Origin of the sequence: Streptomyces sp. NPDC006463, from assembly GCF_042870715.1 — a bacterium.
Taxonomy (GTDB): Bacteria; Actinomycetota; Actinomycetes; order Streptomycetales; family Streptomycetaceae; genus Streptomyces.
The window spans coordinates 260,254-317,924 of sequence record NZ_JBIAHP010000006.1 but is presented as its reverse complement, the minus strand read 5'-3'; the positions used below and the strand labels follow the sequence as shown (position 1 = coordinate 317,924).

General features: G+C 74.6%; 11 protein-coding genes and 1 pseudogene (2 of these 12 only partly in view). 9 read left to right on the top strand and 3 right to left on the bottom strand.

Features of this window, described 5'->3' with window-relative positions; all coding sequences use genetic code 11:
• The 3 genes in view from pqqD to pqqB are tightly spaced (each overlapping or abutting the next) and all read left to right on the top strand, a layout consistent with a single transcriptional unit that may run on beyond the window.
• Positions 1-170 carry the 3' portion of a pyrroloquinoline quinone biosynthesis peptide chaperone PqqD gene (gene pqqD, locus ACFYOB_RS14060; protein WP_388559356.1) on the top strand. It extends 85 nt beyond the left edge of the window, so 170 of the gene's 255 nt are visible here — the last part of the coding sequence; its start codon lies beyond the left edge, outside the window; the stop codon is at positions 168-170.
• Entirely contained in the window at positions 161-1,285 is a 1,125-nt protein-coding gene (gene pqqE, locus ACFYOB_RS14055; protein WP_388559353.1) for a pyrroloquinoline quinone biosynthesis protein PqqE, read from the top strand. The genes pqqD and pqqE overlap by 10 nt, the downstream gene beginning before the upstream one ends.
• Positions 1,282-2,193 carry a pyrroloquinoline quinone biosynthesis protein PqqB gene (pqqB, locus tag ACFYOB_RS14050; RefSeq protein WP_388559350.1) on the top strand — a complete coding sequence of 304 codons (912 nt, stop codon included), beginning with the start codon at positions 1,282-1,284 and terminating at the stop codon, positions 2,191-2,193. Before pqqE ends, pqqB begins: the two co-directional genes overlap by 4 nt.
• 56 nt (positions 2,194-2,249) lie before the next feature.
• On the opposite strand, the gene ACFYOB_RS14045 is transcribed toward pqqB, so the two are convergent.
• Genes ACFYOB_RS14045 through ACFYOB_RS14035 form a run of 3 tightly spaced genes read right to left on the bottom strand, consistent with a single transcriptional unit; the run spans position 2,250 to position 4,868 of the window.
• Complete coding sequence (locus ACFYOB_RS14045) at positions 2,250-3,023, bottom strand: thioesterase II family protein (RefSeq protein WP_388559521.1); 774 nt, start codon at positions 3,021-3,023, stop codon at positions 2,250-2,252.
• A gap of 52 nt (positions 3,024-3,075) precedes the next feature.
• Entirely contained in the window at positions 3,076-3,276 is a 201-nt protein-coding gene (locus ACFYOB_RS14040) for an acyl-CoA carboxylase epsilon subunit (protein WP_388559347.1), read from the bottom strand.
• A 32-nt stretch (positions 3,277-3,308) separates the two neighbouring features.
• Positions 3,309-4,868 (bottom strand): acyl-CoA carboxylase subunit beta, encoded by a 1,560-nt coding sequence (locus tag ACFYOB_RS14035; protein ID WP_388559344.1) that lies wholly within the window; start codon positions 4,866-4,868, stop codon positions 3,309-3,311.
• Positions 4,869-5,228: 360 nt separating this feature from the next.
• Between ACFYOB_RS14035 and ACFYOB_RS14030 the strand changes: the two genes are divergently transcribed.
• The 6 genes and pseudogenes from ACFYOB_RS14030 to ACFYOB_RS14005 form a co-directional block, all read left to right on the top strand.
• Positions 5,229-21,518, top strand: coding sequence for an SDR family NAD(P)-dependent oxidoreductase (locus ACFYOB_RS14030; RefSeq protein WP_388559341.1), 16,290 nt, complete (start codon positions 5,229-5,231; stop codon positions 21,516-21,518).
• A 25-nt stretch (positions 21,519-21,543) separates the two neighbouring features.
• Positions 21,544-31,950 carry an SDR family NAD(P)-dependent oxidoreductase gene (locus ACFYOB_RS14025; RefSeq protein ID WP_388559338.1) on the top strand — a complete coding sequence of 3,469 codons (10,407 nt, stop codon included), beginning with the start codon at positions 21,544-21,546 and terminating at the stop codon, positions 31,948-31,950.
• A gap of 283 nt (positions 31,951-32,233) precedes the next feature.
• Positions 32,234-35,503, top strand: a pseudogene (locus ACFYOB_RS14020) (type I polyketide synthase); the annotation flags it as partial.
• 32 nt (positions 35,504-35,535) lie between these two features.
• Positions 35,536-40,470, top strand: a complete 4,935-nt coding sequence (locus ACFYOB_RS14015) for a type I polyketide synthase (RefSeq protein ID WP_388559335.1) — start codon at positions 35,536-35,538, stop codon at positions 40,468-40,470.
• Positions 40,471-40,565: 95 nt separating this feature from the next.
• Positions 40,566-56,966 (top strand): SDR family NAD(P)-dependent oxidoreductase, encoded by a 16,401-nt coding sequence (locus ACFYOB_RS14010; RefSeq protein ID WP_388559332.1) that lies wholly within the window; start codon positions 40,566-40,568, stop codon positions 56,964-56,966.
• 68 nt (positions 56,967-57,034) lie between these two features.
• A protein-coding gene (locus ACFYOB_RS14005; RefSeq protein WP_388559330.1) for an AMP-binding protein crosses the window boundary here: on the top strand, positions 57,035-57,671 show its 5' portion. The gene runs 971 nt beyond the window's last position; only the first 637 of its 1,608 coding nucleotides appear in the window; the start codon lies at positions 57,035-57,037; its stop codon lies beyond the right edge, outside the window.

Below are 57,671 nucleotides of genomic sequence, written 5' to 3'. Positions count from 1 at the left end.
TGCTCGTGCCCAACGGGACGGCCGTCTCGGTACTCGAACTCTGCGACGGCGCCACGACCGTGCCGCAGATCACCACGGCGCTGGGCGCCCGGTACGCCGGCGTCCGCGAGACGGAGGTCGGCACCGTCCTTGAGCGGCTCGCCGAGAAGGGCGTCGTGCGATGGATCTGACCACCGCTCCCCCCGGCGGCGGCCCCGCCGCGGCGGCCCCGCCGCTCGGGCTGCTCGCGGAGCTCACCCACCGCTGCCCGCTGCACTGCGCGTACTGCTCCAACCCGCTGGAACTCATCGAACGCGAACGCGAGCTGACCACCGGGCAGTGGCTGGAGGTGTTCACCCAGGCGCGCGAGATCGGCGTCCTGCAGGTGCACCTGTCCGGCGGCGAGCCGCTGGCCCGCCCCGACCTGCCCGAGATCGTCTCGCACGTCAGCGGCCTCGGCTGCTACGTCAACCTCGTCACCAGCGGCCTCGGCCTCACCGAGGCGCGGCTCGCGGACCTGGTCGAGCGCGGGCTGGACAACGTACAGCTGTCGGTGCAGGGCGCCGACGCCGCACGCGGCGACCGGCTCGCGGGGGCCAAGGCCCACCACCACAAGATCGCCGCCGCCGCGCTGGTCCGCAAGCACGGACTTCCGCTCACCGTCAACGCCGTGCTGCACCGCGCCAACCACGACCAGGTGGCGGGCTTCATCGACCTGGCGACAAGCATGGGCGCGGACCGGCTGGAGCTCGCCAACACCCAGTACTACGGCTGGGCGCTGCGCAACCGGGAGGCCCTGATGCCCACCCGCGAGCAGCTGGCGGCGGCCGAGCCGGTCGTGCGGGCGGCCATGGAGCGGCTGAAGGGCACGATGGAGATCGTGTACGTGCTCGCCGACTACTACGAGCCCTACCCCAAGCCGTGCATGCACGGGTGGGGCGCGATCCAGCTCACGGTCGCCCCCGACGGCAGCGTGCTGCCCTGCCCCGCGGCCGGCGCGATCACCACCCTGGAACTCGACAACGTCACCGAGAAGCCGCTGTCCGAGATCTGGTACGAGTCCGGCTCCTTCAACGCCTACCGCGGCGAGGAGTGGATGCCCGACCTCTGCCGCAGCTGCGACCGGCGCTCCGTCGACCACGGCGGCTGCCGCTGCCAGGCCTTCCTGCTCACCGGGGACGCCGCGGCCACCGACCCGGTCTGCTCGCGCTCGGACCGGCGGGGCACCGTGGACCTGCTGCTGGCGGGCATCTCGCCGAACCCTCCCGAGCTCGTGATGCGCGGACCTGCGGCGGGACGCCGATGAGGGCCGTCCTGCTCGGAACCGCCGCGGGGGGCGGCTGCCCGCAGTGGAACTGCGCCTGCCCGGTCTGTACGTCGGGTGCGCCCGCGCGGGGCCAGGACGGGCTCGCGGTCAGCGCCGACGGGGTGTCGTGGTACCTGGTCAACGCCTCGCCCGACATCCGCGCGCAGATCCTCGCCACCCCGGAGCTCGCCGCCGGGCCCGGGCCGCGCGACACGCCGGTACGGGGGGTGCTCCTCACGGACGCCGAGATCGACCACACGCTCGGCCTGATGATGCTCCGCGAGGGGGCCGGGCTGCGGGTGTGGGCGCCGCGGGCGGTCCTCGGGGCGCTGGAAGAAGCCTTCCCGGTGCGGGGGATCCTCGGCGGCTACAGCGGCTGGGAGTGGTCCGAGACGTCCGTCGACAAGGAGCAGGACGTCGGCGGGCTGCGGGTCAGCGCCTTCGCCGTCGGCGCCAAACGTCCCAAGTACGCCCGCTCGCTGCCCGCGGACGGGCCGGGGGACGGCCCGTGGGTGGTCGCGTACCGCTTCGAGGACCCGGCCACGGGCGGGGCCCTCGTGTACGCGCCGTGCCTGGCCACGTGGCCCGACGGCTTCGACGAGTTCACCGCCGGGGCCGGCTACGTCCTGCTCGACGGTACGTTCCATTCGACGCGGGAGTTCGGCGGGGCCACGGGCACGGCCGGGGCGACCGGAGCACAGGCGGCGATGGGACACCTGCCGGTGACCGGGGAGGGCGGCAGCCTGGCGCACATCCGGCGGCTGCGCGCCGGGCGGCCGGGCACCAGGTGGGCGTACACCCATCTCAACAACACCAACCCGATGGCGGATCCGCGCTCCGAGGCCCACCGCGAGGTGCGCGCGGCGGGCGCGGAGATCCCGCCGGACGGGACGCGCCTCCATCTCTGAGGCCGTACGACGAAGGGTCCGGCCGCCACCAGGCGGCCGGACCCTTCGCCGTTGTCTCACGCCAGCTGCTGCCGGACCAGGTCGATCACCTGGGGGGCGTGCTGGTTGAGGTAGAAGTGGCCGCCGGTGAACCAGTGGAAGGACGTCGGGCCGTCGGTGTGGCCCGACCAGCCGCGGGCCTCCTCGGGGGTGACCTCGGGGTCGCTCTCCCCGTTGAGGACCACGACCGGGCAGGTCAGGGTGGGGCCCGGGAGGTAGCGGTAGGTCTCCGCGGCCTTGTAGTCGCCGCGGATCGCCGGGAGCACCGACCGCAGCAGCTCGTCGTCGGCCAGGACCGCCGGGTCCGTCCCGCTCATCCGCTTGATCGTCGCCAGCAGCTGCTCGTCGGGAGCGAGGTGGACCCGCTCGTTCTCGCGGTGGTGCGAGGGGGCCCGCCGCCCCGAGGCGAACAGGGCCACGGGCCGGACGCCGGCCGCCTCCAGCCGCAGCGCGACCTCGAAGCCCAGCGTCGCGCCCAGGCTGTGCCCGAACAGCGCGACCGGCCGGTCGCACCACGGCAGCAGCTGCGCGAACACCTGGTCCGCGAGCCCCCGGACGTCGTCCACGCACCGTTCGTGGCGGCGGTCCTGGCGACCCGGGTACTGCACGGCCACCACGTCGGCCCGCGGGGACAGGGCCCGGGACACGGGGAAGTAGTAGCTGGCCGAGCCGCCCGCGTGCGGGAAGCAGAACAGTCGTACCGGAGCCTCCTCGGCCGGGTGGAAGCGGCGCAGCCAGGCGCTGGGCGCGGCCGGGGTCGCGGTCACGGGCGTGGCGGTCGTCGCCGTCATCGTGGTGTGGTTCATCCTCGGTGGGTGTCCTTTCGGTGGGGACCGGGCCCGCTCACGGGGCGGTCCAGGTGCCCGGCGGGCGCCAGCCGCGCGCGGGGCCCCAGGCGGCTGCCCGGGGCCGGGCCGCGGTCTCCTCCCCGGCCCCGCCCCGCCGCCGGGCGGCGGAGAGCAGGACGAGGAGGACGGCGGCGAGTTCCGTACTGTCCGGGGCGCCGCGCACGATCGTCATGTGTGGTTCGGCCCGCTCGCTCATCGGGCGTGCTCCTCAGTCATGGGGGTTGTCGGTCAGAACGGCGGGTTGCCGTGCTTGCGCTCGGGCAGCGGCACGTGCTTGGCGCGCAGCGCGTCCAGCGCGTCCACCAGCACCTGCCGGGTCGTGGCCGGGTCGATGACGTCGTCGACGAGGCCCCGCTCGGCGGCGTAGTAGGGGTGCATGAGTTCCTGGCGGTACTGCTTGACGCGTTGCGCGCGCGCCGCCTCGGGGTCGTCCGCGGCGGCGATCTCCCGGCGGAAGACGACATTGGCGGCGCCCTCCGCGCCCATCACCGCGATCTCGTTCGTGGGCCAGGCGAACGACAGGTCCGCGCCGATCGAGCGGGAGTCCATGACGATGTACGCGCCGCCGTACGCCTTGCGCAGGATCACCTGTACCCGGGGCACCGTGGCCGCGCAGTACGCGTACAGCAGCTTCGCGCCGTGCCGGATGACTCCGCTGTGCTCCTGGTCGCTGCCCGGCAGGAAGCCGGGTACGTCCACCAGGGTCACCAGCGGAATGCTGAACGCGTCACAGGTCTGCACGAACCGGGCCGCCTTCTCCGCGGCGTGGATGTCCAGCACCCCGGCGAGCGAGGCGGGCTGGTTGGCGACGATGCCCACCACGTGCCCGTCCAGCCGGGCCAGACCACAGATGATGTTGGTCGCCCAGTTGGCGTGGACCTCGAACAGATCGCCGTCGTCGACGATCTCCTCGATCACGGCGCGCATGTCGTACGAGCGGTTCGGGTCGGCCGGCACCAGCTCCGACAGCGCCTCGCCCGGGCGGTCGGCCGGGTCCGTGGCGGGCACGAAGGGGGGCATCTCACGGTTGTTGGACGGCAGCAGCGACAGCAGGTGCCGTACCTCTTCGAGGCACTCCTCCTCCGTGTCGTACAGGAACGCGCTCGCGCCGGAGACCGAGGAGTGGACCTGCGCGCCGCCGAGGTCGTTGTGGCTGATCTTCTCCCCGGTCACCGCCTGCACCACGTCCGGGCCGGTGATGTACATCTGCGCGATGTCGCGCACCATGAACACGTAGTCCGTCAGGGCGGGGGAGTACGTCGCCCCGCCGGCGCACGGCCCGAGCATCACGCTGATCTGCGGGATCACCCCGGACGCGGCCACGTTGCGGCGGAAGATGCCCCCGTACCCGGCGAGGGCGGTGACGCCCTCCTGGATACGGGCCCCCGCGCCGTCGCTGAGCGACACCAGCGGGGCGCCCGCCGCCACCGCGAGGTCCATCACCTTGTGGATCTTCTGCGCGTGAGCCTCGCCGAGCGAGCCGCCGAATATCCGGAAGTCGTGCGCGTACACGAACACCCGCCGGCCGTCGACCTTGCCCCAGCCGGTCACCACGCCGTCGGTGTGCGGCCTGCGGTCCTCCAGGCCGAAGCCCGTGGCCCGGTGCCGGCGCAGCTGCTCGATCTCGCGGAACGTACCCGGATCGAACAGCAGGTCCAGCCGCTCGCGCACGGTCAGCTTGCCGCGGGCGTGCTGCGCCTCGGAGGCGCTCGCGGACGGCCCCAGCTCGACGGACTCCTTGATCGCTCCTAGTTCGGCCACTCGGACACTGACATCGGCAACTGACATGCTCCACCCGTCTCTTCGGCCATCGGGGCCCGCCTGAAGCGGAGCCGCACTGGGCAGTGCGTGTCATTGAAGGCGTCCGGGGCGGGCGCGGAGAACACCGACCACCCCCCTGACCGCTCGGTGACCCGCCCGCACCCCCGCCCAGCAGGCACGTCGCCACGGGCGGGGCGGGCGCGCGGCGTCCGGCGCGGGGTCCGGGCGGGCGCCGGGCAGGGTCAACACCTGGGGGGATAGGGGTGTCGCGCCCCTTCGGGGCCGACCTAGCGTGCGATCACCCCGTGGCCGGAACTGACCCGGGGCAATCGATACCGAGCTGGGAGCGTGCAGATGTCCGCGGGCTTCGATCCTGTCGCTGATGACTTGTCCGGCGCGGAGGTCCGCCCGGGGGCCCAACTGGCCGCCCGGCTGACCGGACTTCCCGGGAGCGAGCAGTCCAGGCTTCTCCTCGACCTGGTCTGTGCGCAGGCCGCCGACATCCTCCGCAAGGCCCGTCCCGACACCGAACCGGTGGTCGCGACCGGAACCTCCTTCAAGGAACTGGGCCTGGACTCGATCGCCCTGGTCGACCTGCACGCCCGGATCAACGCCGCGACCGGGCTGTGCCTGCCGGTGACCGCCGCGTTCGACCACCCCAGCCCCGAGCTGCTGGCCGCGTACGTCCGTACGGAACTCCTGGGCGGACCCGCCGAGCCGGTGGCCGCGCACCCCGTCCCGGCCGCGGCCGCCCCCGAGGTCTTCGACGGCGAGCCCATCGCCGTCGTCGGCATCGGCGGCCGCTTCCCCGGCGGAGTCCGCTCGGCCGAGGAGCTGTGGGACCTCGTCGCCCGGGGCGGCACCGCCGTCGGCCCCTTCCCCGACAACCGCGGCTGGGACCTCGACGCGCTGTTCGACGACGACCCGGCCGCACCCGGCACCTGCTACACCCGCACCGGCGGGTTCCTGCACGACGCCGCCGAGTTCGACGCCGAGTTCTTCGGCATCAGCCCGCGCGAGGCGCTGGCCATGGACCCGCAGCAGCGGCTGCTGCTGGAGACCGCCTGGGAGGCGCTGGAGCGGACCGGCATCGACCCGACCTCGCTGCGCGGCACCCGCACCGGCGTCTTCATCGGCGCCGGCCCCTCCGAGTACGGGCCGCGGGTGCAGGACGCCCCCGAGAGCCTGACCGGCTACCTCGTCACCGGCGGCGCGCTCAGCGTCACCTCGGGGCGCGTCGCCTACGCGCTGGGCCTGGAGGGTCCGGCGCTCACCGTCGACACCGCGTGCTCGGGATCGCTGGTCTCGCTGCACCTGGCCGTGCAGTCGCTGCGCCGCGGCGAGTGCTCCATGGCCCTGGCCGGCGGTGTCACCGTACTGAGCACGCCCGGCCTGTTCACCGAGTTCAGCAGGCAGCGCGGGCTCGCTCCCGACGGTCAGATCAAGGCCTTCGCCGCGGGCGCCGACGGAACCTCCTTCGCCGAGGGCGTCGGCCTGCTCGTCGTGGAACGCCTCGACGACGCCCGCCGCAACGGACACCAGGTGCTCGCCGTCATCCGCGGATCGGCCGTCAACCAGGACGGCGCCAGCAACGGCCTCACCGCCCCCAGCGGCACGGCGCAGCAGCGCGTCATCCTGCAGGCCCTCGCCGACGCCGGGCTGTCCGGCGACGAGGTCGACGCGGTCGAGGCGCACGGCACCGGCACCACGCTGGGCGACCCGATCGAGGCCCGGGCGCTGATCGCCACCTACGGCAAGGACCGCCCCGAGGACCGGCCGCTGTGGCTCGGCTCGGTGAAGTCCAACCTGGGGCACACCCAGGCCGCGGCCGGTGTCGCCGGCCTGATGAAGATGATCATGGCGATGCGGCACGGCGTGCTCCCGCAGACCCTGCACGTCGACGCCCCCAGCGGGAACGTCGACTGGTCGGCCGGGACCGTACGGCTGCTCACCGAGCCCGTGCCGTGGCCGGCGGACGAGGACCGGCCGCGCCGGGCGGGCGTCTCCGGCTTCGGCATCAGCGGTACCAACGCGCACGTCATCGTGGAGGAGCCGCCCCGCGAGCCGGTGGCGGACACCGCCGCGCCGGCCGGTACGGGCACCGAGGCCCCCGCGCCCGCCGATACCGGCACCGACGCCCTCACGCCCGGCACCGTACCCGCCCTCGTACCGGTCTCCGGCCGCTCCGACGAGGGCCTGCGCGCTCAGGCCGCGCGGCTCGCGGAGTACCTGGCCGAACGGCCCGGGCTAACCCCCGGCGACGTCGGGCACTCGCTCGGCACCGGCCGGGCCGCCCTCGAACACCGCGCCACCGTCCTGGCCGCCGACCGGGAGGAGCTCCTGGAGGGGCTGCGAGCCCTCGCCGACGGACGGAGCACCCCGGGAACCCGGACCGGGGCCGTCCCCGCCGGGCGCCTCGCCTTCCTCTTCACCGGCCAGGGCAGCCAGCGCCTGGCCATGGGGCGACAGCTGTACGACACCCACCCCGTGTTCGCGGACGCCCTCGCCGACGCGATCGGCTGGCTCGACCTCCAGCTCGACACCTCCCTGTGGGACGTCCTCTTCGCCGAGCCCGGCTCCGAGGCCGCGGCCCTCCTCGACGAGACCCGCTACGCACAGACCGCCCTGTTCGCCGTCGAGACCGCCCTGTTCCGGCTCGTCGAGTCCTGGGGCGTCCGCCCCGACTTCCTCGCCGGCCACTCGATCGGCGAGATCGCGGCCGCCCACGCCGCGGGCGTCCTCAACCTGGAGGACGCGGCCACCCTCGTCGCCGCCCGCGGCCGCCTGATGCAGGAGCTGCCCCCGGGCGGCGCCATGGTCGCCGTACAGGCCACCGAGGAGGAGGTCCGCCCGTACCTCGGCGAGCAGGTCGCCGTCGCCGCCGTCAACGGCCCCGACTCGGTGGTCCTCTCGGGCGAGGAGACTGCCGTACGGGCGCTCGCCGACCGGTTCGCCGACCAGGGGCGCAAGACCAAGCGGCTCCAGGTCAGCCACGCCTTCCACTCGCCGCTCATGGAGCCGATGCTGGAGGAGTTCCGGCGGGTCGCGGGCATCCTCACCTACGCCGCGCCGCGCATCCCGATCGTCTCCACCGTCACCGGACGGCTCGCCACCTCCGAGGAACTGCGCTCGCCCGACTACTGGACCGGGCACGTCCGCGAGGCCGTCCGGTTCGCCGACGCCGTCGACTGGCTCGCCGGGCAGGGCGGCGTACGCACCTTCCTGGAGCTCGGCCCCGACGGGGTCCTCAGCGCGCTGGGCCAGAACTGCCTGCCCGAGGAGCGCGAGGCCGACACGGTCTTCGCGCCCGTGCTGCGCGCCGGCAAGGACGAGGTCCGCGAGGCGCTCGGCGCCGCCGCCCTCGCCCACACCCGCGGCGCCCTCCTCGACTGGGCCGCCGTGTACGAGGGACGCGACACCCGCCGCGTCGACCTGCCCACCTACGCCTTCCGCACGCGGCGCTACTGGCTCGCCCCCGAGCGGGCCGGCGGTGACCCCTCGGGGCTGGGCCAGCTCGCCGCAGAGCACCCGCTGCTGGGATCCGTCGTCGACCTCGCGGGCGTCGGCGGCACCGTCCTGACCGGCCGGCTGTCGCTGCGTACCCACCCGTGGATCGCCGACCACACCATCGCCGGGGTCACCCTGCTGCCCGGCACCGCCTTCGTGGAACTCGCCCTGCGGGCCGGCGCCGAGACCGGCTGCGCGCTGGTCGAGGAGCTGACGCTCCAGTCCCCGCTGGTCCTGCCCGAGTCGGGCGGAGTGGCGCTCCAGGTGGTCGTCGCCGCCCCTGACGAGGCCGGCCGCCGCGCCGTCGAGTGCTACTCGCGCCCCGACGTCGCCGACGGCGCCGACGAGGCCGAGGACGGCTGGGTGCGCCACGCCACCGGCGTCCTGGCGCCCGCCGCCCCGGAAGCGGACGCCGCCGCCCTCTCCGGCCCCTGGCCCCCGGCGGGCGCCGTCCCGCTGGACGTCAGCACCCTGTACGGCGACATGGCGGACGAGGGCTACGGCTACGGGCCCGCCTTCCACGGCGTCCAGGCCGCCTGGCTCCGCGACGGCGAGGTCTTCGCCGAGGTCGAGCCCCCGCAGCCGGCGCGCGCGGACGCCGCGGCCTACGGACTGCACCCCGCCCTGCTGGACGCCGCGCTGCACCCCGCCGACCACGCCCTGGCGGCCCGCGGCAGCCGACCCGAGGGCACCTGGATCCCCTTCTCCTGGAACGGGGTCACGCTGTACGCGTCCGGCGCCTCCGCCGTGCGCGTACGGATCACCGCGCGCGGGAGCGAGGAGCTCGCGGTCACCGTCGCCACCGCCGACGGCTCCCCCGTCGCCCGGGTCGACTCGCTGCTGCTGCGCGCCGTCACCGGGGCGCAGCTCGCCGGGGACCGGCCCGACCCGCTGCTGCGCGTGCAGTGGAACCCCCTCGAACTGCCCGCCGCCGCGGTCGGGTTCGCCGAGTTCGCGGATCTCGCCGACCTGGCGGACGGCCCCGTGCCGCCCGTCGTCGTCTACCGCACCCTGCCCACCCCGGACGGTGACCTGCCCGCCGCCGTCCGCACGGTGGCCGCCGACGCGCTGGCCGCCCTGCGGACCTGGCTGGAGAACGACCGCTACGCCGAGTCCCGCCTGGTCGTCGTCACCCGCGACGGCGCGGCCGTACCCGGCACCGACGTCGACCTGGCGCAGGCACCCGTCTGGGGTCTCGTACGGTCGGCCGAGGCGGAGAACCCCGGCCGCTTCACCCTCGTCGACACCGACGAGGCCGCGCTCGCCTCGCTCGGCCGCGCGCTCGCCGCCGCCGGCAGCGAACCCGAACTGGCCCTGCGGGGAACCGGGTCGTACGTGCCGAGGCTGGCCGCCGTACCCGCTCCCGCCGAGGAGCGCCCGGCCCCCTGGGACGGAACCGGCACCGTACTGATCACAGGCGGCACCGGCGGCGTCGGCGCGGAACTCGCCCGCCACCTGGTCCGGCGGCACGGCGTCCGCCACCTCCTGCTCACCAGCAGGCGCGGCCCGGACGCCCCCGGAGCGCGCGAACTCGTCGCCGACCTCGCCGCCCTGGGCGCCGAGGCCACCGTCACCGCCACGGACGTCGCCGACCGGGACGCCCTGGCCGCGCTGCTCGCCGCGATCCCGGCCGCGCACCCGCTGCGCGCCGTGGTGCACGCGGCCGGCGTCATCGACGACGGCCTGACCGGCTCCCTCACCGCACAGCGGCTCGACACCGTCATGCGGCCCAAGGTGGACGCGGCCTGGAACCTCCACGAGCTGACCGCGGGCCTCGGCCTCACCGCCTTCGTCCTCTTCTCCTCCGCGTCGACCGTCCTCGACGGCGCGGGCCAGGGCAACTACGCCGCCGCAAACCTCTTCCTCGACGCGCTGGCCGCCCGCCGCGCGGCGGCCGGCCAGGTCGTCACCTCCCTCGCCTGGGGCCTGTGGGCCGGCGGCGGCGGCATGGGCGCGACCCTCGACGCGGCCGCCCTCACCCGCATCGAGCGCCTCGGCCTCGACTCGCTGTCCTTCGAGGAGAACCTGGCCCAGCTGGACAAGGCCCTGGCCGGCCACGAGCCGGCGGTGGTCCCCGTACGCGTGAACCACCGTGCGGTACACGGCCGTTCCGACGGCACGCCCACCCTGCTGCGGGCCCTCGTACGCAGCTCCGTACGCCGCCAGGCGGCCGGGGCGTCCTCTGGCTCCGTGCCGGACGCCCAGGTGCCGCTCGGCGCGCGGCTCGCGGAACTCGGGGCGGCCGACCGTCTCGCCACGGTGCTGCGGCTGGTCCGTACCGAGGCCGCGGCCGTACTCGGCTACCAGAGCGCCGAAGAGGTCACCGCGACCCGGGCGTTCACCGAGACCGGCTTCGACTCGCTGGCCGCGGTGGAGCTGCGCAACCGCCTCGGCGCGGCCACCGGCCTGCGGCTCAGCGCCACCCTGACCTTCGACTACCCCACCGCGACCGCCCTGGCCGAGTACCTCGTCACCAAGCTCGTCGGCGCGGCCGCCCCCTCCACGGCCCCCGCCCCGGCCGCGCCCGGCGGGGAGGCCGCCACCGACACCGACCCGATCGTGATCGTCGGCATGGCTTGCCGTTACCCGGGCGGGGTGACCTCGCCCGAGGAGCTGTGGCAGCTGGTCGCGGACGGCGCGGACGCCGTCGGCCCCTTCCCCACCGACCGGGGCTGGGCGGACGACCTCTACGACCCGGAGATCGGCAAGCCCGGCAAGACGTACTCCACCGAGGGCGGATTCCTCTACGACGCGGCCCAGTTCGATCCGGCGTTCTTCGGGATCAGCCCGCGTGAGGCGCAGGCCATGGACCCGCAGCAGCGGCTGCTGCTGGAGGTCGCCTGGGAGACCTTCGAACGCGCCGGGATCGACCCCCGGTCCGTGAAGGGCAGCAACACCGGCGTGTTCGCCGGCGTGATGTACCACGACTGGGGGCTGCGGCTCGGCCCGCTCCCCGAGGACGTGGCCGGCTACCACGGCAACGGCAGCCTGGCCAGCGTGGTCTCCGGGCGGGTCTCCTACGCCCTGGGCCTCGAAGGCCCGGCGGTCAGCGTGGACACGGCCTGCTCCTCCTCGCTGGTCGCCCTGCACATGGCCGCGCGCTCGCTGCGCTCCGGCGAGTGCTCGCTGGCCCTCGCCGGCGGTGTCACCATCATGTCCACCCCGGACACCTTCCTCGACATGAGCCGCCAGCGCGGTCTCGCCGCCGACGGCCGCTGCAAGTCCTTCGGAGAGGGCGCGGACGGTACGGGCTGGGGCGAGGGCGCGGGCGTGCTGCTCCTGGAGCGGCTCTCGGACGCGCGGCGCAACGGACACCGGGTACTGGCCGTCGTGCGCGGCTCGGCACTCAACCAGGACGGCGCCTCCAACGGCCTGACCGCCCCGAACGGCCCCGCGCAGCAGCGGGTGATCCGCCAGGCACTGGCGGACGCCGGACTGACGGCGGCCGAGGTCGACGTGGTCGAGGCGCACGGCACGGGTACCCGGCTGGGCGACCCGATCGAGGCGCAGGCCCTGCTGGAGACGTACGGGCAGGAACGCCCCGAGGGGCGGCCGCTGTGGCTCGGTTCCATCAAGTCGAACATGGGGCACACGCAGGCCGCGGCCGGTGTCGCGGGCATCATCAAGATGGTCAAGGCGATGGACCACGGCGTGCTGCCGCGGACCCTGTACGCCGAGACGGCGTCCGACCAGGTGGACTGGTCGGCCGGTGAGGTGGAACTGCTCACCGAGGCCCGCGCATGGGTGGCGTCCGGCGGGGTGCGCAGGGCCGGTGTGTCCTCCTTCGGGATCAGCGGCACCAACGCCCACGTGATCATCGAGCAGGCGCCCGAGCAGGAGGCGCAGGAGGCGAGGGCCGCCGCGGCCGGGACCGGGCTCCCCGCCCTTCCCTGGGTGGTCTCCGGCGCCACCCCCGAGGCCCTGCGGGCCCAGGCCGACCGCCTGCGCGAGCGCCTCGCGGAACTCTCCGACGAGGAACTCGCCCCCGCCGCCGACGTACTGGCCACCGGACGCGCCGCCCTGGAGCACCGCGCAGTCGCCCTCGGCGCCGACCGCGCCGAGCTCTCCCGCTCGCTGGAGCAGCTCGCGGGCGCCGCCGCGGCCCAGGACGGCAAGACGGCCTTCCTCTTCACGGGACAGGGCGCCCAGCGGCTGGGAATGGGCCGCGAACTGTACGGATCCTTCCCCGTGTTCGCCGAGGCCTTCGACGCGGTGTGCGCGGAGACCGACCCGCACCTGGGCCGGTCCCTGCGCGAGGTGGTCTGGGGCGAGGACGCGGACGCGCTGAACGCGACCGCCATCGCCCAGCCCGCCCTGTTCGCCCTCGAAGTCGCCCTGTTCCGGCTGGTGGAGGCCTGGGGCCTCACACCCGACCTGGTCGCCGGTCACTCGATCGGCGAGCTGGCCGCCGCTCACGTCGCGGGGGTGCTGTCGCTGGCCGACGCGGCCCGGCTCGTCGTCGCACGCGGCCGGCTGATGCAGGCCCTGCCCGCCGGCGGCGCGATGGTCGCCGTCCAGGCCACCGAGGCGGAAGTCCTGCCGCTGCTCACCGACGAGGCGGGCATCGCGGCGGTCAACGGCCCGCGGTCCGTCGTCGTCTCGGGCATCGAGGCCGCTGTGCTGGCCGTGGGCGAGCACTTCGCCGCCATGGGCCGCAAGACCAGCCGCCTGTCGGTCTCGCACGCCTTCCACTCGGCGCTCATGGAACCCATGCTCGACGAACTGCGCGCCGTGGCCGAGCGGTTGACGTTCCACGAGCCGCGCATCCCCGTCGTCTCCACCGTCACCGGCGACACCTCCACGCGGTGGCAGTCACCGGCCTACTGGGCCGACCAGGTCCGCGAGCCCGTCCGCTTCGCCGACGCGGTCCGCCGCGCCGAGGAACTGGGCGCCCGTACCTTCGTCGAGATCGGCCCCGACGCGGTCCTCACCGCACTCGGCGCGGGCTCCGCCGCCCGCGAGGACACCGCCTTCGTGCCCCTGCTGCGCCGCGACCGCGACGAGGCCCGCGAGGCGCTCACCGGCATCGGCGCGGCCTGGGCGCGCGGCACCGCCGTCGACTGGACCGCCGTGCTCGGCGGCCCGGCCCGCCGCCCCGGCACCCTCGTCGACCTGCCCACCTACGCCTTCCAACGGGGGCGCTACTGGCTCGACGTACCGGCCAGGACCGGAGACGTCGGCTCGGCCGGCCTCGACGCCGTCGACCACCCCGTTCTCAGCGCGGCCGTCCTGTCGCCCGAGTCGGGCGCGGTCGTTCTGACCGGCAGGCTTTCCGCTGCCGGACACCCCTGGGTCGCCGACCACGGTGTGCACGGAGCCGTACTGCTCCCGGGCACCGGGTTCGTCGAACTCGCCGTACGCCTCGGCGACCAGGTCGGCTGCGACCTCCTGGAAGAAATGACCCTGGAGGCCCCCCTCGTCCTGCCCGCGACCGGTGGCGCCGCCCTGCGCGTCGCCGCAGGCGCCCCCGACGAGACCGGCCGCCGTCCCCTGCACATCCACTCCCGCCTGGACGGCGCCCCCGAGGGTGCCTGGACCCGCCACGCCACCGGCTTCCTCGCCACCGGTGAACCCCCGCGGGTCGAAGCGGACCTCACCCAGTGGCCGCCGCCCGGTGCCACCACCGTGGACGTGACCGGGGCGTACGAAAGCCTGCGCGAGCGCGGATACGGCTACGGGCCCGCCTTCCAGGGCCTGAAGGCGGCCTGGCGGCGGGGCGACGAACTGTTCGCCGAGGTCGCCCTGCCCGACACGGTGCGCGGCGAGGCCGGCGACTACGGCCTGCACCCGGCGCTCCTGGACACCGCCATGCACGTGGACGTCCTGGTCGACCAGGGCGAGGGCGGCACCGAAGCGCTGCTGCCCTTCGCCTGGAGCGGGGTCGCCCTGCACGCCACCGGAGCCGCGGCCCTGCGCGTGTACGTACGCCGCATCCGCGGCGCGGAGGAGTCGGCGATGGTCGTCGCCGACGAGACCGGCCGCCCCGTGATGACCGTGGGCTCGCTGATCTGCCGGCCCGTCTCCGCCGAACAGCTGGAGCCGGTGGACGGCACCCTCTCCGAAGCCCTGCAGCACATCGAGTGGACCCCGCTCCCCGAGCCGGCCGAAACCGTCCACTCCACCTCCACCGTCGTGCTCGACGAGTACGGGCTGGCCATCCTCGGCGACCCCTCGGCCGTCGTGCTGGCCTGCTGCCCCACCCCGGTGCGCAGGCCCCTGCTCGAAGCCACGCGCACGGTCACCTCGTACGTCCTCGGCCTGCTGCAGTCCTGGCTGACGGACGAGCGGTTCGAGTTCACCACCCTGCTCGTCGTCACCCGCGGCGCGGTCGCCACCACCGGCGACACCGCCCCCGATCTGACCCAGGCCCCCGTCTGGGGCATCGTCCGGGCGGCCCAGGCCGAGAACCCGGGAAGGATCGTCCTGCTCGACACCGACCCGGACGTCGACCCGGTGGAATTCCCGGGCATCGCGGCCGCGGCCCTGGCCCACGGCGAGCCCGAACTCGCCCTGCGCGACGGCCGATTCCTCATCCCGCGACTGGTACCCACGCCCGTACCCGAGGCGGACTCCCCCTGGAACGGCGACGGCACCGTCCTCGTCACGGGCGGCACCGGAGGCCTGGGCGCGCGCATCGCCCACCACCTCGTCACCCGGCACGGCGTACGCCACCTGCTGCTCACCAGCCGCCGCGGCCCGGACGCCCCCGGCGCCGCCGACCTGCGCGAGCGCCTCATCGAGGCCGGAGCCCTGGACGTCCGGGTCGCCGCCTGCGACGCGGCCGACCGCACCGCGCTGGCCGGCACCCTCGCCGGCATCCCCCACGAGCACCCGCTCACCGGCGTCGTCCACGCGGCGGGCGTGGTGGACCCCGGCCTCATCGGCACCCTCACCCCGGAACGCCTGGACACCGTCCTGCGCCCCAAGGCGGACGCCGCCTGGCACCTGCACGAACTCACCCGGGACCTCGCCCTGACGGCGTTCGTGCTGTTCTCCTCGGCCGGCGGACTCGTCCTGCCCGCCGGGCAAGGCAACTACGCGGCGGCCAACGTCTTCCTGGACGCACTGGCAGCGCACAGGCGCGCGGCCGGACTCCCCGCGACCTCCCTCGCCTACGGCCTGTGGGCGGTCAACACCGGCCTCGGCGGCGAGCTCACCGACGCCGACATCGAGAAGATGAACCGGCTCGGCCTCCCCGCCCTGCCCGCCGCGCACGGCCTCGAACTCTTCGACGAGGCCCTGCGCACCCGCCGCGCCCTGCTCGCCCCCCTCGTCGTCGACCCGGCTGCACTGCACGCCCGGGGCGCCGACGTCCCGCCGCTGCTGCGCGCCGCCGCGGCCGCCGGCCGGCCCACGACCCGCCGCACCGCGGCGAACGCCGCGCCCGTCGGCGACAGCCTCGCCCGCAGGCTGGCCGCCCTCGGCGCCGCCGAACGCCGCCGGGCCCTCCTCGACATGGTCGCCACGCAGGTCGCCGCCGTCCTCGGTCACGAGTCCGCGGACACCGTCGGTGCGGACCGTGCCTTCAAGGAACTGGGCTTCGACTCCCTGGCGGCCGTCGAACTGCGCAACGCGCTCAACTCCGCGACGGGCCTCCGGCTTCCCGTCACGCTCGTCTTCGACTACCCGACCACCCGCGCCGTCGCCGAGTACCTCGACACGGAACTCGGCGGCGCGGAACCGGAGACCGCCCCCGAGCACACCGCCCCGGTGGGCCTGTCGGACGACGAACCCATCGCGATCGTCGGCATCAGCTGCCGCTTCCCCGGCGGCGTACGCTCGGCCGAGGACCTGTGGGACCTCGTCGCCGAGGGCCGCGACGCCATAGCCGCCTTCCCCGCCGACCGCGGCTGGGACACCGACGGCATCTACGACCCGGAACCCGGCCTGCACGGCAAGACGTACGCCCGGGAAGGCGGATTCCTCTACGACGCCGCCGAGTTCGACCCGGCGTTCTTCGGGATCAGCCCCCGCGAGGCCATCGCCATGGACCCGCAGCAGCGGCTCCTGCTCCAGGCGGCCTGGGAGGCGTTCGAACGCGCCGGCATCGACCCCACGACCATGCGCGGCAGCCAGACCGGTGTCTACGCGGGCGTCATGTACCACGACTACGGCTCGCGCCTCCAGCACATCCCCGACGACGTCGCCGGCTACCTCGGCAACGGCACCGCGGCGTCCATCCTGACCGGCCGCGTCGCCTACACCCTCGGCCTCGAAGGTCCGGCGGTCAGCGTGGACACGGCCTGCTCCTCCTCCCTCGTCGCCCTCCACATGGCCTGCCAGGCACTGCGCCGCGGCGAGGTCGGGATGGCCCTGGCCGGCGGTGTCACGGTGATGTCGACACCCGAGATCTACGTCGAGTTCGCCCAGCAGCGCGGGCTGTCCGCCGACGGCCGGTGCAAGGCCTTCGCGGGCGGCGCGGACGGCACGGGCTGGGCGGAGGGAGTCGGCCTGCTGCTCGTCGAGCGGCTCTCCGACGCCCAGCGCCTGGGTCACGACGTCCTCGCCGTGATCCGCGGCTCGGCGATCAACCAGGACGGCGCCAGTAACGGCCTGACCGCCCCCAACGGTCCCTCGCAGCAGCGGGTCATCCAGCGCGCGCTCGCCACCTGCGGCCTCACCACCGCCGACGTGGACCTCGTCGAGGGCCACGGCACGGGCACCCGGCTGGGCGACCCGATCGAGGCGCAGGCGCTGCTCGCGACGTACGGCCGGGGGCGGCCCGCCGAGGACCCGGTGTGGCTGGGATCCATCAAGTCCAACATCGGACACGCCCAGGCCGCGGCCGGCGTCAGCGGCGTCATCAAGTCCGTCATGGCCCTCCGCAACGGCCTGATGCCCAAGACCCTCCACGTGGACGAGCCCTCGCCCGAGGTCGACTGGGAGGCCGGGAACGTACGGCTGCTCACCGAGGCCAGGCCGTGGCCCCGGCGGGCCGACCGGCCGCGCCGCGCCACCGTCTCCTCGTTCGGGCTGAGCGGTACCAACGCCCACCTGATCGTCGAGGAGGCGCCGGAGCCGGCCGTGGCACCCGCTCCTTCGGCGCCCGCGACGGCCGACGCGCCCGCGGCGTGGCCGCTCCTGCTGTCCGGCTCCGACGAGGACGGCCCGGCCCGCCAGGCACAGGCCCTGCGCGCCCGGCTGCTCGCCGATCCGGACCTGCACCTCGGCGACGTCGCCTACACCCTGGCCACCGGCCGTGCGGCGCTGGAACACCGCGGAGCGGTCCTGGCCGCGGACACCCCGAGCGCACTGCGCGAGCTCGACGCCTTCCTCGCCGGGGACGGCGCCCACGGATCCGCTCGGGCGGCCGGCCGGACGGCGTTCCTGTTCACGGGGCAGGGTGCGCAGCGGCTGGGGATGGGGCGGGAGTTGTACGAGTCCTTCCCGGTGTTCGCGGAGGCGTTCGACGCGGTGTGTGCGGAGATCGACGGGCATCTGGGGCGGTCGTTGCGTGAGGTGGTGTGGGGTGAGGATGCGGAGGCGTTGAACGCGACCGCGGTCACCCAGCCGGCGCTGTTCGCTTTCGAGGTGGCGTTGTTCCGGCTGGTCGAGGCGTGGGGTGTGAAGCCTGACGTGGTGGCCGGGCATTCGATCGGTGAGCTGGCGGCTGCGCATGTCGCCGGGGTGCTGTCGCTGGCGGATGCGGCGCGGCTGGTTGTGGCGCGTGGCCGTCTGATGCAGGCGCTGCCCACGGGTGGCGCGATGCTGGCTGTGCAGGCCGCGGAGGGGGAGGTGCTGTCGCTGCTGGGCGATGGTGTCGGTATCGCGGCGGTGAACGGTCCGCGGTCGGTGGTGGTCTCGGGTGTGGAGGCCGGGGTGCTGGCCGTGGGTGAGCACTTCGCGGCGGCGGGTCGCAAGACCAGCCGTCTGTCGGTGTCGCACGCGTTCCACTCGGCGTTGATGGACCCGATGCTGGACGAGTTCCGGGCCATAGCCGATGAGTTGACCTTCGCGGAGCCCCGTATCCCGGTGGTCTCCACGGTTTCGGGTGAGCTGTCGGAGGCGTGGCAGTCGCCCGAGTACTGGGTCGGGCAGGTCCGTGAGGCGGTGCGCTTCGCCGACGCGGTGCTCGCGCTGGAGCAGCAGGGTGTGACCCGGTTCCTGGAGATCGGTCCGGACGGGATCCTGACCGGCCTCGCCGCCCAGAGCCTGGACGACAGCCTGCTCGTCGCGGCCGTGCGCAAGAACCGCCCCGAGCCCGAGGCGCTGATCACGGCTCTCGCCCAGCTCCACGTCCACGGCGTGGCCGTGGACTGGGCGGCGTTCTACGCCGGTACCGGCGCCCGCCGCGTCGACCTGCCCACCTACGCCTTCCAGCGCACCCGCTACTGGCTCGACGCCCCCGCCGCCGTCGGCGACGCGGCCGGACTGGGCCAGCTCCCCGCCGGGCACCCCCTGCTCAGCGCGGTCGTCGTCTCGCCCGAGACCGGAGCCCCGGTCCTCACCGGCCGGATCTCCGTCCCCACGCATCCCTGGCTCGCCGACCACGCCGTACACGGCAGCGTCCTGCTGCCGGGCACCGCGTACGTGGAGATGGCGCTGCGCGCCGGACACGAGGCGGGCTGCGCCCAGCTGGAGGAGCTGACCCAGGAGACCCCGCTGCTGCTGCCCGGCAACACCGGAGTCGCCGTGCAGGTCGTCGTGGGCGAGGCCGATGGGACCGGGCGCCGGGACGTCACCGTGTACTCGCGCGCCGAGAACCTGGCCGCGGACGCCGCGTGGACCCGCAACGCCCGCGGTGTCCTCGCTCCCGAGCCGGTGGTCCCCGCCGCAGACCTGGAGACGTGGCCCCCGGCCGGCGCCGAGCCGGTGGACGTGAGCGGGATGTACGAGGACCTCGCCGGACTCGGATACGGGTACGGCCCGGTCTTCCAGGGCCTCACGACGGCCTGGCGGCGCGGCGACGAGCTCTTCGCCGAGATCGCGCTGCCCGACCACGCCCGCACCGACGCCGCCGCGTTCGCCCTGCACCCCGCCCTGCTCGACGCGGCCCTGCACGCGGAGCGGATCTTCGACGCGGATCATGAGGGTCCGGTCCGGGCTGCCCTGCCATTCGTCTGGAACGGCGTCACCCTGCACGCCACCGGAGCCGCCGCCCTGCGCGTGCGGCTGACCAAGCCCGGCCCCGACGCCGTCGCCCTGCGGATCACCGCACCGACCGGCGAGCCCGTGGCCACGGTGGAGTCCCTGGTGGTGCGCGAGGTGTCCGCCGAGCAGCTGGCGGGCGACGGCGACGGCCGCGGCGCGCAGTTGTTCCGCGTCGACTGGCAGGCCCACCAGCCGTCCGGCGCCCCGGCGTCGGCCCCGGTGACCCTGGACGACTGGGTGGTGGTCGGATCCGGCCTCGCCGGTTTCCGGTCGGTGTCCTCGCTCACCGACCTCGCGGCGGAGCAGCGGGTACCGGGCACGGTCGTGCTGACCGCACCGGACGTCTCCGATGTCTTCGGTACGACCGGCGGGGTCCCCGAGCAGGTCCGGACGTCCGTGGGCCGGCTCCTCGACGGGCTCGGGCAGTGGCTGGCCGACGAGCGGTTCGCCCATTCCCGTCTGGTGCTCGTCACCCGGAACGCGGTGGTGGCCGCGGACGGCGACGGCGTCGACTGCGTGCAGGCCCCGCTGTGGGGCGTGCTGCGCGCGGCGCAGGCCGAGAACCCGGGCCGCTTCACCGTCGTCGACCTCGACGGGGCGCCGGAATCGGTACGGGCCCTGCCCGCCGCCGTCGCCTCGGCGGAGACCGAGATCGCCGTCCGCCGTGGCGAGGTCCTCGTACCCCGCTACGCCGCCACCTCCGATGGTGCGCAGCCCCTGGCGTGGGACCCGGACGGCACCGTGCTGATCACCGGCGGCACCGGCCTGCTGGGCGCGGTGCTCGCCAGGCACCTCGTCGCCGAGGCCGGCGTACGCCACCTCGTGCTGACCAGCCGTCGCGGTACGGACGCCCCCGGAGCCGCCGAACTCCAGCAGGAACTCGCCGCGTCGGGCGCCACCGTACGGATCGCCGCGGTCGACGCCGCCGACCGGTACGCGCTCGCGGCCCTGCTGGACGAGATCCCCGCCGAGCACCCGCTGACCGGCGTCGTGCACGCGGCCGGAGTCATGGACAACGCCCTGGTCGGCGCGGTCACCAAGGAGCAGGTGAGCAAGGTGCTGCGGCCCAAGGTGGACGCGGCCTGGCACCTGCACGAGCTGACGAAGGACCTGGGCCTGACCGCCTTCGTCCTCTACTCCTCGGCCGGCGGCCAGATCCTGTCCGCCGGGCAGGCCACCTACGCGGCGGCGAACGTCTTCCTCGACGCGCTCGCCGCCGACCGCCGCGCCGCCGGACTCGCCGCCACCTCGCTGGCCTGGGGCCTGTGGGAGGGCACCGTCGGCGAGGGCCCGGAACTCACCGAGGCCGACCTGCGCCGGATGGGCCGCTCCGGAGTGCTGGAACTGTCCTTCGGCGACGGACTCGCCCTGTTCGACGCCGCGCTGGGCCGGGACGAGGCCCTGCTCGCACCCGTCCGGCTCGACCGTGCCGCGCTGCGCGAGCGGGCCGACGAGATCCCGGCCCTGCTGCGGGCCCTGGCCGGTCCGCCCGCCCGCAAGGGGCCCAAGCCCGCCGCGCTCCCGTCCGCCGGCTCCGGGGACACCGGCGGCTCCCTGGTGCGGGGCAAGCTGGCCGGGCTGGAGCGCGGACCGGAGCAGGTCCGCTACCTGGAGGAACTGGTACGGGGCCACGCGGCCGCCGTGCTCGGCCACGGCGACCCCTCGGGTGTCGCGGCCGACCGGGGCTTCACCGAGCTCGGACTGGACTCCCTCGGGGCGATCGAACTGCGCAACCGGCTCCAGAAGGCGACCGGGCTGCGGCTGCCCGCCACGCTGATGTTCGACTACCCCAACTCGGCGGCCCTGGCCGGGTTCCTGCTGGAGGAACTGGAGCCCGAGCCGGCGGCCGCGGCGGCCGCGGAGCCCCTGGACGAGGACGGCATCAGGCGGGCCCTGCTGTCGATCCCGGCGGCGCGCCTGCGCGAATCCGGCCTCCTCGACGCGCTGCTCGGCCTGGCGCAGGCACAGGACGGTCCGGCCGGGCCGAACGCCCCGTCGGCCGATCAGGGCGCGGCCATCGAGGAGATGGACGTGGACGACCTCGTACGAGCCGCCCTGGCCGGCGGCGAACTCAGCTGACCCCGACCTGAATTATGAGGATGACGTGAGCACATCGGTGGAACAGGTCGTAGCAGCGCTGCGCAAGTCACTCACGGACAACGAGCGGCTGCGCGAGGAGAACGCCCGGCTCACCGCCGCGAGCAACGACCCGATCGCGATCGTGGCGATGGCGTGCCGCTACCCGGGCGGGGCCGGCACGCCGGAGGACCTGTGGCGGCTCGTCGCCGACGGAACGGACGCGGTGTCCGGCTTCCCGGCCGACCGGGGCTGGGATCCGGGCGTCTACGACCCGGAGCCCGGGGTGCCGGGCAAGTCGTACGCCCGCGACGGCGCGTTCCTGTACGACGCTGCCGAGTTCGACCCGGCGTTCTTCGGGATCAGCCCGCGCGAGGCGCTGACCATGGATCCCCAGCAGCGGCTGCTGCTGGAGATCTCCTGGGAGGCCATCGAGCGGGCCGGGGTCGACCCGGCCACGCTGAAGGGCAGCCGGACCGGTGTGTACGCCGGGGTGATGTACCACGACTACGCGGACGGCAGCGCGGGCAGTTTCGTCTCCGGCCGCACCGCGTACACGCTCGGCCTCGAAGGTCCGGCGGTCACCGTGGACACGGCGTGCTCGTCGTCGCTGGTCGCGCTGCACATGGCGGCGCAGGCGCTGAGGTCGGGGGAGTGCTCCCTGGCCCTGGCGGGCGGTGTGACCGTGATGTCCACGCCCGACATGCTCGTGTACTTCAGCGAGCAGCGCGGTCTCGCGCCCGACGGCCGCTGCAAGCCGTTCGCGGCGGCCGCGGACGGCACGGGCTGGGGCGAGGGCGCGGGCGTCCTGCTGCTGGAGCGGCTCTCCGACGCCCGGCGCAACGGGCACCCGGTGCTCGCGCTGGTCAGCGGCTCGGCCGTCAATCAGGACGGCGCGTCCAGCGCCATGACCGTCCCCAACGGTCCGGCGCAGCAGCGGGTCATCCGCCAGGCCCTGGCGGACGCCGGGATATCGGCGGCCGAGGTCGACGCGGTCGAGGCGCACGGCACGGGCACCCGGCTGGGCGACCCGATCGAGGCGCAGGCGCTGCTGGCCACGTACGGGCGGGGGCGCCCTGCGGAGCGGCCGCTGTGGCTGGGCTCCGTCAAGTCCAACTTCGGGCACACGCAGGCCGCGGCGGGTGTCGCGGGCATCATCAAGATGGTCATGGCGATGCGGCACGGAGTGCTGCCGCGGACCCTGCACGTGGACGCGCCCTCGGATCAGGTCGACTGGTCCGCGGGAAGCGTGGAACTGCTCACCGAGGCCCGGGAATGGCAGGCCGGGGGTCGGCCGCGGCGTGCGGGGATCTCCTCGTTCGGGCTGAGCGGGACCAACGCGCACGTGATCGTGGAGCAGGCGCCGGCCGAGGAGCCGGCGTCCGAGGAGGTGACGGCGGGATCGCTGCCGCCGGTGCTGCCGTGGCCGGTGTCCGCGAAGACCGCGCAGGCCCTGGCGGACCAGGCGGCGGGCCTCCTCGCGGGGGTGGGTGGTGACGGCGCGCTCCGGCCGGTGGACGTCGGCCACTCCCTGGCGGTCTCCCGCACCCTGTTCGAACACCGGGCCGTGGTCGTCGGCGACCGCGAGTGCGGGCTCGCCGCCCTCGCGGCGGGCGAGGAACACCCCGGCGTGGTGACCGGCCAGGCACGGACCGGCGGGCGGACCGCCTTCCTGTTCACCGGTCAGGGTGCGCAACGCCTCGGCATGGGGCGGGAGTTGTACGAGTCCTTCCCGGTGTTCGCCGAGGCCTTCGACGCGGTGTGTGCGGAGATCGACCCGCATCTGGGGCGGCCGCTGCGTGAGGTGGTGTGGGGTGAGGACGCGGAGGCGCTGAACGCGACCGCGGTCACCCAGCCCGCGCTGTTCGCGCTTGAGGTTGCGTTGTTCCGGCTGGTCGAGGCGTGGGGTGTGAAGCCCGATGTGGTGGCCGGGCATTCGATCGGTGAGCTGGCCGCCGCACACGCGGTAGGGGTGCTGTCGCTCGCCGACGCGGCCCGGCTGGTCGTGGCGCGTGGCCGACTGATGCAGGCACTGCCCGCCGGTGGCGCGATGCTGGCCGTGCAGGCCGCGGAGGCGGAGGTGCTGCCGCTGCTGACCGATGGTGTCGGTATCGCGGCGGTCAACGGGCCCGAATCCGTGGTCGTTTCGGGCGCCGAGGACGGGGTCCTGGCCGTGGGTGAGCACTTCACCGCGGCCGGACGCAAGACCAGCCGGCTGTCGGTCTCGCACGCGTTCCACTCCTCGCTGATGGACCCGATGCTGGACGAGTTCCGGTCCGTGGCACAGCAGTTGACGTACGCCGAGCCGCGGACCCCGGTCGTGTCCACGGTGACGGGCGGGCCGAGCCAGGCGTGGCGGTCGCCCGAGTACTGGGTCGGCCAGGTCCGTGAGGCCGTCCGTTTCGCAGACGCCGTGCGCACGCTGGAACAGCAGGGCGTCACCCGCTTCCTGGAGATCGGCCCCGACGGCATCCTCACCGGACTCGCCCAGCAGAGCGCCACCTTCGACCAGGCGGTCCTCGTACCGGCCCTGCGCCGCAGCCGCCCCGAACCCGAAGCGCTGGTCGCAGCCCTCGCGCAGCTGCACGTGGACGGCGTACGCGTCGACTGGGAGGCGTACTACGCAGGCACCGGCGCCCAGCGCGTCGACCTCCCCACCTACCCCTTCCAGCGCACCCGCTTCTGGATCGACGCGGTGCGGGCGGCGACGGCCCACGCGCACCCGCTGCTCGGCGCGGTGGTGACCCTGGCCGACTCCGGCGGCGCCGTCCTCACCGGACGGCTCGCCGTCGCCGCGCAGCCGTGGCTCGCCGACCACGTGGTCCGGGACGCGATCCTCTTCCCCGGCTCGGGATTCGTGGAACTGGCGATCCGCGCGGGCGACCACACGGGCTGCGACGTCCTCGAAGAGCTCGCTCTGCACGCGCCCCTCGTACTGCCCGAGGACGGCGCCGTCGCCGTACAGGTGGTCGTCGGCGCGGCAGACGGGACCGGGCGCCGCTCGGTCGGGGTTTACGCGCGGGACGAGAGCCTCCCGGACTCCGACTGGAACCTGCACGCGGAAGGCGTACTGGCCGAAGGCGCGGACACGCCCGCCTTCGACCTGGCCGCCGCCTGGCCCCCGCCCGGCGCGGTTCCGCTCCCTCTCGACGGCGCGTACGAGGCCCTGAGCGAGCGCGGTCTCGCCTACGGGCCGGCCTTCCAGGGCCTGACCGCCGCCTGGCGGCAGGACGGAGCCGTCTACGCCGAGGTGACGCTGGGCCAGTCCGTCGGCGACGAGGCGGACGCGTACGGGCTGCACCCGGCGCTGCTGGACGCCTCGATGCACGCCGCGCTGGTGGACGGCGCCGACGGCGACGACGGCGCCACGGTCCTGCCGTTCGTCTGGAAGGACGTCCGGCTGTTCGCGGCCGGCACGTCGGCGGCCCGCGTACGCATTTCCCGGCCCACCCCGCAGAGCCTCTCCCTGGAGATCGCGGACGCGGGCGGCGCCCCGGTCGCCGCGGTCGGTGGTGTCGTCGGCCGCGCCGTGGAGGAGTCCGGGACCGGCGGCCCTGCCGCGGACCCGCTCTACCGCGTCGTATGGCAGCCGGCGGCCGACACCGCCGCCCCGGGTGAGTGGACGCGGTGGGAGGACGTGCCCGCCGAGGGCCCCGTCGACGACACGGTCGTCCTGGAGTGCGCGGTGACCGGCCAGGACGTGCCGTCCGCCGTCCACGCCCTCGCCGGCCGGGTCCTGGAGGTACTGCAGACGTGGCTGGCCGACCAGAGGTTCGCCGCGTCGACCCTCGTGGTCGTCACGCGCGGTGCGGTCGCGGTCGGTGACGGCGATCCGGTCGACGTGCGCCAGGCACCGGTGTGGGGCCTGGTGCGGGCGGCGCAGGCGGAGAACCCCGGCCGGTTCGTGCTCCTGGACACGGAGGACGGGGCCGAGGGCTCCGGCCTCGTACGGGCCCAGGGCGAACCGGAGTCGGCCGTACGCGACGGCCGGGTACTGGTTCCCCGGCTGGTCCGGGTCGCGGCCGCGACCGGACCCGAGACCGTGTGGGACCCGGACGGGACGGTCCTCGTCACCGGCGGCACCGGCGGCCTGGGCGCCCTGGTGGCCCGGCACCTGGCGACAGAGCGCGGGGTCCGGCATCTGCTGCTGGTCGGCCGGCGGGGCGCGGACGCACCGGGCGTCACCGAACTCGTCGCCGGTCTGGAGGAGTTGGGCGCGCGCGTCTCGGTCGCCGCGTGCGACGTGTCCGACCGGGACGCCCTCGCGGCGCTCCTGGCCGGGATGGATCCCGCGCACCCGCTGCGCGGAGTCGTCCACGCGGCGGGCGTACTCGACGACGCGATGATCACCTCGCTCACCGCCGAGCGCGTGACCGGCGTCCTCGCCCCCAAGGCGGATGCCGCCTGGCACCTGCACGAGCTGACCGAAGGCCTCGGCCTCACCGCGTTCGTCCTCTTCTCGTCCGTCGCCGGCACCCTCGGCTCGACGGGACAGGGCAACTACGCCGCCGCCAACGCCTTCCTCGACGCCCTGGCCGCCCACCGTCGCGCCGGCGGACTCGCCGCCGTCTCCATGGCCTTCGGGCTGTGGGACACCGCGGGCGGCATGGGCACCCGGCTCGGCTCCGCCGAACTGGAGCGGATGCGCCAGGCGGGCACCCCCGCCATCCCCGCCGACCGCGGCCTCGCCCTCTTCGACGCCGCGCTGCGATCGGGCGCCGCCGCCACCGTGCCGGTCCGCCTGGACCTCGGCGTGCTGCGCGCTCACGCCGACGGGATCCCCGCCCTGCTGCTCGGCCTCGTACGCACGCCGGGCCGCCGGACGACCCGTACCGGATCCGGCTCCCCGGCACTGCGCGGCAGGCTCGCCGGTCTGACCGGAGCGGACCGCGCGGCCGCCGTGCTCGACCTGGTCCGTACGACGGTCGCGACGGTCCTGGGACACGCCTCGGGCGACGCCATCGAACCAGGGCGCGCCTTCGACGAGCTGGGCTTCGACTCGCTGACCGCCGTCGAACTGCGCAACCGGCTCGACTCGGCCACCGGACTGCGGCTTCCGGCCACGCTGATCTTCGACTACCCGACGGCCGAAGCGGCCGCGGCGCACGTGCGGGAACTCCTGGACGGCACCCCGGACGCGGGCTCCGCGCAGGGGGCGGCCGTCGTCGTCCGCGCCACGGACGACGACCCGATCGTGATCGTCGGCATGGCCTGCCGCTACCCGGGCGGGGTGACCACGCCGGACGGCCTGTGGCGGCTGGTCGCCGACGGCGTGGACGCGATCGCCCCCCTGCCCGACGACCGGGGCTGGGATCCGGGCGTCTACGACCCGGAACCCGGCGTGCCGGGCAAGTCGTACGCCCGCGACGGAGGTTTCCTCTACGACGCGGCCGAGTTCGACCCGGCGTTCTTCGGGATCAGCCCGCGCGAGGCGCTGACCATGGACCCGCAGCAGCGGCTGCTGCTGGAGATCTCCTGGGAGGCCATCGAGCGCGCGGGAGTCGACCCGGGCGTGCTCAAGGGCAGCCGGACGGGCGTGTACGCCGGTGTGATGTACCACGACTACGCGGGCGGCACAGCAGGCAGTCTCGTCTCCGGCCGGGTCGCCTACACCCTGGGGCTGGAGGGCCCCGCCGTGACGGTCGACACGGCGTGCTCGTCCTCGCTGGTCGCGCTGCACATGGCGGCGCAGGCGCTGAGGTCGGGGGAGTGCTCCCTGGCCCTGGCGGGCGGTGTGACGGTGATGTCCACGCCCGACATGCTCGTGTACTTCAGCGAGCAGCGCGGCCTGTCCTTGGACGGCCGGTGCAAGTCCTTCGGCGCGGGCGCGGACGGTACCGGCTGGGGCGAGGGAGCCGGAATGCTGCTCCTGGAGCGGCTTTCGGACGCCCGGCGCAACGGGCACCCGGTCCTGGCGACGGTGCGCGGTTCGGCGCTGAACCAGGACGGCGCGTCGAACGGTCTGACCGCGCCGAACGGTCCCGCGCAGCAGCGGGTGATCCGGCAGGCCCTGGCGGACGCCGGTCTTTCGGCGGCCGAGGTGGACGCGGTGGAGGCGCACGGCACGGGTACCCGGCTGGGCGACCCCATCGAGGCGCAGGCGCTGCTGGCCACGTACGGACAGGGGCGCGCCGAGGGGCAGCCGCTGTGGCTGGGCTCCGTCAAGTCCAACTTCGGTCACACGCAGGCGGCCGCCGGTGTCGCGGGCATCATCAAGATGGTGATGGCGATGCGGCACGGTGTGCTGCCGCCGACCCTGCACGCCGAGGAGCGCTCGGACCAGATCGACTGGTCGGCGGGTGACGTGGAACTGCTGACCGAGGCGCGAGAGTGGGACGCACCGGACCGGCCGCGCCGGGCCGCCGTCTCCTCGTTCGGGCTGAGCGGGACGAACGCGCACGTGATCGTCGAGGAGGCGCCGCGGGACGCCGTGGCCGAAGCCGCCGACGAGCAGGGGGCCGGACTGCCCGTCGTGCCGTGGGTGCTGTCGGCGAAGTCCGCGAAGGCGCTGGCCGGCCAGGCCGAGCGGCTGCTCGCGGTGGCGGACGCTTACCGTCCCGAGGACATCGGGCACGCCCTCGCCACCTCGCGCGGTGCCATGGAGCACCGGGCGGTGATCGTGGGCGATGACCGCCCGGGCGCCCTCGCGGCGCTGGCCGCGGGGCAGCAGTACCCGGGCATGGTCAGCGGGGCGGTGGCGAAGGGCCGGACTGCGTTCCTGTTCACCGGCCAGGGTGCGCAACGCCTCGGCATGGGGCGGGAGTTGTACGCCTCCTTCCCGGTGTTCGCGGAGGCGTTCGACGCGGTGTGTGCGGAGATCGACCCGCATCTGGGGCGGTCGCTGCGTGAGGTGGTGTGGGGTGAGGACGCGGAGGCGCTGAACGCGACCGCGATGACCCAGCCGGCGCTGTTCGCGCTTGAGGTGGCGTTGTTCCGGCTGGTCGAGGCGTGGGGTGTGAAGCCTGACGTGGTGGCCGGGCATTCGATCGGTGAGCTGGCGGCCGCGCATGTCGCCGGGGTGCTGTCGCTGGCGGACGCGGCGCGGCTGGTGGTGGCGCGTGGCCGTCTGATGCAGGCGCTGCCCACGGGTGGCGCGATGCTGGCCGTGCAGGCCACGGAGGCGGAGGTGCTGCCGCTGCTGGGCGATGGTGTCGGTATCGCGGCGGTGAACGGTCCGCGGTCGGTGGTGGTCTCGGGTGTCGAGGCCGGGGTGCTGGCCGTGGGTGAGCACTTCGCGGCGGCCGGCCGCAAGACCAGCCGTCTGTCGGTGTCGCACGCGTTCCACTCGGCGTTGATGGACCCGATGCTGGACGAGTTCCGGTCCGTTGCCGAGGCGTTGACCTTCAGCGCTCCTCGTGTGCCGGTCGTGTCCACGGTTTCGGGTGAGCTGACCGAGGCGTGGCGGTCGGCGGAGTACTGGGTCGGGCAGGTCCGTGAGGCGGTGCGCTTCGCCGACGCGGTGCTCGCGCTGGAGCAGCAGGGTGTGACCCGGTTCCTGGAGATCGGTCCGGACGGGATCCTGACCGGCCTCGCCGCGCAGAGCCTGGACGACAGCCTGCTCGTCGCGGCCGTGCGCAAGAACCGCCCCGAGCCCGAGGCGCTGATCACGGCTCTCGCCCAGCTCCACGTCCACGGCGTGGCCGTGGACTGGGCGGCGTTCTACGCCGGTACCGGCGCCCGCCGCGTCGACCTGCCGACGTACGCCTTCCAGCACACCCGCTACTGGATGACGGCTCCTTCGGCGGTCGGCGGAACTGCCGACACCGGGCAGGTCGGGATCGACCACCCCGTGCTGCGGGCCGCCGTCGAGCTGCCCGACGACGGGGGAGCGGTACTCACAGGCCGGCTGTCCGCGAGCAGCCACGCCTGGATCACCGACCACGACGTCCTGGGGAACGTCCTGCTGCCCGGTACCGGCTTCGTGGAGCTGGCGGTACGCGCAGGCGTTCAGGTGGGCTGCGGACTGCTCGAAGAACTCACCTTGCAGGCTCCGCTGATCCTGCCCGATCGGGGCGGCCTCGCCGTCCAGGTAGTCGTCGGCCCGGCCGACGGGACGGGGCGCCGGACCGTGGCGGTCCACTCGCGCGCCGACGACCAGCCGGACCTGCCGTGGGCCCGCCACGCCGAAGGCGTGCTGTCGCCGCCGCCCGCGGTCTCCGGGGAGGCGCTCACCAACTGGCCGCCGACGGGAGCCGAGGAGCTTTCCGTCTCCGCCGCCTACCCGGACCTCGCCGCCGTCGGCTATCACTACGGGCCCGTCTTCCAGGGCCTCAAGGCGGCCTGGCGGCTCGGCGACGCCCTCTACGCCGAGGTGTCCCTGCCGGAGCGGGCCCACGAGGACGCCGCCCGGTTCGGGCTCCACCCCGCCCTGCTCGACGCGGCCATGCACGTCGGCCTGCTCGGCATTCCGGGCCGCGAGGGCGGCGGACAGACCCTGCTGCCCTTCGCCTGGAACGGAGTCGCGCTGCATTCCCCGGGAGCCAAGGCCCTGCGGGTGCGGATCACCCCCGTCGCCCAGCAGGACGGCCTCTCGCTCACCGTCGCCGACGAGCACGGCAATCCCGTGCTGTCGGTCGAGTCCCTGCTCTCCCGGCCCGTGTCGGCGGAACAGCTGACCGCGGGCACCGGAAACGCGTTGCTCCACGTGGAGTGGCAGCCCGCCCCGCCGCTCGCTCCGGCTGCCGCGCCCGAGGCCGTGGTCCTGGACTGTGCCGCGGTGCCGGCCACCGCCGACGTGCTCGCGGACGTACGGATCCACGCGCAGCGGGTCCTGACAGCGGTGCAGGAGTGGCTGGCGGACGACCGCGCCGACGGCGCGGTGCTGGCGGTGGTCACGCGGGGTGCGGTGGCCGTCGTGGACGGAGAGGCCGTCGATGTGCGGCAGGCTCCGGTGTGGGGTCTGGTGCGTGCGGCGCAGGCGGAGAACCCGGGCCGGTTCGTGCTGGTGGACACCGACGGGTCGGTCGATATCGGCGCGGCCCTGTCCCAGGGTGAGCCGGAGTCGGCCGTACGCGCGGGTGACGTGCTGGTTCCGAGGCTGTCGCGGTTGACGGCCGACACGGATGACACCGGGCCCGCGTGGGACAGCACGGGAACGGTTCTGATCACCGGCGGCACCGGCGGTCTGGGCGCCCTGGTGGCCCGCCACCTCGTCGCCGAGCACGGGGTGCGTCATCTGCTGCTGGCCGGCCGGCGGGGCGCGGACGCGCCCGGCGTCGGCGAACTCGTCGCCGATCTGACGGGGTCGGGTGCGCGGGTCACGGTCGCGGCCTGCGATGTCGCGGACCGGGAGGCGCTCGCCGCCCTGCTGGACGGTGTGGATCCGGCGGCTCCGCTGTCGGGTGTGGTGCATGTCGCGGGCGTCGCGGACAACGGTGTGGTCGGCGCCCTCACCCCTGAGCGCATGGACGCCGTCCTGCGCCCGAAGGCGGACGCGGCCTGGCACCTGCACGAGCTGACCCGGCACCTGGACCTGTCGGCGTTCGTCATGTTCTCCTCCGCCGGCGGCCTGGTGCTGGCGGCCGGCCAGGGCAACTACGCGGCCGCCAACGTCTTCCTCGACGCACTGGCCGCTCACCGCCGCGCCGAGGGGCTGGCGGCCACCGCGATGGCCTTCGGTCTCTGGGACGTCAGCACCGGCATGGCCGCCCACCTCACCGAAGCGGACCTGGAGCGCATGCGCCGAGCCGGCACGCCCGCCCTGTCGGAGAAGGAAGCGCTCGCCCTGTTCGACGCCTCGCTGGCGTCGGGCAGGCCGGTGACCGTCCCGCTCCAGGTGGACCCGGCCGCGTTGCGTACCCGGAGCGACGAACTGCCCGCCCTGCTCAGGGGGTTGGTCCCGGCCACGCGCAAGCGGGCCGCGGCGGGGCGGGCGTCCACGGCCGGCGCCCCGCTGGCCGAGCGCATCGCAGGGCATGACGAGGAGGAGCGGAACCGGATCATCCTGGACGTCGTACGGGGCCACGCGGCGGCCGTACTCGGTCACGCCTCCGGCGACGCCATCGAACCCGACCGTGCCTTCGGTGAGTTGGGCTTCGACTCGCTCGGCTCGGTGGAGCTGCGCAACCAGCTGAACGCGGCCAGCGGGCTGCGGCTGCCCGCCACGCTGATCTTCGACTACCCGAGTGCGGCGGAGGTCGCCGCCTACATCGCCGCGCGTCTTGTGCCCGCCGTACCCGCATCGGGGGTGGAGTCCGACCTGGAAAGGCTGGCGTCCCTCCTGATGACCGCCGCCCCGCCCGCCGGCCCCGACAGGGCGCGGCTGGCCGAGCGGCTGCGGGAACTGGCAGGCAGGCTCGACGGACCACTGATGGACGCCCAGGGGTATGCCACGCCGGAGATCCCGGACCGTGGCCAGGAGGACCTGAACGAGGTCACCGCGGACGAGCTGTTCGACATCCTCGACAACGAGCTCGGCACCCCCGCGACCCCCTGACCGCCTGACCCGAGGCGGACCGGCGTCACCCCAGGCCGGGGTGCGTGACAGCTGCACGACAGCCGTCACGCACCCCGGCCTTTCGCGCGCTCTCCCCCTCGTCCGCAGGCCCCCGCGGCAGGGGTGGGTTAAGGGTAGGCCGCCCTTCCGGCAGCTCAGTAGCGTTCCAACCGATCAACTGAACTGCCAGGTAAGACAAATGAGTCGCCACGGTATGTCCGACCAGAGGGAGTAGGTCTCGGTGAGCAACGAGGAGCGGCTTCTCGAGTATCTGAAGCGGGCCACGTCCGACCTGCGTGACGCCCGACGCCGCCTCGCCGAGGCCGAGAGCCGCCGCCCTTCCCACCACGGCGACCCGATCGTCATCGTGGGCATGGGCTGCCGCTACCCGGGCGGGGTGACCACCCCGGAGGAGCTGTGGCAGCTCGTCTCCGCAGGCGTCGACGCCATCGGCGGGTTCCCGGAGGACCGAGGATGGGACCCGGAGGTCTACGACCCGGAACCGGGCACGCCGGGCAAGACGTACGCCCGTGAAGGCGGATTCCTCTACGACGCCGCCGAGTTCGACCCGGTGTTCTTCGGGATCAGCCCGAACGAGGCGCTGATGACGGACCCGCAGCAGCGGCTGCTGCTGGAGGTGTCCTGGGAGGCGATCGAGCGCGCCGGCATCGACCCCACCACCCTCAAGGGCAGCTCGACCGGCGTGTTCGCCGGTGTGATGTACCACGACTACGCCCTGGGCCGGGAGCCCGGCAGCACCACCGCGGGCAGCGTGGTCTCGGGGCGGGTCGCCTACACGCTGGGTCTCGAAGGCCCGGCGGTGAGCGTGGACACGGCCTGCTCGTCGTCGCTGGTCGCCCTGCACATGGCGGCCCAGGCGCTGAGGTCGGGCGAGTGCGATCTCGCCCTGGCCGGCGGGGTCACCGTCATGTCCACGCCGGACATGTTCGTCTACTTCAGCACCCAGCAGGGCCTGGCCGCCGACGGCCGGTCCAAGTCCTTCGCCGCCTCGGCGGACGGCGTCGCCTGCTCGGAAGGCGCCGGGGTGCTGCTGCTGGAGCGGCTCTCGGACGCGCGGCGCAACGGACACCGGGTGCTGGCCGTGGTCAGGGGTTCGGCGCTGAACCAGGACGGCGCGTCGAACGGGCTGACCGCCCCGAACGGCCCGGCGCAGCAGCGGGTGATCCGCCGCGCGCTGGCGGATGCCGGTCTTTCGGCGGCCGAGGTCGACGCGGTCGAGGCACACGGCACGGGCACGACCCTCGGTGACCCGATCGAGGCGCAGGCCCTCCTGGAGACGTACGGGCAGGACCGGCCCGTGGAACGGCCGCTGTGGCTGGGGTCCATCAAGTCGAACATGGGGCACAGCCAGGCCGCGGCGGGTGTCGCGGGCGTCATCAAGATGGTGATGGCCCTGCGCCACGGCGTACTGCCGCCGACCCTGCACGTGGACGAGCCCTCGGACCAGGTCGACTGGTCCGCGGGAAGCGTGGAACTGCTCACCGAGGCCCGGAAGTGGGAGGCCGGGGCCGGTGTGCGGCGGGCGGGAATCTCGTCGTTCGGCATCAGCGGGACGAACGCCCACGTGATCGTCGAGGAGGCGCCCGCAGGCGCCGGGGAGCCGGCTGTGCGGGCCGCAGTCCCCGTCGCGCCGTGGGTGATGTCGGCGAAGACCCCGCAGTCGCTGGCCGCGCAGGCCGAGCGCCTGCGGGGAGCGGACCTCGACGAGGCCGGGGCGGTCGACGTCGGGTTCTCCCTGGCCACCTCGCGTACCGCCTTCGCCCACCGGGCGGTGGTGGTGGGTGACCGCGGCAGCGCGCTCGCCGCGCTCGCGGCGGGCGAGGAGTCCCCCGGGGTGGTGACCGGGCAGATCCGGCGAGGTGGCAGGACGGCGTTCCTGTTCACCGGTCAGGGTGCGCAGCGGCTGGGGATGGGAAGGGAGTTGTACGAGTCCTTCCCGGTGTTCGCGGAGGCGTTCGACGCGGTGTGTGCGGAGATCGACCCGCATCTGGGGCGGCCGCTCCGTGAGGTGGTGTGGGGTGAGGACGCGGAGGCGCTGAACGCGACCGCGGTCACCCAGCCCGCGCTGTTCGCGCTTGAGGTGGCGTTGTTCCGGCTGGTCGAGGCGTGGGGTGTGAAGCCCGACGCGGTGGCCGGGCATTCGATCGGTGAGCTGGCGGCCGCCCACGCGGTAGGGGTGCTGTCGCTGGCGGACGCGGCCCGGCTGGTGGTGGCGCGAGGCCGACTGATGCAGGCACTGCCCGCGGGTGGCGCGATGCTCGCCGTGCAGGCCACCGAGGAGGAGGTGCTGCCGCTGCTGACCGACGGTGTCGGTATCGCGGCGGTCAACGGGCCCGAATCCGTGGTCGTTTCGGGCGCCGAGGACGGGGTGCTGGCCGTGGGTGAGCACTTCACCGCGGCCGGACGCAAGACCAGCCGGCTGTCGGTCTCGCACGCGTTCCACTCCTCGCTGATGGACCCGATGCTGGACGAATTCCGGTCCGTGGCACAGCAGTTGACGTACACCGAGCCGCGGGTCGGGGCGGTCTCGACGGTGACGGGTGAGCGTTGCGGCGCGGACTGGCGGTCGCCCGAGTACTGGGTCGGGCAGGTCCGTGAGGCCGTCCGCTTCGCCGACGCCGTGCGCACGCTGGAACAGGAAGGCGTCACCCGCTTCCTGGAGATCGGGCCCGACGGGATCCTCACCGGTCTCGCCAGCCAGAGCCTCGACGGCGACGAGAGCGCCCACGCCGTCCTCGTACCGGCCCTGCGCAGAAGCCGTCCCGAGCCGCAGACCCTGGTCACGGCCCTCGCGCAGCTGCACGTGGACGGCGTGCGCGTCTCCTGGGAGGCGTACTACGCAGGCACCGGCGCCCAGCGCGTCGACCTGCCCACCTACCCCTTCCAGCGCACCCGCTACTGGGTCGACGCCGCGGGTTCCACAGCCGCCCCCGTCGCCCCGCCCGCCCACGAGGTCCCCTCGGCCGAGGAGTCCCGGGAGGCCGCCGAGGCCCTGCGGGCCGAGCTCGACGGAGCCGACGCCGCCGAGAGCGGCCGGATCCTGCTGGCGCTGGTGCGTACGCATGTCGCGGCCGTCCTCGGATACACCTCCGCCACCGCCGTGGAGGCCGACCTCGCCTTCCGTGACATGGGCTTCGACTCGCTGGCCGCCGTGGAACTGCGCAAGCGGCTCACCGCGGCGAGCGGATGCGACCTGCCCGCCACCCTGATCTTCGACTACCCGACCCCCCGGGCCGCCGCCGCCCACCTCGGCGAGCGGATGGAGGCCGAGCCCGTGGGCGGTGATCCGGCCGCCGCCGCGCTGGCCGAACTCGACCGCATCGAAGCGGTGCTCACCGGATTCCCCGCCACCGGCGGGGACACCGGGGTCATCGGCGCCCGCGCCGACGCGATCACCGCCCGGCTGGAGGCCGTCGTACGCCGCTGGCGCGACGCCCGGGGCGCCGGACCCGCCGACGACGGCCCCGACTTCGAAACGGTCACCGACGAGGAGCTGTTCGACGTGCTCGACAGCGAATTCGGCATCTCCTAGCCAGCGATCAGCTCTAGATTGGTTGAGGTTCGATGAGCAACGACGAGAAGCTCCGGGACTATCTCAAGCGCGCCACCACGGAACTCCAGCGCACCCGGCGCCAGTTGCGGGAGGCCGAGGAGCAGCACCACGAGCCCGTCGCCATCGTCGCGATGGGATGCCGCTTCCCGGGCGGCATCACGACGCCCGAGGACCTGTGGCACCTGGTGGACGCGGGACGGGACGCGGTCTCGCTCTTCCCGGACGGCCGCGGCTGGGACATGGACGCCCTGTACGACCCGGAGCCGGCGACGCCCGGCAAGACGTACTGCCGGGAAGGCGGGTTCCTGCACGACGCGGGGGAGTTCGACGCCGACTTCTTCAAGATCAGCCCGCGTGAGGCCCGCGACACCGACCCGCAGCAGCGCCTGCTGCTGGAGGTGTCCTGGGAGGTGATCGAACGGGCCGGGATCGACCCCACCTCCCTCAAGGGCAGCCGCACCGGCGTGTTCGCCGGTGTGGTCTACCACGACTACCCGGGCGGCGGCGGTACCGGCGGGCTCGCCAGCGTGGCCTCCGGGCGCGTGGCGTACTCGCTGGGCCTGGAGGGCCCCGCGGTCACCGTGGACACCGCCTGCTCCTCCTCCCTCGTCGCCCTCCACCTCGCCGTCCAGTCGGTGCGGACCGGGGAGTGCACGATGGCGCTCGCCGGCGGAGTGACCGTGATGGCGAGCCCGGACTCGTTCGTCGGCTTCAGCCAGGACCGCGGCCTGGCCCCCGACGGGCGCTGCAAGTCCTTCGCGGCGGCCGCGGACGGCACCACCTGGTCCGAGGGCGCGGGCATGGTCCTCGTCGAGCGGCTGTCCGACGCGCGGCGTAACGGTCACCCGGTCCTCGCCGTCGTCCGTGGTTCGGCGATGAACTCCGACGGAGCCTCCAACGGCCTCACCGCCCCCAACGGGCCCTCCCAGCAGCGGGTCATCCAGCAGGCACTCGCCTCCGGGCGGCTGACCCCCGCCGACGTCGACGCCGTCGAGGCGCACGGCACCGGGACGACCCTCGGCGACCCCATCGAAGCGCAGGCCCTGATCGCCGCGTACGGCCGGGAACGGCCCGCCGACCAGCCGCTGTGGCTGGGATCGTTCAAGTCGAACATCGGCCACGCGCAGGCCGCCGCCGGTGTCGGCGGAGTCATCAAGATGGTGCAGGCCATGCGCCACGGCGTGCTGCCGCGCACCCTGCACGTGGACGAGCCGAGCCCCAACGTCGACTGGAGCGCCGGCAGCGTACGTCTGCTCACCGAGCCGATCGCCTGGCCGGACCGCGGCCACGCCAAGCGCGCCGGGGTGTCGTCCTTCGGCCTGAGCGGCACGAACGTCCACGTCATCGTGGAGGAGGCCCCGGCCCCCGAGGCCGAGGCCGGGCCCGAGGCGGAGGCCGTCGGCGCCGGGACCGACGGCAGCGCTGTCCAGGACACCCCCCGCCCCCTGCCGTTCCTCGTCTCCGCGCGGCGGCGCGAAGCCCTCGCCGCGCAGGCCGGCCGCCTCGCCGGCCACGTGGACGCCCACCCGCTCCACCCCCTCGCCGACACGGCCTGGTCCCTGGCCACCACCAGGGGCGCGCTCGAACACCGCGCCGTGGTCGTCGCCGGCACCCACGACGAGCTGGCCCGCTCCCTGCGCGGCCTGGCCGCCGACCCGGCCCTCCCCGCACCCGGCACGGTCACCGGCGTCGCCCGGCCCGACGCGCTGTCGGCCGTCCTGTTCACCGGACAGGGCGCCCAGCGGCTCGGTATGGGACGTGAACTGCACGCCGCCCACCCGGTGTTCGCGCGCGCCTTCGACGAGGCGGTCGCCGCCCTCGACGAGCACCTCGACACCCCCCTGCGGGACACCATGTGGGGCGAGGACGCCGAGCTGCTCGCCGACACCGGCCGTGCCCAGCCCGCCCTGTTCGCCTGCGAGGTGGCCCTCTACCGGCTCATCGAGTCCTGGGGAGTGCGGCCCGACTTCCTCGCAGGCCACTCGATCGGCGAACTGGCCGCCGCCCACGTCAGCGGCGTGCTCACGCTGCCCGACGCCGCCCGCCTCGTCGCGGCCCGCGGCCGGCTCATGCGCGAGCTCCCGCAAGGCGGCGCGATGGTCGCGATCGAAGCGACCGAGGACGAGGTGGATCCGCTCCTCACCGCCGAGACCGGCATCGCCGCACTCAACGGTCCCCGCTCCGTCGTCGTCTCCGGCGAGGAGGCACAAGTGCTCGCCGTCGCGGAGCACTTCGCCGCCCTGGGACGCAAGACCAAGCGCCTGGCGGTGTCACACGCCTTCCACTCGCCGCTGATGGAGCCGATGCTCGCCGAGTTCCGCGCCGTCGCCGAGAGCGTCGCGTACGGGACCGCCCGCGTGCCGATCGTCTCCACCGTCACCGGAGAGCTCGCCGGAGCGGACGACCTGGCCTCCGCCGACTACTGGGTACGCCACGTCCGCGCGACGGTCCGGTTCTGCGACGCCGTACGGCTCCTCGCGGACAAGGGCGTCCACACCTTCCTGGAACTCGGCCCCGACGCCGCGCTCACCCCGCTCGGCCCCGACTGCCTGGCCGCCGCCCGGACCGAAGGCCAGGACGGGGACGCGGAGGACCGGCCGGTGTTCGCCGCCGCCCTGCGCCGCGGCCGCGGCGAGGAGCGCGAACTGGCCGGAGCCCTCGCCCTGGCCCACACCCGCGGCGTCCACGTCGACTGGGCCGCCTACTTCACCGCGGCCACCGGATCCCGCCCCCGCCGCGTGGACCTGCCCACCTACGCCTTCCAGCGACGGAACTTCTGGGCGCAGGCACAGCCCGGCGCGGCCCCCGCCACAGGGCCCGGCGCCGACCCGGGAGAGTCCCAGTTCTGGGAGGCCGTGGAGCGCGAGGACACCGCGGGACTCGCCGAACGGCTCGGTCTCGACCCCGCCGCCCTCGCCCCCGTACTGCCCGCGCTCACCAGCTGGCGGGCCGGCCGCCGCGAGGCCTCCGCCGTCGACGCGCTGCGTTACCGCGTGGCCTGGGCGCCCGTCGCCGACCCCGCGCCGGCAGCGCCGCTCGACGGCGAATGGCTCGTGCTCCACGCGCCCGGGCAGGGCCCCCTCGCCGCCCTGCTCGCGGACGCGCTCACCTCGCGCGGCGCCGCGCCCGTACTGCGGAAGACCGGCGGCACCGAGCGCCCCGTCCTCCCGGAGCCGCTCCCCGCCGCGCCGGCCGGGGTACTGAGCCTGCTCGCGCTCGACGACACCCCGCACCCCGGCCACCCCGAACTCTCCCAGGGCCTCGCGGACACCGTCGCCCTGCTCCAGGAGCTGGCCGCCCGCGACGTCACCGCCCCCGTGTGGTGTGTGACCCGGGGGGCCGTGGCCACGGACGACGCCGACGCGGCGGCCCGGCCCGTACACCCCGCGCAGGCGGCCGTCTGGGGCCTTGGCGCGGCCCTCGCCCTGGAGAGCCCCGGGACATGGGGCGGCCTCGTCGACCTCCCGGCCACCGACCCGGCCGGCGCGGAAGCCGAACGGATGGCGCTGCGGGTCTGCGACACCCTCTCCGGAGCCACCGGCGAGGACCAGGTCGCGGTCCGGCCCCAAGGCACGTACGCCCGCCGCCTGGTGCGCCCCGCCCACCCCGACCCGGCCGAGCCGTGGCGGCCCCGCGGCACGGTCCTGGTCACCGGCGGCACCGGAGGGCTCGGCGCGCACGTCGCCCGCATGCTCGCCGCCGACGGCGCCGAGCACGTCGTCCTCGTCGGCCGGCGCGGCCCGGACGCCCCGGGAGCCGCGGAACTGGCCGAGGAGATACGGGAGACGGGGGTACGGGTATCCGTCGAGGCGTGCGACATCGCCGACCGCGAAGCCGTACGCACCCTCCTCGCCGGACTCCCCGGCCTCACCGCGGTCATCCACGCGGCCGGACTTCCCCAGCGCATCGCACCCCTGGGCGAACTCACCCTCGCGGACCTCGCCGACGTGGCCGCGGCCAAGGTCCTCGGCGCCCGCCACCTCGACGAACTCCTCGCGGACACCCCGCTGGACGCCTTCGTCCTCTTCTCCTCCGGCGCAGCCGTGTGGGGCAGCGCCGGACAGTCCGCCTACGGCAGCGCCAACGCCTACCTCGACGGCCTCGCCCACCGGCGCCGCGCCCGCGGCCTCGCCGCCACCTCCGTGGCCTGGGGCTCCTGGGACGGCGGCATGGTCGACGCCGAACTGGCCGCCGTCATGCGGCGCATCGGAGCCCCCGCGATGCGGCCCGAACTGGCCGTCGGCGCCCTGCGCCGCATCCTGGCCGGCGGGGCCTCGCACGCCGTGGTCGCCGAGTTCGACTGGGAGCGCTTCGCCCCCACCTACGTACTCGCCCGCCCGCGCCCCCTCCTCGACGCGCTGCCCGAGGCGCGCGCCGCCCTCGCCCCCGATCCGGCACAGCCCGGCGGCGGGGACGGCACGGACCTCGGCGGCCGACTGGCCGGCCTGTCCCAGCCCGAACAGCGGGCGGCCCTGCTCGACCTGGTCCGAACGCACGTGGCGGCGCTGCTCGGCTACGAGGACCCGGCCGAGGTCCCCTCCGACCGCGGCTTCACCGACCTCGGCTTCGACTCGGTCGCCGCCGTCGACCTGCGGACGAGGCTGGTCGCGGCCACCGGCCGCCCCCTGCCCACCAGCATGATCTACGACCACCCCAGCCCCGGGGCGCTCGCGGCCCACCTGTGGTCCGAGCTCTGCCAGGACGACACCGCCGGCGAACTGCCGGTACTGGTCCAGCTGGACCGCCTCGAAGAGGCCGCCGCGGCGCTCGCCGCGGAGGAGATCGAGGCCACCCGCATCACCGCCCGCCTGCAGAGCCTGCTGGCCCGGCTGACCGGAACCCTCGACGCGACGGCCGACGGCGCGCACGGCATTGGCGAACAGCTGGAATCCGCCTCCGCCGACGACGTCTTCGCCTTCATCGACAACGAACTCGGCCTCACCTGACCGACCGCGCGGCCCGATCCGCGGCCCGACACGCGACCCGCGAACTGCGACCCGACTCGACCTCACGGCATGAACAAGGACTCGGTGGGACCAAGATGTCCAATGACGACGCAAGGCTTCTCGACTACCTCAAGCGGGTCACGGCGGATCTGCACCAGACCCGCCGCAGGCTTCAGGAGGTCGAGAACCAGGACCACGAGCCCATCGCCATCGTGGCGATGAGCTGCCGCTACCCCGGAGGCATCAGCACCCCGGACGACCTGTGGCAGCTCGTGGCCGAGGGCCGGGACGCCATCACCACCTTCCCCACCGACCGGGGCTGGGACCTCGACGGGCTCCGCGGCGACGAGCAGGAGAGCACCGAGTCCGGCAGCAGCTACGTCCACGAGGGCGGCTTCGTCCAGGACGTCGCCGGCTTCGACGCGGGCTTCTTCGGGATCAGCCCCAACGAGGCGCTGACCATGGACCCGCAGCAGCGGCTGCTGCTGGAGGTGTCCTGGGAGGCGATCGAGAGGGCCGGCATCGACCCGGTGTCCCTGCGCGGCAAGCCGGTCGGCGTGTTCGCGGGCTCCGGGATCCAGGACTACGAGTACCTGATCGGCGCGGCGGGCGAGGTCGCCGAGGCCTACATGACCACGGCCAACGCGGCCGCCGTCATATCCGGCCGGATCTCCTACACGCTCGGGCTGGAAGGCCCCGCCGTGACCGTCGACACGGCGTGCTCCTCCTCCCTCGTCTCCCTCCACCTGGCCGCCCAGGCCCTGCGGCAGCGGGAATGCTCGCTGGCCCTCGCCGGCGGCGTCATGGTGATGTCCACCCCGTCGCCGTTCATCGCGTTCAGCCGGCAGCGCGGCCTCGCCCCCGACGGCCGCTGCAAGGCCTTCGCCGAGGCGGCCGACGGCACCGGATGGTCCGAGGGCGCGGGCATGCTCGTACTCGAACGGCTGGCGGACGCGCGGCGGGGCGGCCACCCCGTGCTGGCCGTCGTGCGCGGCAGCGCCGTCAACCAGGACGGCGCCAGCAACGGCCTGACCGCCCCCAACGGCCGGGCCCAGCAGCGGGTCATCCGCCAGGCGCTCGCCAACGCCCGGATCCCGGCCACACAGGTGGACGTCGTCGAGGGGCACGGCACCGGTACGACGCTGGGCGACCCCATCGAGGCGCAGGCGCTGCTGGCCACGTACGGGCAGGACCGCCCCGAGGGACAGCCGCTGTGGCTGGGCTCCATCAAGTCAAACCTCGGGCACGCGCAGGCCGCCGCCGGTGTCGGCAGCGTCATCAAGATGGTCATGGCCCTGCGCAACGGAGTGCTGCCACAGACCCTGCACGTCGACGAACCGTCGAGCCACGTCGACTGGACCGCGGGCCAGGTCCGGCTGCTGGCCGAATCCCGTGAGTGGGCGCGCGCCGAGGACCGGCCGCGACGGGCCGGCGTCTCCGCGTTCGGAGTGAGCGGCACCAACGCCCACGTCATCCTGGAGGAAGCCCCCGCCGAGGAGCCGGCCGGGCCCGCCGGGCCCGCCGAGACGCCGCAGGAGCCGTCCGCCGCCGTCGTCGTACCGCTGCCCGCCGTCCTGCCCTGGCCGGTCTCCGGCCGCGACGCCCAGGCGCTCGCCGCCCAGGCGGGCCGGGTGCGCGCCCACGTCACGGCCGCACCGGAGCTCGGATCCGCGGACCTGGCCTACTCGCTCGCCACGAGCCGCGCGGCGCTCGACCACCGCGCCGTCGTCCTGGCGGACGGCCGGGACGCCGCGCTCGCCGGTCTCGCCGCGCTGGCCGAGGGGCAGCCGCACCCGGGTGTGGTGAGCGGGGTGGTGGCCAAGGGCCGGACGGCGTTCCTGTTCACCGGTCAGGGCGCGCAACGCCTCGGCATGGGACGGGAGCTGTACGAGTCCTTCCCGGTGTTCGCCGAGGCCTTCGACGCCGTGTGCGCGGAGATCGACCCGCATCTGGGGCGCTCGCTGCGTGAGGTGGTGTGGGGTGAGGACGCGGAGGCGCTGAACGCGACCGCGATCACCCAGCCCGCCCTGTTCGCCCTCGAAGTGGCCCTGTTCCGGCTGGTGGAAGCCTGGGGCATCACCCCCGACGCGGTCGCCGGGCATTCGATCGGTGAGCTGGCCGCCGCCCACGCCGTGGGCGTGCTGTCCCTCGCCGACGCGGCCCGGCTGGTCGTCGCCCGCGGGCGCCTGATGCAGGCCCTGCCCGCCGGCGGCGCGATGCTCGCCGTCCAGGCAACCGAGCAGGAAGTCCTCCCGCTGCTCACCGACGGCGTGGACATCGCCGCCGTCAACGGCCCCGAATCCGTGGTCGTCTCGGGAACCGAAGCCGCCGTCCTCGCGATCGGCGAACACTTCACCGCGGCCGGACGCAAGACCAGCCGCCTCGCCGTCTCGCATGCCTTCCACTCGCCCCTCATGGAGCCGATGCTCGACGCCTTCCGGGCCGTCGCGCAGGAGCTGACGTACGAGGAGCCGCGCATCGCAGTCGTGTCCACGGTGACCGGCGACCGCCCCGGCGCCCGCTGGCAGTCCCCGGACTACTGGGTCTCCCAGGTCCGTGAGGCCGTCCGCTTCGCCGACTCCGTCCGCGCCCTGGAACAGGAGGGCGTCACCCGCTTCCTGGAGATCGGCCCCGACGGCATCCTCACCGGACTCGCCCAGCAGAGCGCCGCCTTCGAGCAGGCGGTCCTCGTACCGGCCCTGCGCCGCAGCCGCCCCGAGCCCGAGGCCCTGGTCACCGCCGTGGCCCAGCTCTACACCTCCGGCACGGCCGTCGACTGGGAGGCCCTCTACGCCGGCACCGGCGCCCGCCGCGTCGACCTGCCCACCTACGCCTTCCAGCGCACCCGCTACTGGGTCGAGGGCACCGGCGCCCTCGGCGACCTCTCGGCAGCCGGCCTGGCCGCCGCCGGACACCCGCTGCTCGGCGCCGTGGTCTCCCTCGCCGATTCCGGCGGCGTGGTCCTGACCGGCAGGGTCTCCGTATCGGCCCAGCCCTGGCTCGCCGACCACGTCGTCGGCGACTCCGTGGTCTTCCCCGGCACCGGCTTCGTGGAGCTCGCCGTGCGCGCGGGCGACCAGGTCGGCTGCGAACTGCTCGAAGAGCTGATGCTCCAGGCGCCCCTGGTCCTGCCCGAGCGCGGCGCGGTCGCCCTCCAGGTCGAGGTCGGCGCCGCGGACGGCTCCGGGCGCCGACCGGTCAGCGTCCACTCGCGCCGGGACGACCAGCCCGACCAGCCGTGGACCCTGCACGCGGCGGGCGTCCTGGCCACCGCCGCGGACCCTGCCCTCGACTCCCTCGGCCTGGGCACCTGGCCGCCAGCCGCCGCCACCCCGATCGAGACGGACGGCGTGTACGAGGCGCTGGCCGAGGCCGGCCTCCCGTACGGCCCGGCCTTCCGCGGCCTCAGCGCAGCCTGGGCCGCCGGGACCGAGGTGTACGCCGAGGTCGCACTGCCGGAGCGGGCCCACGCCGACGCGGCCGCGTTCGGCCTGCACCCGGCGCTGCTGGACGCCTCGCTGCACGGCTCCGTCTTCACCGGCCTGTTCGCCGGGGCCCAGGGCCCGGTCCTGCCGTTCGTCTGGACGGGAGTGCGGCTGCACGCCTCCGGCGCCACCCGGCTGCGGGTGCGGATCGCCCCCGACGGCGCGGGCGCCATCGCCCTGTCCGTCGGCGACGAGACGGGCCGGCCGGTGCTGTCCGTGGACTCCCTGGTCCTGCGCGAGGTCTCCGCCGAGCAGCTCGCCGCCGCCCGCGCGGTCGCCCACGAATCCCTCTTCGCCCTCGACTGGACCGCGCTGCCCGCCCCCGCGGCCCCGGCGGCCGCACCGGCCGACTGGGACACCCTGCCCGCCGACGGGCCCGTACCCGAGACCGTCGTCCTGCGCTCGCTGCCCGGGTCCGACCCGGCGTCGGTGCGCGCCGCCACCGCCAGGGTGCTGGCCGTCCTGCAGAGCTGGCTCGCCGACGAGCGGTACGCCGCCTCGCGGCTGCTCGTCGCGACCTCCGGGGCCGTGGCCCGGCCCGGCGAGGACGTCACCGACCTGGCCGGTGCCGCCGTGTGGGGCCTGGTGCGTTCCGCGCAGGCCGAGAACCCGGGCCGGTTCCTCCTCACGGACCTCTCCGACCTCGCTGACACGCGGGAGGCCGCCGCCGCGGTGGCCGCCGACGAGCCCCAGACGCTCGTACGCGGCACGACCGTGCACGGCGCGCGCCTCGCCCGCCTCACCGACGACCCCGAGCGGCGCGTCCGGCCCGACTTCGGAAACGGCACCGTCCTGGTCACCGGCGCGACCGGCGCCCTCGGCCGCCTGGTGGCCCGGCAGCTGGTCGAGGCCCATGGAGTACGTAGCCTCCTGCTGGTCTCCCGGCGCGGTACGGATGCCCCGGGAGCCGTCGAACTCCGCGCCGAACTGCGCGGACTCGGGGCCGAGGCCACCGTCGCCGCCTGCGACGCGGGGGACCGCGACGCCCTCGCCGCGCTCATCACCGGCGTGCCGCTCACCGGCGTGGTCCACCTCGCCGGGGTGCTCGACGACGCGCTCGTCGCCTCGCTGACCCCGCAGAGCCTGGACACCGTACTCGCCGCCAAGGCCGACGCGGCGCTCCACCTGCACGAACTGACCCGGGGCCTGGAGCTGTCGGCCTTCGTGCTGTTCTCCTCCGCGACCGGCGTCCTGGGCGTGCCCGGACAGGGCAACTACGGAGCGGCGAACGCCCTGCTCGACGGGCTCGCCACCCACCGGCGCGCCCACGGCCTGCCCGCCCAGTCCCTCGCCTGGGGCCTGTGGGCGAGCGGCATGTCCGGCTCCCTGACCGACGCCGACCTCCAGCGGATGAGCCGCACCGGCATCGGCGCGCTCACCGCCGAGTACGGGGTGGACCTCTTCGACCGCGCCCTGACGGTCGACAACCCTCTCGTCGTGCCCATCCGCCTCGACGTGCGCACGCTCGCCGAGGCGGGCGAGGCCCTGCCGCCGCTCTTCCGCGGCCTGGTTCGCGTACGGGCGCGCAGGAGCGCCGTGTCGGCCCCCGAGGCGGCCGGCGCCCTGCGGGGCCGACTGGCCGGACTGGACCGGGAGGAGCGCACGGCCGTCCTGCTCGACCTGGTCCGTACGCAGGTCGCCGTCACGCTCGGATACCCGGGGGCGCACGCGGTCGACGAGACGCGGGCGTTCAGCGAGCTCGGCTTCGACTCGCTCACCGCGGTCGAGTTCCGCAACGCCGTCAGCGCCGCCGCCGACGTCCGGCTGCCCGCCACCCTCGCCTTCGACTACCCCAACCCGCGCGCCCTCGCCCGCCACCTCCTCGACGAACTCGACGGAGCCACCGGGCAGTCGGGCCCCGCGGCCACCGTGGTCCGGTCCGGCGCCGTCGACGACGACCCGATCGTGATCGTCGCCATGGCCTGCCGCTACCCCGGCGGCGTACGGACCCCCGAGGACCTGTGGCAGCTGGTCGCCGACGGCGTCGACGCCGTCTCCGGCTTCCCCGCCAACCGCGGATGGGACCTCGACCGCATCTACGATCCGACCGCCGAGCGGCCCCACACCAGCTACGCCCGCGAGGGCGGCTTCCTGCACGAAGCGGGCGAGTTCGACCCGGCCTTCTTCGGGATCAGCCCCAACGAGGCGGCCGTCATGGACCCGCAGCAGTTCCTGCTGCTGGAGACGGCCTGGGAGGTGTTCGAGCGCGCCGGGATCGACGCGGAGACCCTGCGCGGCAGTATGACCGGCTGCTACGCCGGGATGATGTACCACGACTACGCCGCCAACAACAGCACCGGAGCCATCGCCTCCGGGCGCGTCTCGTACGTGTTCGGCCTCGAGGGCCCGGCGGTCACCGTGGACACGGCGTGCTCGTCGTCGCTGGTCGCGCTGCACATGGCGGCGCAGGCGCTGAGGTCGGGGGAGTGCGATCTCGCCCTGGCCGGCGGCGTCGCCGTCATGGCCACCCCCGAGGTCTTCGTCGAGTTCAGCCGGCAGCGCGGCCTCGCCCCCGACGGCCGGTGCAAGTCGTTCGGTGTGAACGCGAACGGCACGGGCTGGGGCGAGGGCGCCGGAATGCTGCTCCTGGAGCGGCTTTCGGACGCCCGGCGCAACGGGCACCCGGTCCTGGCGACGGTGCGCGGTTCGGCGCTGAACCAGGACGGCGCGTCGAACGGTCTGACCGCGCCGAACGGGCCGTCGCAGCAGCGGGTGATCCGCCAGGCCCTGGCCAACGCGGGCCTCTCGGCGGCCGAGGTCGACGCGGTGGAGGCGCACGGCACCGGGACGACCCTGGGCGACCCGATCGAAGCGCAGGCGCTGCTGGCGACGTACGGCCAGGACCGACCCGAGGGCCAGCCCCTCTACCTGGGCTCCATCAAGTCCAACATGGGTCACACGCAGGCCGCGGCGGGTGTCGCGGGCATCATCAAGATGGTGATGGCGATGAGGCACGGTGTGCTGCCGCCGACCCTGCACGCCGAGGAGCGCTCGGACCAGATCGACTGGTCGGCGGGCGAGGTGGAACTGCTCACCGAGGCCCGGGAATGGCAGGCCGACGGCCGTCCGCGCCGGGCCGCCGTCTCCTCCTTCGGCATCAGCGGGACCAACGCCCACGTGATCGTCGAAGAGGTCCCCACCGCCCCGCAGCCCGCCGAAGCGGAGACCGGTGGCGAACCGCCCGTGGCTCCCTGGGTGCTGTCGGCGAAGTCCGCGAAGGCGCTGGCCGGCCAGGCCGAGCGGCTGCTCGCGGTGGCGGACGCTTACCGTCCTGAGGACATCGGGCACACCCTGGCCGCGGCGCGCAGCACGATGGAGCACCGGGCCGTGGTGGTGGGCGATCGCGAGAGCGCCCTCGCGGCCCTCGCGGCGGGCGAGGCCCACCCCGGCGTGGTCGCCGGACAGGCGCAGTCCGGTGGCCGGACTGCGTTCCTGTTCACCGGCCAGGGGGCACAACGCCTCGGCATGGGGCGGGAGTTGTACGAGTCCTGCCCGGTGTTCGCCGAGGCCTTCGACGCGGTGTGTGCGGAGATCGACCCGCATCTGGGGCGGCCGCTGCGTGAGGTGGTGTGGGGTGAGGACGCGGAGGCGCTGAACGCGACCGCGGTCACCCAGCCCGCGCTGTTCGCGCTTGAGGTGGCGTTGTTCCGGCTGGTCGAGGCGTGGGGTGTGAAGCCTGACGTGGTGGCCGGGCATTCGATCGGTGAGCTGGCGGCTGCGCATGTCGCCGGGGTGCTGTCGCTGGCGGATGCGGCGCGGCTGGTTGTGGCGCGTGGCCGTCTGATGCAGGCACTGCCCACGGGTGGCGCGATGCTCGCCGTGCAGGCCGCGGAGGAGGAGGTGCTGCCGCTGCTGACCGATGGTGTCGGTATCGCGGCGGTGAACGGTCCGCGGTCGGTGGTGGTCTCGGGTGTCGAGGCCGGGGTGCTGGCCGTGGGTGAGCACTTCGCGGCGGCCGGCCGCAAGACCAGCCGTCTGTCGGTGTCGCACGCGTTCCACTCGGCGTTGATGGACCCGATGCTGGACGAGTTCCGGGCTGTTGCCGATGAGTTGACCTTCAGCGCTCCTCGTGTGCCGGTCGTGTCCACGGTTTCGGGTGAGCTGACCGAGGCGTGGCAGTCGGCGGAGTACTGGGTCGGGCAGGTCCGTGAGGCGGTGCGCTTCGCCGACGCGGTGCTCGCGCTGGAGCAGCAGGGTGTGACCCGGTTCCTGGAGATCGGTCCGGACGGGATCCTGACCGGCCTCGCCGCGCAGAGCCTGGACGACGTCGTGCTCGTTGCGGCCGTGCGCAAGAACCGCCCCGAGCCCGAGGCGCTGATCACGGCTCTCGCCGAGCTCCACGTCCACGGCGCGGCCGTGGACTGGGCGGCGTCCTACGCCGGTACCGGGGCTCGTCGCGTCGACCTGCCGACGTACGCCTTCCAGCACACCCGCTACTGGATCGGCACCGAGGAGTACCTCGCCAACTCGTGGATCGGCGCCGGCAGCGGCAGCATGGCGACCGCGGGCCTGACCGATGCCGGGCACCCGCTGCTCGGCGCGGTCCTGCCCTCCCCGGACACCGACCTGGTGACCTTCACCGGCCGGCTGTCCGCGAGCACCCACGCCTGGATCGCCGATCACGAGGTCCTGGGGAACGTCCTGCTGCCCGGTACCGGCTTCGTGGAGCTGGCGGTACGCGCCGGCGACCAGGTGGGCTGCGACGTACTGGAGGAGCTGGCACTCCAGGCACCGCTGATCCTCCCCGAGCGCGGCGCGCTGACCGTACAGATGGTCGTCGGCGCGGCCGACGCCTCCGGGCGGCGGTCGGTGAGCGTCTACTCGCGTGCCGAGGACCGGCCGGACCTGCCGTGGACCCTGCACGCCGACGGCGTGCTCGCCACGCGCGCCGCAGCTCCCGGCTTCGACCTGGCCGCCTGGCCGCCTGCGGGAGCGGACGAACTGCCCCTGGACGGCGCGTACGAGGGCCTGCGCGAGCGCGGCTTCGGCTACGGTCCGACGTTCCAGGGCCTCAAGGCGGCCTGGCGGCAGGGCGACGTGCTCTACGCCGAGGTCGCGCTGCCGGAGCAGTCGCACGCCGAGGCCGCGGAGTTCGGACTCCACCCCGCTCTCCTGGACGCCGCCATGCACGCGGCACTGGTGAACGGCACCGGCGGCGACGAGACCGTACTGCCCTTCGTCTGGAAGGACATCACGCTGCACGCGGCGGGAGCCTCCGCCGTACGGGTGAGGATCACCCAGCCCACGCCGGAGAGCCTCTCGCTGCAGGTGGCCGATGCCACCGGTGCTCCGGTCGCCACCGTCGGCGCGGTCGTCGGCCGGTCCGTCTCCACGGAGCAGCTCGACGCGGGCGGAACCGATTCCCTCTTCCGCATCGCCTGGAACCCGCTGCCCGTGCCGGCCTCGGCCGAACCGCAGAGCCTGCCGGACGGCACGGTCGTCTTCGAGTGCGACCCGACGGACACGGACGTCCCGGCCGCCGTGCACGACCTGGCCGACCGGGCCTTGGCGGCGGTCCAGGACTGGCTGGCCGAGGAACGTCCCGAGGGCGCGGTGCTGGCCCTGGTCACGCGCGGAGCGGTGGCCGTGGGCGACGGTGAGGCCGTCGATGTGCGGCAGGCTCCGGTGTGGGGTCTGGTGCGCGCGGCGCAGGCGGAGAACCCCGGCCGGTTCGTGCTGATCGACACCGACGACTCGGTGGAGCTGGGCCGGGTACTTGCCCTGGGTGAGCCCGAGTCGGCCGTACGCGCCGGTGAGGTGTCGGTGCCGCGGCTGGCCAGGGTGACGGTGGACGACGGCGCGGAGCCGGTGTGGGACGCGGCCGGAACCGTCGTGATCACGGGCGGTACGGGCGGCCTGGGCGCCCTGGTGGCCCGCCACCTGGTGGCCGAGCACGGGGTACGGCACCTGCTGCTCCTGGGCAGGCGGGGCGCGGACACGCCCGGCGTCGACGGACTGCTGGCGGATCTCACCGGGGCGGGTGCCTCGGTCGCCGTCGCCGCGTGCGACGTGGCGGACCGGGACGCGCTCAAGGCGGTTCTGGACGGCGTGGATCCGGCGCACCCCCTGACGGGCGTGGTCCACGTGGCCGGAGTCGCCGACAACGGCGTCATCGGAGCCCTCACCCCCGAGCGCATGGACGCCGTCCTGCGCCCGAAGGCGGACGCGGCCTGGCACCTGCACGAGCTGACCCGGCACCTGGAGCTGTCGGCGTTCGTCATGTTCTCCTCCGCCGGCGGCCTGGTGCTGGCGGCCGGCCAGGGCAACTACGCGGCCGCCAACGTCTTCCTCGACGCGCTCGCCGCTCACCGCCGCGCCGAGGGGCTGGCGGCCACCGCGATGGCCTTCGGCCTCTGGGGCGTCAACACCGGCATGACCACCATGCTGGACCTGGCCGAGGAGCGCATGGCGGCCCAGGGCCTGCCCGCCCTCTCCCAGGCCGAGGGCCTGGCGCTGTTCAGCCTCTCCCTGCGCTCGGGACAGCCCGCCCTCGTCCCCCTGCGGATCGACACCAACGTCCTGCGCGGCCGGGCCGAAGAGCTTCCAGCCCTTCTCCGTGGCCTCGTACGCGTCCCGGTGCGCCGGGCCGCGCAGTCCGCGGACGGCGGCGACGGGCTCCTCGCACGGCTGGCCGGACTGGACGCCGACGGGCGGGCCGCGGCGCTCCTGGACCTCGTACGCGGCCAGGTCGCCGGTGTCCTCGGTCACGCCTCGCCGGACGCGATCGAGCCCGAGCGGGCCTTCAGCGAGCTGGGCTTCGACTCGCTCGCCGCCGTGGAGCTGCGCAACCGGCTCGGCTCGGCGACCGGGCTGCGGCTGCCCGCCACGCTGATCTTCGACTACCCGACCGCGCAGTCCGTGGCCGCCCACATCGGCGCCGAGGTGGCCGGCCGGGGCCACGCCGCACCCGTACCCACCCGCGCCGTGCCGGCCGTCTCCGGCGCACCGGACGTGGACGACCCGATCGTGATCGTGGGGATGGGCTGCCGCTACCCGGGCGGGGTGACCACTCCGGAGGAGCTGTGGGAACTCGTGGCCGGCGGCGTGGACGCCATCGGCGGGTTCCCGGCCGACCGGGGCTGGGACCCGGAGGTCTACGACCCGGAGCCGGGCACGCCCGGCCGGACGTACGCCCGTGAAGGCGGATTCCTCTACGACGCCGCCGAGTTCGACCCGGTGTTCTTCGGGATCAGCCCGAACGAGGCGCTGATGATGGACCCGCAGCAGCGGCTGCTGCTGGAGGTGTCCTGGGAGGCGATCGAGCGGGCCGGCATCGACCCGGCGGCCCTCAAGGGCAGTTCGACCGGTGTGTTCGCCGGTGTGATGTACCACGACTACGCCCTCGGCGTGGAGGCCGCGGCCAGCAGCGGCGGCAGCCTCGTCTCCGGCCGTACGTCGTACACGCTCGGCCTCGAAGGCCCCTCGGTCACCGTGGACACGGCGTGCTCGTCGTCGCTGGTCGCGCTGCACATGGCGGCGCAGGCGCTGAGGTCGGGGGAGTGCTCCCTCGCCCTGGCCGGCGGTGTCGCCGTCATGGGCACACCGGGCATGTTCGTGGAGTTCAGCCGGCAGCGGGGGCTCGCCCCCGACGGCCGGTCCAAGTCCTTCGCCGCCTCGGCCGACGGTGTCGCCTGGGGTGAGGGCGCGGGCGTCCTGCTCCTGGAGCGGCTCTCCGACGCGCGGCGGGCCGGCCACCCGGTGGTCGCCGTCGTCCGCGGGTCCGCCCTGAACCAGGACGGCGCGTCGAACGGTCTGACCGCGCCGAACGGTCCCTCGCAGCAGCGGGTGATCCGCCAGGCCCTGGCCAACGCCGGTCTTTCGGCGGCCGAGGTCGACGCGGTGGAGGCGCACGGCACCGGTACGACCCTGGGCGACCCGATCGAAGCGCAGGCGCTGCTGGCGACGTACGGCCAGGACCGACCCGAGGGCCAGCCCCTCTACCTGGGCTCCATCAAGTCCAATATGGGCCACACCCAGGCATCCGCGGGCGTCGCGGGCATCATCAAGATGGTCATGGCCATGCGCCACGGGACCCTGCCGAAGACCCTGCACGTGGACGCGCCGTCCGACCAGGTGGACTGGGCGGCGGGGAGCGTGGAACTGCTCACCGAGGCCCGGGAATGGCAGACCACGGACCGGCCCCGCCGGGCCGCCGTCTCCTCCTTCGGCATCAGCGGGACGAACGCCCACGTCATCGTCGAGGAGGCGCCGGAAGGCGCCGAGGCGCAGGCCGAACGGGCCGGGCTCCCGGCCCTGCCCTGGGTGCTGTCGGCCAAGACCCCGCAGGCCCTGGCAGCCCAGGCCGAGCGCCTGCTGGAGCGGGTCACTGACCTGCCGGAGAGCGACTCGACGGACATCGGCCTCTCACTGGTCTCCTCGCGCACCGCGTTCGCCCACCGGGCGGTGGTCGTGGGAACGGAGCACTCGGAGCTGCTGCGCGGCCTGACCGCGCTGGCCCAGGGCCGCAACGCACCCGCGGTGGTCCGGGACCTGGCGCGCCGCTCGGGAAAGACGGCGTTCCTGTTCACGGGGCAGGGTGCGCAGCGGCTGGGGATGGGGCGGGAGTTGTACGAGTCCTTCCCGGTGTTCGCCGAGGCGTTCGACGCGGTGTGTGCGGAGATCGACGGGCACCTGGGGCGGCCGCTGCGTGAGGTGGTGTGGGGTGAGGACGCGGAGGCGCTGAACGCGACCGCGGTCACCCAGCCCGCCCTGTTCGCCCTCGAAGTGGCCCTGTTCCGGCTGGTCGAGGCGTGGGGTGTGAAGCCTGACGTGGTGGCCGGGCATTCGATCGGTGAGCTGGCGGCCGCGCATGTCGCCGGGGTGCTGTCGCTGGCGGACGCGGCCCGGCTGGTGGTGGCGCGTGGCCGTCTGATGCAGGCACTGCCCGCCGGTGGCGCGATGCTGGCCGTGCAGGCCACCGAGGAGGAGGTGCTGCCGCTGCTGACCGATGGCGTCGGTATCGCGGCGGTCAACGGGCCCGAATCCGTGGTCGTTTCGGGTGTGGAGGCTGCGGTCCTCGCGCTCGGTGCGCATTTCGAGGCGGCGGGTCGCAAGACCAGCCGGCTGTCGGTGTCGCACGCGTTCCACTCGTCACTGATGGATCCGATGCTGGAGGAGTTCCGGGCCGTCGCCGGGGAGCTGGCGTACGGGGAGCCGCGGGTCGCGGCCGTCTCGACGGTGACGGGTGAGCGTTGCGGCGCGGACTGGCGGTCGCCCGAGTACTGGGTCGGGCAGGTCCGTGAGGCCGTCCGCTTCGCCGACGCCGTGCGCACACTGGAGCAGGAAGGCGTCACCCGCTTCCTGGAGATCGGGCCCGGCGGTGTCCTCACCGGTCTCGCCCAGCAGGTACTCGACGCCGAGCAGGCCGTCTCGGCGGCCGCTCTGCGCAAGGACCGACCGGAGCCCGAGTCGCTCGTCACCGCCCTCGCGCAGCTGCACGTGGCCGGGGTACGCGTCGACTGGGAGGCGTACTACGCCGGCACCGGCGCCCAGCGAGTCGACCTGCCCACCTACCCCTTCCAGCGCACCCGCTACTGGGTCGACGCCGCCAAGCCGGCCACCGATGCCGTCGCCGTCGGCCAGGACGCCCTGGACCACCCGCTGCTCGCGGCCGTCCTGCCGTCCCCCGACTCCGACGCGGTGACCTTCACGGCGAGGATCTCGCCGGACGCCCAGCCGTGGGTCGCCGACCACGCCGTGCACGGCAGCGTCCTGCTCCCCGGCACGGGCTTCGTGGAGCTCGCGCTGCAGGCCGGCGACCACGTCGGCTGCGACCTCCTGGAAGAACTCACCCTCCAGGCCCCGCTCGTGCTGCCGGAGCGCGGAGGCGTCGCCGTCCAGGTCGTCGTGGGCGAACCTGACGCCCGGGCCCGGCGCACCGTGCAGGTCTACTCGCGCCCGGAGAACAGGCCCGACGAGCCGTGGACCCGGCACGCCGACGGCTTCCTCGCCCCCGGCGCCACCGGGCCCGGCGACGGCCTCACCACGTGGCCGCCCACCGGCGCGGCCGAGCTGGACGCCGCCGAACTGTACGACCGGCTCCAGGAACGAGGCTTCGGCTACGGCCCTGTCTTCCAGGGCCTGACCGCCGCCTGGCGGCTGGGCGACGCCCTGTACGCCGAGATCGAGCTGCCCGAGCAGGCGCACGCCGACGCCGGACGGTTCGGGCTCCACCCGGCGCTGCTCGACGCCTCGATGCACGCGCTCGGCTTCGGCGGGCTCGGCGCCGAGGGGGACGAGGGGGTCGCGCTGCTCCCCTTCTCGTGGGCGGGCGTCACCCTGCACGCCGCGTCCGCGACCGCCGTACGGGTCCGCCTCGCGCCCGTCGAGGGGCAGCGCAACGCCGTACGCATCGACCTCGCCGACCCGGCCGGAGCCCCGGTGGCCTCGGTGGCCGCTCTGCAGCTGCGTCCGGTAGCCGCCGCGCAGCTGCCCGTCGGCGGCTTCCGCGACGCGCTCCTGGCCGTCGACTGGCAGCCGGTCGGTGGAGGTTCCGGACCGCGCGGAGCGTGGACGGTCGCGGGCCCCGGCCTGGAGATCGCCGGCGTTCCGGCGGCCCCCGGACTCGACGCGCTGGGCGCGCAGGGAGACGTGCCGGACACCGTGCTGCTGCCGGTCCTCGCGACCGGGCCCGGCGCGGGCCGTGAGGAGGACGTCCCCGCCGGGGTGCGGACCGCGGTCGCCGCGGCGCTCGCCGCCGTACAGCACTGGCTGGCCGAGCCCGCGTTCGCACAGTCGCGGCTGGTCCTGGTCACCCGGGCCGCGGCGGCCGTGGCCGACGGCGACCAGGTCGACGTACGGCAGGCCCCCGTCTGGGGGCTGGTGCGGGCCGCGCAGGCGGAGAACCCCGGCCGGTTCGTACTGCTCGACCTGGAGGAGGCCGAGGTGTCCCCGAAGGCGCTGGCCGCCGCGCTCGCCTCGGGCGAGCCGGAGCTCGCGATCCGGCAGGGCAAGGTCCTCGCGCCGCGCCTCACCCGGTCCGCGGCGGCAGGCGGCGACACGCCCTGGGACGCCGGGGGAACCGTCCTGATCACCGGCGGAACGGGAGGCCTGGGGGCGCTCGTCGCCAAGCACCTCGTGACCGCGCACGGAGTACGCCACCTGCTGCTGACCAGCCGGCGGGGACCGGCCGCGCCGGGCGCGGCCGGGCTGCGCGAGGAACTGGCCGCGCTCGGAGCCCAGGTGGACATCGCCGCCTGCGACGTGTCCGACCGCGCCGCCGTGGCCGCCCTGATCGACGGCATCGACCCGGCGCATCCGCTGCGCGGGATCGTCCACGCCGCCGGTGTGGCGCACAACGGCCTGGTGGGGGCGCTCACCCCGGAGCAGGTGGACACCGTACTGTCCGCCAAGGCGGACGCGGCCTGGCACCTGCACGAACTGACGGCCGGTCACGAACTTGCCGCGTTCGCGCTGTTCTCCTCGGCCGGCGGCCTGGTCATGGCCGCCGGACAGGGCAACTACGCGGCGGCGAACGTCTTCCTCGACGGGCTCGCGGCCCACCGCCGCTCGCAGGGGCTCGCGGCCACCTCGATGGCCTTCGGCCTGTGGGACACCGAGACCGGGCTGAGCCAGTGGCTCGGCGAGGCCGACCTCCAGCGGATGAGGCGCAGCGGAACGCCCGCCCTGTCCGAGGAGGAGGGCCTGTGGCTCTTCGACGCGGCGGTCGCGGCCGACGCCCCCGCCCTCGTACCGCTGCGGGTCGACCTGGGAGCCCTGCGGTCCCGTACCGACGAGGTGCCCGCGCTGCTGCGGGGCCTGGCACCCGCCGCGCGGCGCCGGGCCGGCGCCGCGGCCGGAGCCGCCGAGGCCGGTGCGCTGCGCGAGAAGGTCCGTGCGCTCGGCGGCGCCGAGCGCGAGAAGGCCGTACTCGAAGCGGTGCTCACCCACGCCGCCGAGGTCCTCGGACACGTCGACGCGAGCGCGGTCGACGCCGAGGCGGGCTTCCTGGAAGCCGGATTCGACTCGCTGACGGCGGTCGAACTGCGCAACCGGCTGAACGCGGCGTCCGGACTCTCCCTGCCGGCCATGGTGGTCTTCGACAGCAAGAACCCGCTGGCCTTGGCCCGGCTCGTCGCCGAGCGGCTGGGCGCCGCCCCCGGGGAGCCCGGGCAGGCCGACGCGCCGTCGGCGCAGGCCGACGACCGGCTCGACGACACGCTGTACGGGCTGTTCCTCGACGCGATCATGTCGGGGAACCTCCAGCCCGGCCTGGCGATGCTGCGGTCCGTGGCCGCGCTGCGGCCCGCCTTCGGCTCGGCGGCCGACCTGGCGGAACTGCCCGCGGCGGTGTCCTACGGGGCCCGCTCCCGGCCGCAGGGCGAGGACGCGAAGGCGCCCCGGCTGATCTGCCTCAGCACGCCGACCGTGGCGGGCGGAGTGCACCAGCACGCGCGGCTCGCGGCCCGGCTCTCGATGCCCGTCTCCGGTATCCCCACCCCCGGATTCGGACGCGGGGAGGCACTGCCGGAGTCGTTCGAGGCGGCGGTGGACGTCCTCGCCGAAGCCGTGCTGCGCACCGCGGGCGGGGAGCCGTTCGCCCTGCTCGGCTTTTCCTCGGGCGGCCTGCTCGCCCACGCCACCGTGGCCCGCCTGGAGCGGGTGCACGGGGTGCGGCCCGCCGGGCTGGTCCTGCTGGACACCTACTACATGGGCGAGACCAACGACGCGATCTTCGACCAGATGGCCTTCGCCGTCCCCGGCAAGGCGGCCACCCTCGGCAACTTCAGCAGCGCCGAACTCTCCGCGATGGGGCGGTACGTGGAGCTCCTGCCGCAGTTCCGGCAGGACGCCATCGAGGCGCCGGTGCTCTTCGTCCGGGCCGGGGACCTCTTCGAGATGGGGGAGGACGCGGAGATCGCGCCCGACGCCGACTGGCAGGCCGACTGGGACGGCGCGGACACCGTGGCGACCGTGCCCGGCACGCACTTCACCATCGTCGAGCAGCACGTCGACACGACGGCCCCGGTCATCGACCGCTGGCTGACGGACCTCAAGGAGCGGATCTCCTGATGAGCCGGACGACGACCGAACCGAACGAGACGACCGAACCGAACGGGACGAGGAGAGGTGGCACGACGGTGAGCCTGAGCACGGTACGCCCGGCAGCCGGACCGGCGGCGGTCCACGGACCGGCGACACGCATCCACGAGTTCATGCTGGCGGCGGCCAGGACCGCACCGGACAGCCCCGCCGCCTGGGAGGCCGGCCCGGACGGCTCCGCACGCGTCCTGACCTACCGGCAGCTGGAGCGCAGGGCCCACGACTACGCGCTCACCCTGGACTCGCTCGGCCTCGACATCGGCGACCGGGTGATCCTGGAGTCGGACAACTCCGCCGCCGCCGTGGCCGTGCTCCTCGCCTGCTCGATGCTCGGGCTCACCTTCATCCCGGTGAGCCCGGAGGTCCCCACCCCGCGGCTGCTGGCCATCGCCGCCACCGCCGAGCCCGCCCTGCACCTCCAGACGGCGGACGGCAAGCGCGAGGAGGTTCCGCAGTCCATCGGCACCGCCCGGTTCGGCCCGGACGGCATCACCGTCGAGCGGGCTCCCGCGCCCCGTACCCGGCACCGGCGCGAGGCGGTCGGCACGGACGCCGCGTACATGATCTTCACCTCGGGAACCACGGGGCGCCCCAAGGGCGTGGTCATGAGCCACCGCGGAGTGCTCTCCTTCTACCGGGGCATGCTCCAGCACTCCATCGTCACGGCCGAGGACC

What these genes read in the sequence shown, in the direction of transcription:
- ACFYOB_RS14010 (WP_388559332.1), top strand. Translation starts at nt 40,566, where the DNA reads ATGTCCAATGACGACGCAAGGCTTCTCGACTACCTCAAGCGGGTCACG.
- ACFYOB_RS14015 (WP_388559335.1), top strand. Translation starts at nt 35,536, where the DNA reads ATGAGCAACGACGAGAAGCTCCGGGACTATCTCAAGCGCGCCACCACG.
- ACFYOB_RS14040 (WP_388559347.1), bottom strand. Translation starts at nt 3,276, where the DNA reads ATGAGCGAGCGGGCCGAACCACACATGACGATCGTGCGCGGCGCCCCG.
- ACFYOB_RS14045 (WP_388559521.1), bottom strand. Translation starts at nt 3,023, where the DNA reads ATGACGGCGACGACCGCCACGCCCGTGACCGCGACCCCGGCCGCGCCC.
- ACFYOB_RS14035 (WP_388559344.1), bottom strand. Translation starts at nt 4,868, where the DNA reads ATGTCAGTTGCCGATGTCAGTGTCCGAGTGGCCGAACTAGGAGCGATC.
- pqqE (WP_388559353.1), top strand. Translation starts at nt 161, where the DNA reads ATGGATCTGACCACCGCTCCCCCCGGCGGCGGCCCCGCCGCGGCGGCC.
- pqqB (WP_388559350.1), top strand. Translation starts at nt 1,282, where the DNA reads ATGAGGGCCGTCCTGCTCGGAACCGCCGCGGGGGGCGGCTGCCCGCAG.